39 protein-coding genes are annotated in these 44,890 nt (G+C 65.2%); 15 read left to right on the forward strand and 24 right to left on the reverse strand.

Features of this window, described 5'->3' with window-relative positions:
• Both QNJ67_10140 and QNJ67_10145 read right to left on the reverse strand, forming a co-directional pair.
• Positions 1–363 (reverse strand): ureidoglycolate hydrolase (locus QNJ67_10140; GenBank protein MDJ0609324.1); only part of this gene is annotated, 363 nt, incomplete at its 3' end.
• A 78-nt stretch (positions 364–441) separates the two neighbouring features.
• A complete protein-coding gene (locus tag QNJ67_10145; protein ID MDJ0609325.1) occupies positions 442–699 on the reverse strand; it encodes a hypothetical protein in 258 nt (85 codons plus the stop codon).
• 165 nt (positions 700–864) lie between these two features.
• Here QNJ67_10145 and QNJ67_10150 point away from each other — a divergent pair, with 165 nt between their 5' ends.
• The 3 genes from QNJ67_10150 (at position 865) to QNJ67_10160 (ending at position 4,890) form a co-directional block, all read left to right on the forward strand.
• Positions 865–2,259, forward strand: coding sequence for a pilus assembly protein TadG-related protein (locus tag QNJ67_10150; GenBank protein ID MDJ0609326.1), 1,395 nt, complete (start codon positions 865–867; stop codon positions 2,257–2,259).
• Positions 2,260–2,274: 15 nt separating this feature from the next.
• Positions 2,275–4,056, forward strand: a complete 1,782-nt coding sequence (locus QNJ67_10155; GenBank protein ID MDJ0609327.1) for an ATP-binding protein — start codon at positions 2,275–2,277, stop codon at positions 4,054–4,056.
• A 75-nt stretch (positions 4,057–4,131) separates the two neighbouring features.
• Positions 4,132–4,890, forward strand: coding sequence for a methyltransferase domain-containing protein (locus QNJ67_10160; protein MDJ0609328.1), 759 nt, complete (start codon positions 4,132–4,134; stop codon positions 4,888–4,890).
• Between the two features lie 263 nt (positions 4,891–5,153).
• On the opposite strand, the gene QNJ67_10165 is transcribed toward QNJ67_10160, so the two are convergent.
• From QNJ67_10165 to QNJ67_10210, 10 genes are all read right to left on the reverse strand, one after another.
• On the reverse strand, positions 5,154–5,402 hold the full coding sequence (locus QNJ67_10165) for a hypothetical protein (GenBank protein ID MDJ0609329.1): 249 nt from the start codon (positions 5,400–5,402) through the stop codon (positions 5,154–5,156).
• Between the two features lie 240 nt (positions 5,403–5,642).
• Positions 5,643–6,206, reverse strand: a complete 564-nt coding sequence (locus tag QNJ67_10170) for a gamma carbonic anhydrase family protein (GenBank protein ID MDJ0609330.1) — start codon at positions 6,204–6,206, stop codon at positions 5,643–5,645.
• Between the two features lie 59 nt (positions 6,207–6,265).
• Entirely contained in the window at positions 6,266–7,318 is a 1,053-nt protein-coding gene (gene argC, locus QNJ67_10175; GenBank protein MDJ0609331.1) for an N-acetyl-gamma-glutamyl-phosphate reductase, read from the reverse strand.
• 103 nt (positions 7,319–7,421) lie between these two features.
• Positions 7,422–7,907 carry a 30S ribosomal protein S9 gene (gene rpsI / locus QNJ67_10180; GenBank protein MDJ0609332.1) on the reverse strand — a complete coding sequence of 162 codons (486 nt, stop codon included), beginning with the start codon at positions 7,905–7,907 and terminating at the stop codon, positions 7,422–7,424.
• Positions 7,908–7,910: 3 nt separating this feature from the next.
• Complete coding sequence (gene rplM / locus QNJ67_10185) at positions 7,911–8,375, reverse strand: 50S ribosomal protein L13 (GenBank protein MDJ0609333.1); 465 nt, start codon at positions 8,373–8,375, stop codon at positions 7,911–7,913.
• 176 nt (positions 8,376–8,551) lie between these two features.
• Positions 8,552–8,875, reverse strand: coding sequence for a hypothetical protein (locus QNJ67_10190; GenBank protein MDJ0609334.1), 324 nt, complete (start codon positions 8,873–8,875; stop codon positions 8,552–8,554).
• Between the two features lie 27 nt (positions 8,876–8,902).
• Positions 8,903–10,015, reverse strand: a complete 1,113-nt coding sequence (locus QNJ67_10195) for an ABC transporter substrate-binding protein (protein ID MDJ0609335.1) — start codon at positions 10,013–10,015, stop codon at positions 8,903–8,905.
• Positions 10,016–10,062: 47 nt separating this feature from the next.
• Positions 10,063–11,709, reverse strand: coding sequence for a BCCT family transporter (locus QNJ67_10200; GenBank protein MDJ0609336.1), 1,647 nt, complete (start codon positions 11,707–11,709; stop codon positions 10,063–10,065).
• A gap of 427 nt (positions 11,710–12,136) precedes the next feature.
• Positions 12,137–13,354: a YeeE/YedE family protein gene (locus QNJ67_10205; GenBank protein MDJ0609337.1), complete on the reverse strand. Its 1,218-nt coding sequence runs from the start codon at positions 13,352–13,354 to the stop codon at positions 12,137–12,139.
• Positions 13,355–13,376: 22 nt separating this feature from the next.
• Positions 13,377–14,294 (reverse strand): sulfurtransferase, encoded by a 918-nt coding sequence (locus QNJ67_10210; GenBank protein ID MDJ0609338.1) that lies wholly within the window; start codon positions 14,292–14,294, stop codon positions 13,377–13,379.
• Between the two features lie 574 nt (positions 14,295–14,868).
• Between QNJ67_10210 and QNJ67_10215 the strand changes: the two genes are divergently transcribed.
• The 8 genes from QNJ67_10215 to QNJ67_10250 all read left to right on the forward strand — a co-directional run bounded on the left by QNJ67_10215 (position 14,869) and on the right by QNJ67_10250 (position 26,110).
• Entirely contained in the window at positions 14,869–17,016 is a 2,148-nt protein-coding gene (locus tag QNJ67_10215; protein MDJ0609339.1) for a hypothetical protein, read from the forward strand.
• Between the two features lie 81 nt (positions 17,017–17,097).
• The gene (locus QNJ67_10220; protein ID MDJ0609340.1) at positions 17,098–18,036 is read left to right on the forward strand and encodes a peptidoglycan-binding protein; all 939 of its coding nucleotides are present in this window, start codon (positions 17,098–17,100) and stop codon (positions 18,034–18,036) included.
• A gap of 285 nt (positions 18,037–18,321) precedes the next feature.
• A complete protein-coding gene (locus QNJ67_10225; GenBank protein ID MDJ0609341.1) occupies positions 18,322–20,289 on the forward strand; it encodes a ribonucleoside-diphosphate reductase subunit alpha in 1,968 nt (655 codons plus the stop codon).
• 107 nt (positions 20,290–20,396) lie between these two features.
• Positions 20,397–21,356, forward strand: a complete 960-nt coding sequence (locus tag QNJ67_10230; protein MDJ0609342.1) for a ribonucleotide-diphosphate reductase subunit beta — start codon at positions 20,397–20,399, stop codon at positions 21,354–21,356.
• Between the two features lie 245 nt (positions 21,357–21,601).
• The gene (locus QNJ67_10235) at positions 21,602–22,366 is read left to right on the forward strand and encodes a DUF2628 domain-containing protein (protein ID MDJ0609343.1); all 765 of its coding nucleotides are present in this window, start codon (positions 21,602–21,604) and stop codon (positions 22,364–22,366) included.
• 13 nt (positions 22,367–22,379) lie between these two features.
• Positions 22,380–23,375 carry a PrsW family glutamic-type intramembrane protease gene (locus tag QNJ67_10240; GenBank protein ID MDJ0609344.1) on the forward strand — a complete coding sequence of 332 codons (996 nt, stop codon included), beginning with the start codon at positions 22,380–22,382 and terminating at the stop codon, positions 23,373–23,375.
• A gap of 112 nt (positions 23,376–23,487) precedes the next feature.
• Complete coding sequence (cysQ, locus tag QNJ67_10245) at positions 23,488–24,288, forward strand: 3'(2'),5'-bisphosphate nucleotidase CysQ (GenBank protein MDJ0609345.1); 801 nt, start codon at positions 23,488–23,490, stop codon at positions 24,286–24,288.
• 298 nt (positions 24,289–24,586) lie between these two features.
• Complete coding sequence (locus QNJ67_10250) at positions 24,587–26,110, forward strand: diguanylate cyclase (protein MDJ0609346.1); 1,524 nt, start codon at positions 24,587–24,589, stop codon at positions 26,108–26,110.
• Between the two features lie 53 nt (positions 26,111–26,163).
• Here the strand turns inward: QNJ67_10250 and QNJ67_10255 are convergent, their stop codons facing one another.
• The 3 genes from QNJ67_10255 to parA all read right to left on the reverse strand — a co-directional run bounded on the left by QNJ67_10255 (position 26,164) and on the right by parA (position 30,040).
• A complete protein-coding gene (locus QNJ67_10255; protein ID MDJ0609347.1) occupies positions 26,164–27,411 on the reverse strand; it encodes an MFS transporter in 1,248 nt (415 codons plus the stop codon).
• 236 nt (positions 27,412–27,647) lie between these two features.
• Positions 27,648–29,288: a tetratricopeptide repeat protein gene (locus QNJ67_10260; GenBank protein ID MDJ0609348.1), complete on the reverse strand. Its 1,641-nt coding sequence runs from the start codon at positions 29,286–29,288 to the stop codon at positions 27,648–27,650.
• 113 nt (positions 29,289–29,401) lie between these two features.
• Positions 29,402–30,040, reverse strand: coding sequence for a ParA family partition ATPase (gene parA / locus QNJ67_10265; protein ID MDJ0609349.1), 639 nt, complete (start codon positions 30,038–30,040; stop codon positions 29,402–29,404).
• Between the two features lie 520 nt (positions 30,041–30,560).
• Here parA and QNJ67_10270 point away from each other — a divergent pair.
• Entirely contained in the window at positions 30,561–31,532 is a 972-nt protein-coding gene (locus QNJ67_10270) for an L-threonylcarbamoyladenylate synthase (protein ID MDJ0609350.1), read from the forward strand.
• A gap of 5 nt (positions 31,533–31,537) precedes the next feature.
• Here the strand turns inward: QNJ67_10270 and QNJ67_10275 are convergent, their stop codons facing one another.
• Positions 31,538–32,095: a hypothetical protein gene (locus QNJ67_10275; GenBank protein MDJ0609351.1), complete on the reverse strand. Its 558-nt coding sequence runs from the start codon at positions 32,093–32,095 to the stop codon at positions 31,538–31,540.
• Positions 32,096–32,313: 218 nt separating this feature from the next.
• Between QNJ67_10275 and QNJ67_10280 the strand changes: the two genes are divergently transcribed.
• The 3 genes from QNJ67_10280 (at position 32,314) to glpK (ending at position 36,354) form a co-directional block, all read left to right on the forward strand.
• Complete coding sequence (locus QNJ67_10280; GenBank protein MDJ0609352.1) at positions 32,314–34,113, forward strand: acyl-CoA dehydrogenase; 1,800 nt, start codon at positions 32,314–32,316, stop codon at positions 34,111–34,113.
• Between the two features lie 79 nt (positions 34,114–34,192).
• Complete coding sequence (locus QNJ67_10285; protein MDJ0609353.1) at positions 34,193–34,768, forward strand: CHAP domain-containing protein; 576 nt, start codon at positions 34,193–34,195, stop codon at positions 34,766–34,768.
• A 92-nt stretch (positions 34,769–34,860) separates the two neighbouring features.
• Positions 34,861–36,354, forward strand: coding sequence for a glycerol kinase GlpK (gene glpK, locus QNJ67_10290; GenBank protein ID MDJ0609354.1), 1,494 nt, complete (start codon positions 34,861–34,863; stop codon positions 36,352–36,354).
• 582 nt (positions 36,355–36,936) lie between these two features.
• On the opposite strand, the gene QNJ67_10295 is transcribed toward glpK, so the two are convergent.
• The 8 genes from QNJ67_10295 to QNJ67_10330 all read right to left on the reverse strand — a co-directional run.
• Positions 36,937–37,392 (reverse strand): hypothetical protein, encoded by a 456-nt coding sequence (locus QNJ67_10295; protein MDJ0609355.1) that lies wholly within the window; start codon positions 37,390–37,392, stop codon positions 36,937–36,939.
• Positions 37,393–37,468: 76 nt separating this feature from the next.
• Positions 37,469–38,026: a PAS domain-containing protein gene (locus QNJ67_10300; protein MDJ0609356.1), complete on the reverse strand. Its 558-nt coding sequence runs from the start codon at positions 38,024–38,026 to the stop codon at positions 37,469–37,471.
• A 26-nt stretch (positions 38,027–38,052) separates the two neighbouring features.
• A complete protein-coding gene (locus QNJ67_10305; GenBank protein MDJ0609357.1) occupies positions 38,053–38,268 on the reverse strand; it encodes a hypothetical protein in 216 nt (71 codons plus the stop codon).
• A 193-nt stretch (positions 38,269–38,461) separates the two neighbouring features.
• Complete coding sequence (locus tag QNJ67_10310) at positions 38,462–39,178, reverse strand: Crp/Fnr family transcriptional regulator (GenBank protein ID MDJ0609358.1); 717 nt, start codon at positions 39,176–39,178, stop codon at positions 38,462–38,464.
• Between the two features lie 168 nt (positions 39,179–39,346).
• Entirely contained in the window at positions 39,347–40,084 is a 738-nt protein-coding gene (locus tag QNJ67_10315; GenBank protein MDJ0609359.1) for a TfuA-like protein, read from the reverse strand.
• Entirely contained in the window at positions 40,081–41,352 is a 1,272-nt protein-coding gene (locus tag QNJ67_10320; protein MDJ0609360.1) for a YcaO-like family protein, read from the reverse strand. Before QNJ67_10320 ends, QNJ67_10315 begins: the two co-directional genes overlap by 4 nt.
• Positions 41,353–42,423: 1,071 nt before the next feature.
• Positions 42,424–42,840, reverse strand: a complete 417-nt coding sequence (locus tag QNJ67_10325) for a hypothetical protein (protein MDJ0609361.1) — start codon at positions 42,838–42,840, stop codon at positions 42,424–42,426.
• 391 nt (positions 42,841–43,231) lie between these two features.
• Positions 43,232–44,890: hypothetical protein (locus QNJ67_10330; GenBank protein MDJ0609362.1), on the reverse strand; the 1,659-nt coding region annotated here is incomplete at its 5' end.

Below are 44,890 nucleotides of genomic sequence, written 5' to 3' on the forward strand. Positions count from 1 at the left end.
GTCGAGAGGGAAGAAGAGCTGGCCGCCGTCGGGATGGTAGTTCGCGTGCCACAACAGGACCTGCGACCGAGGCACGGTGGCCTCTTCCCGCGAGGCCGCCTCGGGATTCCGGGTCCACCCCAGGACGTACTGGTCGTCCACGGCGTTGTTGCGCCCTTCCAGCACGTCGCCGGACCACCAGAACTCGAAGATCCCCTCGGTGGTGCCGCCCTGGTCGCCCGTCCCCGGATCGAGCGGCCGCCGCCCCGGCGCCGGCCAGGGCACGATCTCGACCGGCCGCGCCTCGGGATCCGAGACCAGCTCGCCGTAGCCGCTGAGTGATTCCGCCGTCGCGCGGCGCAGCGGGATATCGAAGCTCGTCATGCCGCCCCCTCCGGTTGCCTGCCGGAAAGGTTACCGCTTTCCACGCTGATCGGGGAAGCGCGCTTCGGCGATGAGAGACTAGACGAGAATATCGAGGAAAAGCCCGCGCGCCCTGCCCGTCGGCCCCCGGCCCGAGGTCGCGAAGCCGCGCGAGACAGGTGCATCGCGCAGGTCGATCGGCGGTATGATCTCCGCCGGCTCGACGACCTTGACCTCGGGCGCGGGCGGCAGCGATGTCAGTCGCCGCTGGCGGTCCCGCCCGAGACGCGGAATTGAAACAAGAGCATTATTAACAATCATGCGAATAAAAATAGACGAAAAAAAAGTAAAACACAATACTCTTTACTTACTAGTCCGTTAACGTGGAGAGTCGCAGAATATTTCGATTTTTTCGAAAACACCATTGATTAACATTACCTCGAATTATTGTAATCTTTTTGTTCAATATTAGTTTCTTTATTAGACAATTTCGCCAGATCGAGTGGCGGAGTTGTGTAGTACATGAAGTGTACAGGGGCCCTCGTCCGAACTATTCGGCGCCTTGGGGAGAACCAAGCAGGCGGGACGACGGTATTCATTGCCGTCAGCCTGACCGTCCTGCTCGGGGCTGCGGCGATTTCCATCGACTATGCGCGCGCCGTCGCCGCCCGCCAACTCCTCGCCTCCGCTGCCGACGCGGCGGTCCTGGCCGCCGCGTCGCGCCTGCCCGATCAGGCGAGCGCGCGCAGCACCGCCCTCAGCTACGTGGAAAAGAACATTGCCCCCTCTCAGTACGGCCAGGTCCTCCGGGACGAGGACGTCGAGTTCGGCATCTGGGATCCCGCCTGCCGCCGCTTCAGATCGCTCGGCTCCCGTTCCGGTAAAGAGTATGAGGGCGAAGAAGACGACGGCGGTAGCGGGTCCTCGCCCTCCTCGTGCGGCAACGGCCCGGGGAGTTCCCTGCTAGGGGCGGCGCCCGACGCCGTCAGGGTCACCACGCGGTTCTCGCCCGAGAACGGCAACGGGCTGAATACCCTCTTCGCCCAAGTCTTCGGCCGCGACAGCATGGAAATCGCCGCCCGCGCCGTCGCCGGGCGCGGCGGGCCGCCCTGCGTGCTTGCGCTCGATCCCCTGGCTTCCTCCGCCATGAGCCTGGGCGGCAGCGCCAGCGTCACCGCGTCCGGATGCGGCGTCCAGGTCAATTCAACGGCGTCGTCGGCACTTAGCGTGAAGGGCGGTGCAAACCTCACCGCGAGCGACATCTGCGTCGCCGGCAGGGCCAGTGCAAAAAGCGGCGCCACCAGTCCCGAGCCGAAGGAGTACTGCCCCGCCATCACCGATCCCCTGGCGGGCCTGGAGACGCCCGACGTCGGCGCCTGCGATTTTGTCGATCTCTCCCTGAATGGGGCCATGACCACCCTCGACCCCGGGGTCTACTGCGGCGGCCTCGACATCGGCAAAAGCTCGGACATCACATTGTCGCCCGGCCTCTACATCATTCAGGACGGCCCGCTCTCGGTGGCCACGGGGTCTTCGATTTCCGGCTCGGAAGTGACGGTCTTCCTGACCGGGGACGATGCGCTGCTGTCCTTCAAGAGCGGGTCCATCATCAACCTGACCGCCCCGAGGAGCGGCGCGATGGAAGGCGTCCTGTTGTTCCAGGATCCCGACTTCGGCGGCGTCCACGACTGGAAGGGCAAGTCGACCACGGCGTTGCAGGGCGTGATCTATTTTCCGTCCGGCAGTCTGGTCTCCAAGAACGACAACGCCATCGCGCCGCTGGGCTCCTGCCTCGTCCTCATCGCCCAAAGGCTGGAGTTCACCGCCAGCGGCGGCGCCTCGATCGACATAACGCAGTCGAATTGCCGCAAAGCGCTGCCCGGCCCCTACAGCCGCGGCGTCGTGTTGCTGGACTAGAGGAGAGGGACCATCATGAATGTGCGACGGCTCAAGTTTCTGGCCTTGGCCATGGTGCTGACTCTCGGCGGCGTTGGCGCCGTCTACCTGTCGAATCTCCTGGACCGGCGAGCGGAGAGCATGGCGCGCTACGTCAGGGTCGACGTCTGGGCGGTGCAGCAGGCCGAATACGAACTGCAGCAGGTCAGGACTGTCTTCGCCCGCCATGTCGCCGGTGACGCCGACGCCAACCAGGCCATGGTGCGTCAGCAGTTCATGCGTGCCCGCAGTGCACTCGGCCTGCTCGAGCGCAACCCCGACTATCGCGAGCACAGTCTCTTCGCGGACTTCGACGGAACGGCCGATCTCGCCGCCTCGACCCTCGACGATCTCGCCGCGGTGCTCGGGGGACAGAGGAACCTAAGCGGCGACCTCGACAGCCTCAGGCGGGTCGAGGAGGCCTTGGCCGAGCCCACCTTCAGGCTGCGAAGGCTGGCCTTCAACCTGGCGCAGGTCCGGCTCGAGCTCCAGGACGCGGACCTCGGCACCATGCGCTGGCTGGCCGGCGTCAACAAATGGATGCTGCTCGGCTTCCTCGCCGTCGCGTCGGTCTTCATCTGGTTCCTCGTCGGCGAGGTGCGCAACGCGAAGCGATCGGAAGCGCGGGCCGGCGAGGCCCGCACGCGGCTGGTCGAGGCGATCGAGAGCATCGACGAGGGCTTCGCGCTCTACGATCGGGACGATCGTATCGTCCTCTGCAACGAGCGTTACAAGACAATGCTCTTTAGCGGCACGGCGGTACCGCTGGTCGGACGCCCGATCTCGGATGCCCTCTTTGACAGCCAGCAGCAGACGGCGGCCACCGGCAGCCGCGGCGACTGGCAGGCGACCTACCTGGCCTACCATGAGCAACCCGAGGGGGTGCTCAACCTGCGCACGAGCGACGGCACCCACCTCCATGTCGCCGAACGCACGACCTTTGACGGCGGCCGGGTCGCGGTGTTCTCCGACTGCACTGAACTGAAACGGCAGGAGAACGAGCTTATCGTCGCCCTGCAACAGGCGGAAATGGCCAACCGGAGCAAAACCAACTTCCTGGCCAACATGAGCCACGAGCTGCGTACGCCGCTCAATGCCATCATCGGCTTTTCGGAGATCCTGCAGGGTCAGATGTTCGGTCCCCTGGGCGCGCCCCAGTATCTCGAGTACAACAAGGACATCCTCAGCAGCGCCCAGCACCTGCTCGCGGTGATCAACGACATCCTGGACGTGTCCAAGATCGAGACCGGGCAGATGGAACTGATCGAGGAGCAGTTCCAGATCGAGGATGCGATCGATACCTGCCTGCGCCTGGTCCGCGAGCCCGCCAGGGCCGCGGGGCACGAGATCCAACTCGAATGGCACGAACCGTCGCTCGTGGTCCGGGCCGATCAGCGCATGACCAAGCAGATGCTGCTCAACCTGCTGTCCAATGCGATCAAGTTCACCCCCGACTCCGGACGGATCACGCTATCCGGCGGTCGGACCGAGGACGGCGGTCTTGCCATGACCGTGACCGACACGGGAATCGGCATCGCGCCCGAAGATCTTACCGAAGCGCTCTCGACCTTCGGGCAAGTCGATTCGGACCTCGCCCGCAAGTTCGAGGGCTCCGGCCTCGGTCTACCCCTGACCAACAGCTTGATCGAGCTGCACGGCGGCACACTGGAAGTGACCAGCGAAATCGGCATGGGAACCCAGGTGACGATTCACTTTCCCCCGGAGCGAGTATCGGTGTTCGACGATGCCGCCGATCGTGCCAGCCGCCAGGTCGCCTAGAGATTGGCCCGCTGACATGGCCGTTCTCCGCCCCTACTCTGGGCCCAGGACCGGCCACTGCATTAGAACAACCCCATGGCGCCGCGGGACACCGAAAGGGATCTGCTGTACCAGGATCCCGACCTGGCGCGGTTCTATGACCTCGACAACGGCCTGGGCGGCGCCGATCACGACACCTGCGCGGGCCTCGCGGAGACCGCGGCCTCGGTGCTCGATCTCGGCTGCGGAACGGGCCAGCTCGCCGCACGTCTGGCGGACACGCGCGAGGTCTTCGGCGTCGATCCCGCCGAGGCCATGCTGGCGGTTGCCCGCCGGCGGCCGGGCGGCGACCGGGTCACCTGGGTCAACGCGCAGGCCCAGGACCTGGTCCTCGGCCGGCGCTTCGACCTGGTCCTGCTGACCGGGCACGCCTTCCAGGTCTTCCTTTCCGAAGCAGACCAGCGGGCCGCCCTCTCGGCCATCGCCCGCCACCTCGCCCCGGACGGACGCTTCATCTTCGATACGCGGAATCCCGCGTGCGAAGCCTGGCGCACCTGGACCCCGGAAACCTCGGCACGAGCCATTACCGATCCGCACTTGGGACCCGTGGAGGCCTGGAACGACGCCGTCCTCGACCCCGAGACCGGGATCGTCACCTATGAAACCCACTACAGGATTGTCGAGACCGGGGGGACTTTCAGCGCGTCGTCCCGGATCCGCTTTCTGTCCCGCGAGACCCTGGCGCGTTTGATCGGGGATGCCGGCTTGACCGTCGACACCTGGCTAGGCGACTGGAACGGCGCGCCCTATCGGGAGGACTCCAAGGAGATCATCCCGATCGGACGCCTGGCCTAGCAGGATGATGAAGAACTACTGAGCGCTTGACCGCGGTCATCCTTCGACAGGGGGCGAAGACCGGCGCTGCGCGCGGATGAGGGTAAGCCCCTGAAACATTTCGCCCTCACCCTGAGCTTGTCGAAGGGTGATGGTGACGATGAGGCACTGTTTCAGCATCCTGCTAGAGCAGAGCCGGGTGTGACGGACTCGCTATAGGCGATCCATTAAAGCATCAGAATGCGATCTGGCTTTCTTCTGCAATCTGGAATGAAAACCTGGGATCAGGCGAAGAGGTCGACCGTACGCCCGCGCTGGCTGACCTCGTTGCGCTGCTCGGCGCGCTGCTCGGTCACCTGGCGGTCACTGGCCTCGGAGCGGGCCTCGGAATCCCGCGCTTCGCGGGCGGTTCCGCTCTGCTGCGAGCTTTCCGGAGCCCGGGTCTCCCGGCTGGGCGCGGAGTCCTCGGCGCGGCCGCCGGTGCGGTCGCGGTCCTGGACGTTGCTGCGCTCGCTGGAGTCGGGAGCCGTCACCGGGCGCGCGGTTTCCGCGCGCTGCTGACTGTCCCTCTGCTCGGGGGCATTGGCCGGCGGCGCGGGGGGTGCCCCCGTGTTCGTCGGCTGGCTCGGCGTAGCTGGATTTATCCCGGTCATAGGCCCATTATTGTAGTGGTCTATGAATATTCGGTTTATGACTTCAATACTACTACGGAATACATGAGAACCTTAGGGCAGCGCGCATTTTAAATAAATTCTATACTTGAGGAGCACCGTCTATTCCGCGGCGGTCTTGGACTCCCGGTAGACCTCCGCCAGCTCCCTGTAATGATCCGGGATATGGCTCATGTAGCCCCGCTCCCGGTCGCGCACGTCGCGCAGATAGCGGGCCGGATTGCCGGCCCAGAGCTCGCCTGTCGGCACCCGCTTGCCCGGCGAGACCAGGGCGCCGGCCGCCACCATGGCCCCGCTCTCGACCACGGCCCGGTCGAGCACCGCCGCCCGCATGCCGATGAAGCCGCCGTCCTCCACGGTGCAGGCGTGCAGCAGGGCCAAGTGGCCCACGGTCACGTTGTCGCCGATGAAGGTGGGTTCACCGCCGCCGGTCTCGCGGTAGTCGCCCTCCGGATCGTGGTTGCAGTGGATGATCGTGCCGTCCTGGATATTGGTATCCCGGCCGATACGGATGCGGTTGACGTCGCCGCGCAGGATGCAGCCGTACCAGATCGAGGCGCCGGGCCCGATCTCCACGTCGCCGATGATCACCGCCGTCTCGGCGATGAAGGCATCCGGCGCGATCTTCGGCATGAGACCCCGGAAGGGGCGGATGATGCCAGACATGACGCTTCTCCGATCTCTTGGGCCCGCTTGCCTCCGGTCGGGGTCAAGCTCAGCCCAAACTATGGGAAAAGCGGCTGCTGCTCCAGGCCCAGGGTCTCCTCGAGGCCGAACATGACGTTCATGTTCTGGATCGCCTGGCCGCTCGAGCCCTTGACCAGGTTGTCCAGGGTCGAGACCAGGATGGCGCGGCCCGGGATCCGGTCGGGGAAGACGCCGAGCAGGCAGAAGTTGGAGCCGCGCACGTGGCGGCTCGCCGGGACGGCGCCCTGGGGCACGACCCGTACGAAGGGCTCCGGGTCGTAGCGCGCGCCGAGCGCGGCGCGCAGCGCCTCGACGCTGGCCCCTTCGGCCAGGCGCACGTAGGTGGTCAGCAGCTCGCCCCGGTTCATCGGCATGAGGTGGGGCGTGAAGTTGACCAGGATCGGAGCGCCGGAGACCGCCGACAGCTCCTGCTCGATCTCGGGGGCGTGGCGGTGGGCGGCAACGGCGTAGGGGTGGATGCCCTCGGCGATCTCGGCGAAGAGGTTGGCCTCCTTGACGCTGCGCCCGGCACCGGTAACGCCGGACTTGGCGTCGATGATGATGTCCTCGTTCGAGATCAGGCCCTCGGCGACGAGCGGCAGCAGCAACAGCAGCGCCGCCGTGGGATAGCACCCGGGACAGGCGACCAGCCGGGCGTCCTTAACCTCGCCGCGCCGGTGCTCGGTGAGGCCGTAGACGGCCTCCTCCTGGAGGTGCAGCGCCCGGTGCTCGTGGCCGTACCACTGGGCATAGGTCGCGGCGTCGGTCAGCCGGAAGTCGGCCGAGAGGTCGACCACCTTCAAGGCGGCGGGCAACCCGGCGATGATCTCCTGGGTCGTGCCGTGCGGCAGGCCGCAGAAGGCGACGTCGACGGCGTCCCAGTCGGCGTCTTCGACCTTGATCAGGTCGGGCAGGTCGAGGCCGCCAAGGTGGGGATAGACCTGGGCCATGGGCTTCCCGGCGTGGGCGTTGGCGGTCAGCAGGCGGAGCTCGGTGGCCGGGTGCGCCGCGAGCAGGCGCACCAAGTCCGCCCCGGTGTAACCCGAGGCGCCCAAGACGCCGACCTTGATCTTTCCGTTAGCCTGGCTCATCGCGAGTCTCCACTCCTTAAGGCATGATGCGGGTTTCCGGCAAAAAGAAAACGGGCCGCTGAAACCAGCGGCCCGTCTGTAGCATTCTGCCCCGGGTGCCGGATCAGCGTTTCGAGAACTGGAAGCTTCGGCGCGCCTTGCGCTTGCCGTACTTCTTGCGCTCGACCACGCGGGAGTCGCGGGTCAGGAAGCCGCCCTGCTTGAGCACCGGGCGGAGCTCCGGCTCGAAATGGGTCAGCGCCTTTGAGATACCGTGGCGCACCGCGCCGGCCTGGCCGGAGAGGCCGCCGCCGGTCACCGTGGACATGACGTCGAACTGGTCCTTGCGGTTCACCGCGTCGAAGGGCTGGTTGATGATCATGCGCAGCACGGGGCGGGCGAAGTAGGTCTCGGCGTCGCGCCCGTTGATCTGGACCCGGCCGCTGCCCGGCTTGATCCAGACCCGCGCGACGGCGTTCTTGCGCTTGCCCGTGGCGTAGGCCCGGCCCTGAGCGTCGAGCTTCGGCTCGGTGACCGGCGCCGGCGCCTCGACGCCCGCCGCGGCGCCCAGCTCGCTGAGGTCCGTGATGGTCTGCGATTCCTCGGCCATGGATCAGGCGCTCCTCTTGTTCTTCGGGTTCTTGGCCCCGAGGTCGAGTGTCACGGGCTGCTGGGCCTCGTGGTTGTGCTCGGGACCGGCATAGACCCGGAGGTTCTTCATCTGCCGCCGGCCGAGCGGCCCCCGCGGCACCATGCGCTCCACGGCCTTTATGACGACCCGCTCCGGAAAGCGCCCGCCGAGGATCTGACCGGCGGTGCGCTGCTTGATGCCGCCGGGGTAGCCGGTATGCCAGTAGTAGACCTTGTCGGCCGCCTTCTTGCCGGTCAGCTTGACCTTCCCGGCGTTGACGACGATGACGTTGTCGCCGCAGTCCATGTGCGGGGTGAAGCTGGTCTTGTGCTTGCCGCGCAGGATGTTGGCGACCTGGCTGGCCAAGCGGCCCAGAACGACGTCCTCGGCGTCGATCAGGATCCACTTCTTCTCGATGTCCGACGGCTTCGCCGTATAGGTTTTCATGACATGCAATCCCGTGGTGGCGGTCGCCCCGCTTCCTCCGGCGGAACACGAAGCGCGCGGGTTTTAGGAGAGCGCCAGGGAAGTGTCAATCCCAAAAAGGGAAGGAAGCACGATAGCTTAGATATGCGGTATCATAATACCACAAAGCATGGACCGTTGGGCCGAAAGCGCGTCCGTCAGCCCTTCTCGGCCATGGTCTCGCCCAGCGTGAGGCGCTTTTCCAGGCCGAAGCGGGCGGCCAGCTCGTTGAACTCGGCCACCTGTTGCTCCGTCTTCACCCGCAGGGTCTTGAGGTAGCCCGTGGGGCTTCTGAGCTCCCAATGCTCAGGCGCCCAGACAAGCCGGCCGCGCGACTGCTCCAGCTTCAGGTACTCGGGCGAGCACCAGACCTCCCCGGCTTCGCTGGATTCGTGGAAGAACCATAGGCCCTTGGCCTCGGCCTCCTCGAACAGCGGCTCGAGACTGCGAATGATGGCCTGCTCCTGAACCGAGACGCTCACGCTCCCCTCTCCCTCTCAAGCTGGCCCTCAGCGGGCGGTTCCCGAGAGACCGCGCCCGCCGCTGGCCAGCCATTCCTCGAACTTGGCCGCGAGGGCGACCTGGCGGCCGGCCCACCAGTCGGCGTCGGTCTGCAGCGCCCGCATCATGTTCTCCTCGGCGGTGGGCAGCAAGGGCTTGGTCTCGGCGGGCACCAGAGCCATCGCGGAGCGACGGGCGGGGCCGTAGGGGATGTGCTTCGCCTGGTCGGCGAGGCGCCGCGAGCCGGTGGAGAACTTGATGAAATCCAGGGCCTTCTCGAGATTGGGGCTGCCCTTGGGGATGCCCCAGGAATCGATGTCCCAGATCTGGCCGTCCCAGACGATGGCGAAAGCCTTGCCCTGCTCGACGACCGGCCGGTAGAGCCGCCCGTTCCAGACCGAGGTCATCACCACGGCGCCGGAGTCGAGCAGCGCGGCAGGCTCCGAGCCGTCCTGCCACCAGACGATGTTGCCCTTGATCTTGTCGAGCACGGCGAAGGCCCGTTCCTGCCCCGCTTCGGTGTCCAGGGTCGCGTAGACCTGGTCCGGCGCCACGCCGTCGGCCATCAGGGCCCACTCCATGACGACCCGGGGGTCGCGCCTGAGGCCCCGCTTGCCGGGGTACTTCCTCAGGTCGAAGAAATCGGTGAGCTTGCTGGGCGGGTTCGCGCCGACGGCCTCCTGGTCGTAGGCGACGACCGTGGACCACACGGTCTGGCCCACGCCGCACTCCGTGAACGCCCCGGGGATGAAGTCCTCGCTCGCCGGCGTGCCGTCGTCGCCGGGCGGCAGGCTGCCGTGATCGATCTTCTCCAGCAGCCCCTCGCGGCACGCCCTGATCAGGTCGGACTGCTCGAAATCCACCACGTCCCAGACCACGTTCTCGGTGTCGCGCTGCTCGCGGATCTCGTCCAGACCGCCTCCGTAGGTGAGCATGGCCACCCACTCGCCGCGCTGCTCGCGGTAGGGCTTCACGTAGGCCAGCATCTGGCTCCTGGTGTAGCTGCCGCCCCAGGAAACGACGGTCAGCTCCTTCTGGGGCCCGTTCTGCGCCCAGACGGCGCTCGGCACCAGCAGACTGGCCGCCAAGCCGAGCAGCACCGTTCTCTTGAACGACTTCATGTTCCTGCCTCCCTCGAGATACCGTCTGTTTGGCATGCTCCCCGCGTTCACGCCCGCAACTCTCCGGCCAAGCTGGTGCCGTCGGGCGCCCTATCGGTCGTCGGCGCGGCCACGGCGCTCGGGTCTTCGTGCAGCGACTTCACGATGCCGTAAGCCATGAGAAGCATGATCACGCTGACCGGCAAGGCCGCCGCAATCGAAGCCGTCTGCAGGGCTTTGAGGCCGCCGGCCATCAGCAGCACCGCCGCCACGAAACCCTCGCCGAGACCCCAGACGATGCGGAAACGCTGCGGCGGGTTGTCGTCGCCCATGCTGAGCATGGTGGTGATGACCAGGGTGCCGGAGTCCGACGAGGTGATGAACCAGGTCGCCAGCAGGAAGGTGGCCAGGGCCGCCATCATCCAGTTCAGCCAGGCCATGTCGGTGACCAGGTCGATCGTGCCGTAGAGCGCCGCCGGCAGGTTCCAGTCGCGGATCAGCTGGGCGACGCCGGCCGTGCCCACGCCACCCGTAGCAGTGAGCTCGGCGTGGATCGCGGTGCCGCCGAAGATGCAGAGCCAGAAGAAGGCGATCGTGGTCGGCACGAACATCACGCCGACCATGAACTCGCGGATCGTCCGGCCGCGGCTGATACGGGCGATGAACATGCCGACGAAGGGCGCCCAGGAGATCCACCAGCCCCAGTAGAAGATCGTCCAGCCGCCCTGCCAGGCGGCGTCGGCCGGATCGTTGAAGGTCTGGAAGCCCATGGGGATCACGTTCCAGAGATAGTCGCCCACCGTGGTGACGAAGAAACCCAGCAGCCACTTGGTCGGTCCGCCGAACAGGAAGAAGGCGAGCAGAACGACACTGAGCCAAATGTTCCATTCCGAGATGATGCGGATCCCCTTGCCGACGCCGGAGACGGCGGAGAAGGTCGCGACGATCGAGATGATCACGATCAGGATGATCTGGGTTGTCGTCCCCGGATCGACGCCGAACAGGTGATTGAGTCCGGTTGCCATCTGGCTGACGCCGAGGCCGAGCGACGTGGCGACGCCGAACACCGTGCCGAAGACCGCCAGGAGGTCCACGGCGTGGCCGATCGGGCCGTAGATCCGGTCGCCGATGACCGGATAGAGCGCCGAGCGGAGGGTCAGCGGCAGCTTCTTGCGGAAGCCGAAATAGGCCAGGCAGAGCCCGATCATCACGTAGACGGCCCAGCCGTGGAATCCCCAGTGGAAATAGGTCACGCGCATCGCCAGGACCGCGCGATCGGTATCCATCTCGGTGATCATCTCGTGATCAGCGAAGGGGTTGTTGGGGTAGCCCCAGGGCTGGGTGTTGTCGAAGTAGAACATCGGTTCGGCGATGCCGAAGAACAGCAGGCCGATGCCCACGCCGGCCGAGAACAGCATGGCGAACCAGGAGAAGTTGCTGAACTCGGGCTTGCTGTCGTCGTCGCCCAGCTTGATCGAGCCGAACTTGCTGAACATCAGGTAGAAGCAGACGAAGAGCATCACGACGAGCGCGCTGATGTAGTACCAGTTCAGCGCCGACTCGATCCAACCGCGCACGGCGGAGTAGATCGAGTTGGCGAACTCCACGTTGAGGGCGGTAAAGACGACGAAGGCCGCGACCATGCCCTTCGAGGCGATGCCCATCGCCGGGTGCAGCCCTTTCCAGAGCCCCTTGCTCGCAATCTTGTCGGACATGTCGTTCTGCACTTTGCCTTCCCTCCCGTTCCAGCGCGCGATCCGGGCGCGCGGCCGACCCCCGCGTCGTCAGACGCGAGGCGTGCCTTGTCGCTGTTTGTCGTTCCGGAGAATCACAAGCAGCCCCCTGCGCCGAGACTCAAGGTCGGGGGCGAGAGAGGAGCGCTGCCGTGTTACGCGCTCCACATTGCCGGTTCGGCGCCCCGGCAACCCCCTGTCCGAGCCGGCCGCTTTCCGTCCATCCTGGATCTCGCGAGGCCGGTCTTTTTTTATCGGGGAGGATTCGTAGCACGTTCCCGGTCCCGCCGCGAACCGGAATTGCGGCGATGCCTCGACAAATCGCGACAGCGGGAGCGCTCGCTTGCCACGGCGTTCGATCAGGCGCGGGCGGCCCCGCTCCGCTCGATCCCGATTTGCTGGTGCAGACTCACCGGGCTTGCTCGAGGGCGAAGAGGGGCCGCAAGCGGAACCCCGCATAGGTGCCGAACAGGGCGGCGACGAACCAGAGCCAGCCGTGGAGGCTGCCCGAGGCCACGCCGGAAAAGAACGCGCCGATATTGCAGCCGAAGGCGAGACGCGCGCCGTAACCCATCAGGAGACCGCCGATCACGGCGGCCAGGGCCGGGCCGGCGCCGAGCCTCAGACCAGGCGCGAAGCGCCCGGCCAACCCGGCGGCGAGCAGGGCGCCGGCCATGATGCCGAAGTTCATCACCGAGGTCGTGTTGGCGAAGAGGCTTCCGGCCAGCGCCCTGCTCGGGAAGGGCCAGGTCCAGAACTCCCAGGATGCGACGTCGACGCCGAGCGCGGCGGCGGCCTTGGCGCCCCACAGCGTGTAGCCGAAGACGACGGACCAGGGATGGCCGGCCAGCGCCAGGGTCGCCACGTTGAGCAGCGCCAGAAGCACGCCGCCCCAGATCAAGGGCCAGGGGCCTTGCCACAGACGCCGCCAGGTGACCGGGGCGCCGCCGTCCTGCTCCGCAAGCCGGCCGTGACGACGCCGTTCGACGACCACCGTCGCCAACGCGAGCAGGGCGAACACGCCGATCTGCAACGCGAGCCCGCCCGCCAGCCCCAGCTCCTGCCGCAGCGAGATAGTCTGGCGCGGCAGCTCGAGCCACCAGGGCAGGTGCGCCGTGCCGATCACGGCGCCCGCCATGAAGAAGACCAGGGTGATGACCATGCGGGTCGACCCGCCGCCCACGGTATAGAGCGTGCCCGAGGCGCAGGCGCCGCCGAGCTGCATGCCGACGCCGAAGAGGAAGGCGCCGACCGCGACGGACCAGCCGAAGGGAGCCACGGCCCCGCCGACCGGCCGGCCGAAGAAGTTGCCTTGCTCGAGCACGGGAAAGAAGACAAGGCTCGCCAGCGCCAGCATGAGCAGCTGGGCGCGCAGCCCCTCGCCCCGGCCCTCGGCGAGGAAGCGCCGCCAGCTGGAGGCGAAGCCGAAGGCGGCGTGATAGAGCACCACGCCGAGCGCGCCGCCCAGCAGGTAGAGCGCGGCTTGCCGCCAGGCGAAAGAGTCGGCCAGCGCAAGCGCGCCGCCCGCGAGCAGGATGCCCGCCACGACTATGATCCAGCCGTTGGGCCCGCGGAAATCCGGCTGGCGGATGCCGAGCGTCTTCTCGAGGCTTTCTGTCAGCGCCATGAGCGGAGCCGCCGCTGCCGAACTATCGGCTCTTGACCTCGATCGGCAGGTCCTTCTGCGCGCTCCAGTCGACCATGGAGCCGTCGTAGAGCCTGACCGACTTGTTGCCGCCGATTTCGCTCGCCGCGAACCAGCCGAGGGAAGCCCAGTGTCCGGTATTGCAGAAACTGATCTGCTCGCCCTCGCCGCTCAGGCCGATCTCGGCCAGGAGCTCTTCGACCTGGTCCGACCCGACGAAGTAACCGCCGCCGCGCGTAAGCTTGCTTTCGGGCAAGTTGACCGCGCCGGGGATGGTGCCCGGCCGCTTCGAAGCCTTGTGCGCCTTCTCGCCGTTGAACTGGTCCGGCGGCCGGAAATCGATCAGCGGCGTGCCCGCTTCCATCGCGGCCTTGACCGACTCGCGGTCGGCCAGCATCTCGCGGCGCAGCGACGCCTTGAAGACCTTCGGCGCCGGTTCGTTCCAGCCCCGCTCGACCGGATTCTTGGCCGAGGCCACCCAGGCCTTGTAGCCGCCGTTCAGGACCGAGACTTCGTCGTGCCCGAGCACCTTGAAGGTCCAGTAGACCCGCGTGGCGCTGCCCATGTCGAGCGCGCTGGCCCCGGCCGCGACCACCACGACGTGGCTGTCGTTGCCGATCCCCAGCCCGCCGATCAAAGATTCCAGCTTGTCCACCGGCGGGAGCTGGCCCGGCACGCCATCGACCTTGGCGCGCCAGCCGTCCTTCAGGTAGTCGCTGTAGACGGCCCCCGGGATGTGCCCGGCCTCGAAGACCTTGCGGGATCCGCCGTCGATCTTGTTGCGGACGTCGAGGATGACGACCTCCGGCCGGTCGCCATTGGCCCTGACCCAATCGACATCGACCAGCGGCTGGGCCGCCTGGGCCCATCCGGCTTGGAGTGCGAAGACGAGTACCGCGAGGATTGTCGACAACTTGGCCATTTCCACCTCCCGCCGCCACGCCCGAAAGCCCGGCGGTTCCGAGCCCATGCAACCCAAAGATTATCTGAAACTAGGCGAGAACCCGGGCAGAATAAACCATTCGTGGAAAGGGGATAATGGAGCACGCGGCACGCCGCGCGGGCGCGGCGGCCGGTGACTTGCGGAGGCTCGTGGCAAAACGCACAACGCGCCGGGTCGCTTCGACCTAGGGTCGCAGCCGAGAATCAAGTAGGCTAGGCCTGCGAGGGCGCCCGACAGGCAATCGCGGCCGGCCCGACCGCAACCGATCGGTCCGCCGCCGACCGCCCGCCGCCGATAATGGTCGGTGGAACGCCGGTCGTGCACGGACCCGGACCGGGTCGGGGCTTCAGCGAACGACACGGGGCGAGCTATGACCAGCTACTTCAAGCGCGCCGAGGAGCAGGCTTTCCTCGACGCCGAATGGCGAGCAATCGCAAAGCAGCGCGGCTACAGCGATAAGGAGGCCGAAGAGCGGCGCGACAACCTCTGTGGGCTGGCGCTCTCTGGCGGCGGAATCCGCTCGGCCTCCTTCGCGCTCGGCGTGCTCCAGGCCTTGGGCTGGCAGGACAAGAATACGACCAAGGCCGAGACAGAAAAGTGGCCGCCAATCGACTATCTCTCCACGGTCTCGGGTGGCGGCTACATTGGCTCGACCTTGTCCTGGCTCCTGTTCAAAGAGCCGCCGGACGAGGCCACCATGCCGCGCGGTGGGCTGCTCATCGGCGACCAGTTCAAGAGCATCCGGAATGTCGACGACCCGGCAGCCATCAAGATTCGCGACGCCATCCTGAACTACCTCCGGCAGCACGGGAATTATCTGGTTCCGACCAGCAGCCTCAATTTCATTTCCCTCATCGCCGTGGCCATAAGGAGCATTTTTCTTTCGTTCTCGGTCTATCTCCCGCTCCTGATCCTCGCGGTCCTTCTGCTCGATCGGATCGGGGCGGAGGTTCCCCACTCGAGTTGGCTCGAGACGGTCGGGGATCATCAGAGGCTCGTCGATCTGACGGTCTACCTTTGGGTCGCCCTGGGGCTCATCTTGGTGTTCCTGGCAGCCTGCGTGATCTACTCGCTGTTCACCTTCGCGCGACCGCGTTTTTTTCCGCACCGCTACCGCGCCAGAATTTGGGCGCAACGCACCATGGGCTGGCTCTTGGCGCTGGTCGTCTTCTTCGCGCTGATCGGATCCTTGCCCGTGGTGAGCGGCCTCCTGGACCAGCAGGTATCGACGGCCGGTGCCGAAGACCTGGCCCTGAGCGAACCGCTGACCATCGGAGAAAAGCAGACAGGCATCTACCTGCGATCGGGGTCGCCGAACGGCGAACCTTCCGGCCACTGGTTGTCGGGTCTCGTCGGTGCGATCTCCGTCCTCATCGGATTCGCCGGCGCCTTCCTGGAATTCCTGCGAAAGACGGCGCCGAGGAAGAAGACAGAGCCAGGCAAGGCACCCGCGAAGCCTCCCTCTGGCCTGATCGCACTCGCCGCCGCGGCCCTGCTGATTTACGGTTTCCTTCTGCTGTCCTTCTACCTGGCGAACATCCTGGCCGGGCTGCCGGCGCACTATTGGATCGCGTTGGCCCTCTACGCGGTCATCGTGGGCGTGATCGTGAACCTCAACTACATCTCGCTGCACCGCATGTACCGGGACCGCCTGATGGAAGCCTTCCTGCCCAATGACAAGGCGGTGCGGGTAAACCGGTGGTTTCCGGCAAGCGAGGCGAATGAGACCTTGCTGGAGGACCTCACCGGAAACGCAGCGCACGGGCCTTACCACCTGATCAATACCAATGTCGTCCTGATCGATGCCGTAGAGGCCAAGTACCGGGGTCGGGGCGGCGATAACTTCATTCTTTCGCCGCTGTACTGCGGCAGCCATGCCACCGGATGGCGGAGCACCGACAACTATATGAAGGGTCCCTTCAGCAGCGGCATGACGCTGCCGACCGCGATGGCCATCTCGGGGGCAGCGATCAATCCAGACACAGGTGCTGCCGGAAAAGGTCTGACCCGCAGCCGCACGGTTTCCTTCCTGATGACGCTGCTCAATATCCGACTCGGCTTCTGGGCGCCCAATCCCCGGAACGAAGGCAGGTACCTGCCGCCGCCCAATTATTTCTGGCCGGGGTTCAAGGGGCTTCGCGGCAAGGGGTTCGTCGAGGACGGTCTCTTCGTGGAGCTGACCGATGGCGGCCACTTCGACAACGTCGGCCTCTACGAACTGATCCGCCGACGGGTCAAGTTCATCGTGATTTCCGACGGGACCGCGGATCCCGATTTCACCTTCTCGGACTTCGGCACCCTGGTCGAGCGGGTGCGCGTCGACTTCGGCGTCAACATAAGGTTCTCGAAATCCGCTACCGATCTCACGGGTATCCTCCCAGGCTCCACGCCGGTGGACACGAGCTCGGCAAGCGACGAAGCATTCTGCAAGAAGTATCCCATGGCCGCACGCGGCTTCGCGATCGGAAGCATCCACTACCCACCGAAAGACGCGGATAGCAAAGGAGTGATCGGCAAGATCGTCTACATCAAGTCGACGCTGACCAAGAACCTGCCGGCCGACATCTACGGCTACAAGAGTGCGAACCCTTCCTTCCCCGACCAGTCGACCGCCGACCAGTTCTTCGACGAACCCCAGTTCGAAGCCTATCGGGAGCTGGGCTACCGCCTGGCAACGTCGGTTGACCTCGCCGATGCTTAGCGTGTCGAAGAGAATTCTCCTCCCGATGAGGTGCAAGATCGCCGGACACGCAATGACGAAGGCATAGCGGGAGCCAGGCCCATGCTGAGCGAGCTGCAGAAGAAGACCGCCATGGCGGTCGTCAACATCTTCGAGACCGGGCAGGTCCTTGGCGACTACGGCAAGGTGACGCTCCTGCCGGGCGATCCGGGGCACCTGACCTACGGGCGCTCGCAGACCACGCTGGCGAGCGGCAACCTCTACCTGCTGGTCAAGGCCTATAGCGAAGCGCCCGACGCCGCGCTCGCGACGGAGCTGTCACCCTATCTCGAGCGCCTGGCGGACGGCGACCTGACGCTGGATCACGATTCGGTCTTGCGCGACCTCCTGGAACGCGCCGGCGACGATCCGGTCATGCGCACGGTCCAGGACGGCTTCTTCGACCGGGTCTATTGGGAACCGACGCTGAAATCAGCCGACTTTATCGGCGTCGAGTCTGCGCTGGGCACGTCCGTCGTCTACGACAGCCGGATTCACGGCTCGTGGCACAGTTTGCGCGATCGGACCAGCGAGCGGCACGGCCCGCTGCGGGAGATCGGCGAGCGGAACTGGATCGGGCACTACCTCGGCATCCGGCGTGACTGGCTCGCCAATCACTCGATCACGATCCTGAACCGGACGGTCTACCGGATGGACGCCCTGAACGGACTGATCGCCGATGGGAACTGGGCACTCGAACTGCCGATCTCCGTGCGCGGTCACCGGCTGGACGAGTCGATCCTTTCCGTCGAACCGCCGATCCGCGTCTCGGCCGAGGTGGCCGAAATGCGCTTGCTGCGCTTGAGGCGGACCCACCTCCAGGGTGCCGACGTCGCGGCGCTTCAAGGCAAGCTGGCCGACGCGGATCCCGGACTCGACATCGAGGTCGACGGTGAGTTCGGGCCCGGCACGGAGATGGCCGTGAAGACGTTCCAGGAGCGCCACGGCCTGACGGCGGACGGCATCGTCGGCCCGGCGACCCGAGCCGTCCTGGAGTTCTGAAGCCGAGAGCGGCCTCTCCGGAACGCGGTTCACGACTCCCCTCTTGCCGGAACGGCATCCACAGAATATTCTAATGTTCTGGTTTTGTTCACGGTGACACCAAACAGTCATTCGATCTAGGTTTGGTGGTTACAGACCGAACATGCACTAGATATTGTGCACATATGATCCAGTCCACAGCTGTGGACCACAGGGGCGACATCTATGGATGCTTTGGCGGTTTCCGGTACCAATGGCGAGCTGGCGAGAGACGATCGGCCTGTTGACAACTCGACCGACGGGCCGATGGGACCGTTTGCCGAACCGCTCGACGAGGCCCTGCGCGCGGCCGAAGCCCTGGCCGCCGGCGCCGATCTGCTGGACCGCGCGGACGCCCTGCATCGCGAGGAGATCCGCGACACCTTCCAGAACGAGCGCGGGGTGCGCGTCCGTCTCGACCGCAGCCGCGACGACAAGCTGACCGCCTTCGGCAAGGCGACCCTGGCCGACCGCTACCTGCTTCCCGGCGAGTCCTACCAGGACCTCTTCGCCAGGGTCGCGGCCCACTTCGCCGACGACACGGCCCATGCCCAGCGGCTCTACGACTACATTTCCAATCTCTGGTTTATGCCGGCGACGCCCGTGCTGTCGAACGGCGGCACTGCGCGCGGCCTGCCGATATCCTGCTTCCTCAACGAGGCGGGCGATTCCCTGGACGGGATCGTCGGTCTGTGGAACGAGAACGTCTGGCTGGCGGCCCGCGGTGGCGGAATCGGCAGCTATTGGGGCAACCTGCGCTCGATCGGCGAGAAGGTCGGCCTGAACGGCAAGACCTCCGGCGTGATCCCCTTCATCCGCGTGATGGATTCCCTCACCCTGGCGATCAGCCAGGGTTCCCTACGGCGTGGCTCGGCGGCCGTATACCTCCCTGTGTCCCATCCCGAAGTAGAAGAGTTCGTCGAGCTACGCCGCCCAACCGGCGGCGACCCCAACCGCAAGGCGCTCAACCTGCACCATGGCGTGGTCATTCCCGACGACTTCATGCGCGCGGTCGAGAGCGACGGCGATTGGAAACTGACCAGCCCGAAGGACGGCAGCATCGTCAAGACGATCAAGGCCCGGGCGCTGTGGATCCGCATCCTCACGTCGCGGATCGAGACCGGCGAGCCCTACCTGATCTACGGCGATCACGTGAACCGGGCGATCCCGGAGCACCAGAAGCTGGCCGGCCTCAGCGTCAAGATGTCGAATCTCTGCAGCGAGATCACGCTGCCGACCGGGCCGGACCAGCACGGCGAGGAGCGCACCGCCGTGTGCTGCCTCTCCTCCCTCAACCTCGAGACCTTTTTCGAGTGGCGCGACGAGCCGCATTTCATCGAGGACGTGATGCGCTTTCTCGACAACGTGCTCGAGGACTTCATCGGCAAGGCGCCAGACTCCATGGCGCGGGCACGTTATTCGGCCGCGCGCGAACGCTCGGTCGGCCTCGGCGTCATGGGGTTCCATTCCTTCCTGCAGGCGGGCGGCCTGCCGCTCGAAAGCGCCATGGCCAAGGCCTGGAACCGCAACATCTTCAAGCACGTTCGCGAAGCCGCCGACGCCGCCTCGCGCAAGCTGGCAGCCGAGCGCGGCGCCTGCCCCGACGCGGCCGACTTCGGCATCGCCGAGCGCTTCTCGAACAAGATGGCCGTGGCGCCGACGGCCTCGATCTCGATCATCTGCGGCGGCGCCTCGCCGGGGATCGAGCCGGTGGCGGCGAACTCCTTCACCCACAAGACCCTGTCCGGCTCGTTCAACGTGCGGAACAAGTACCTGAAGCGGCTGCTGGCGGAGAAGGGCCGCGACGACGAGGAGACCTGGTCCTCGATCACGGTCAACGAGGGCTCGGTCCAGCACCTCGACTTTCTGAGCGACGAGGAGAAGGCCGTCTTCAAGACCGCCTTCGAGATCGACCAGCGCTGGATCATCGAACTGGCCGGCGACCGCTCCCCGATGATCTGCCAATCCCAGTCCCTCAACCTCTTCCTGCCGGCCGACGTGCACAAGCGCGACCTGCATCAGCTCCACTTCCAGGCCTGGAAGAAGGGGGTCAAGAGCCTCTACTACTGCCGGTCCAAGTCGATCCAGCGCGCCGAATCGGGCGCCGCGGCGGCCGCCGGACCGGGCGTGCGGGCCGTGCCCCTGGTCGGCCGGGTCAACGGCGCTGACCGGCCTTCGGAGACCGAGCCGGAAGACGGAAAAATCGACTACGAGGAATGCCTCGCCTGTCAGTAGGCGGGCTTGCCGAGGGGCCGGGCTTCAGGAGGAAGCCCGCCCCGCCCGAAGGGAAACACCGACGCCGCGGCAACGCGCGGCCGGAAGATTGAGAGGGCTGTCAGCGCATGTCCCTGTTGGACGCCAACCCGGTCTACAAGCCGTTCCGCTATCCCTGGGCCTACGACGCCTGGCTGACCCAGCAGCGGCTCCACTGGCTGCCCGAGGAGGTGCCGCTCGCCGACGACGTGAAGGACTGGAGCCGCAAGCTCACCGACGGTGAACGCAACCTCCTGACCCAGATCTTCCGCTTCTTCACCCAGTCGGACGTGGAAGTGAACAACTGCTACATGAAGCACTACGCGCAGGTGTTCCAGCCTACCGAGGTGCAGATGATGCTGGCGGCCTTCTCCAACATGGAGACGGTGCATATTGCCGCCTATTCGCACCTGCTCGACACGATCGGCATGCCCGAGGCCGAGTATTCCGCCTTCCTGCGCTACAAGGCGATGAAGGACAAGTACGATTATCTGCAGACCTTCGGCACCGAGACCAAGGCCGACATCGCCAGGACGCTGGCCGTCTTCGGCGCCTTCACCGAGGGCCTGCAACTCTTCGCCAGCTTCGCGATCCTGCTCAACTTCCCGCGCTTCAACAAGATGAAGGGCATGGGGCAGATCGTCTCCTGGTCGGTGCGCGACGAGACCCTGCACACCCAGTCGATCATTCGCCTGTTCCGCACCTTCATCGGCGAGCACCCGGAGATCTGGACCCCCGAGCTGGAGCACGAGCTCTACAAGGCCTGCGAGATCATCGTCACCCACGAGGACGCCTTCGTCGACCTCGCCTTCGAACTGGGCGCTGTCGAGGGGCTCTCGGCGGCCGACGTCAAGGCCTACCTGCGCTACATCGCCGACCGCCGGCTCGGTCAGATCGGCCTGCAACCGATCTACCGGGTCGAGCGCAACCCCCTGCCCTGGCTCGACGCGATCCTCAACGGCGTCGAGCACACCAATTTCTTCGAGAACCGGGCCACCGAGTACTCGAAGGCGGCGACCCGGGGAAGCTGGGACGAGGCCTTCGACTGAGCGGATAATCCTCCCTGTTGGTGCCACCTCGGCGGCTGTCATGAAGACGGCCGCCGCTTTGTCCGAGCGCCCCTAGAGCAGAGCTGATCCGGGTTCAATCGGATTCAGGTGCCGGGCGAGGGCGAAACGCGGTCAACAGAGGGTTAAGGAACTCACGGCTAGACTGGCGCGTCTCCGGTCCCGCGGCCGGCCCCGGCGCGGGCCCGCCGCCGAGGGCCGCCGTTCCTCCACCAAGCGGCCCGGTCATGTCCCAAGCACCCTCGCCCGCCGGCAAGACCGTGCGCCGAACCTTCGGCGGGGAAGACCTCCAGCTCTATCTCGGGCCGAACGGCCAGCCCTACGTTACCTACTGGGAACGCCTGAGGAGCAGCGGCTACCCCTACGTCTGGTCCTGGACCTGGTGGGGTGCGCTCTTTCCGGTTCCCTGGCTGTTCTACCGCAAGCTCTGGGCGGTCGGCGCGGCGCTCATCCTGCTGTCGGTCCTGATCGACTCGATGATCGACTTCGGGTTCAACATCACCCTCGTGCTCGGCCTGGTGATCGGTCTGACCGGCAAGGCCCTGGTGGTCGAGCGGGCCGAAACCAAGACCCGCGACATCAACGACCTGGGGCTGGTTTCTCAGGACTCGATCGACCGCCTGCGCCGCGCCGGCGGCGTCTCCAAGCCCGGCGCCATAATTGGCGCGGCCATGATGCTCGCCACCCTGGGCCTGATCGCCTACGAGAACTTCCCGAACCGCCTGCCCCAGTGCCAGGCCGCGACGATCCGCGAGGTCGTGATCGGCATCAGCTTGGAGAACGCGGAGGCCATCGGCCTTCCGGCGGGCGCCCTGATCCTCGATCAGCCGCGCCAGGTCCGCTCATCCGGCAACGGCGCCAGCCGCTTCTGCCAGGCGCACCTGCGGCGCGGCGGCGCGAGCGTCGCGATCGAATACGACATCCTGTGGTACGACCGGAGCGCCGGGCGCTACGTCGTCGACGTTCGCCTGCGGGCGGATCCGGCGGAATGACGGGGAATCGGACGTGAACCTCGCCATACCCTTCGCCGCCGTGATCCCGGGCCTGCTCCTTCTGCTCTATTTCAATGCCCGGCAGGACTATCACCTGAGCACCGAGATCGTCTGGAGTTCGGTGCTTCTCGGCGCCGCGGTCTCGATCCTGGCGATCATGCTGGAGTTGCCGCTCGACGCCCTGATCAGGAGCATAGCCCCGGCCATCGAGCAGGCGGTCACGCGCGCCTTTCTGGGCACCGCCCTGCCCGAGGAAGCCTGCAAGTTCCTGATCGTCTACTGGATCGCGATCAGGCACGAAGACTACGAACGGCCGGCCGACGCGCTGGTGCTGGCGGTCGCCGTGGCGCTCGGCTTCGCCACCTTCGAGAACCTGCTCTACCTCCTGAAGTCGGACGACTGGACCCGAACGGCCGTGGCCAGGGCCATGACCGCCGTGCCGTCCCACGTGACCAACGCCATGTTGATGGGCTACTTCCTGGGCCTGGCCCACCTGGCGCCGGCGCGCGCCAGCCTCTATCGGGCTCTGGCGCTCCTGGTGCCGACCGTGAACCACGGCTTCTATGACCTGCCGCTGTTCCTGATCGACGCCATGAAGCAGGCCGGGACCGACGTCAACAGCCCGGAAATGACGCCCTTCGTCCTGGCCTTCGCCGCGATTATCGGGATCGGCAGCATCTTGGCTCTGTTCTGCTGGTTCGATCTGCTCCGGCGCGACGCCCGGGACCAGGCGACCAGCCCCCATGCCTACCTGATCCGGCAACCCCCCGAAGCGATTCGCCGGATCGAGGCGGGGCTTTGGATTCTCGTCGGCAGTGGACTCGCCCTGGCCAGCCTGACCTTCGCGATCCTCGGCTTCTACGCGCCGGCCGCGACCGCCCCCAACTGGTCGCAGTTCTACCCTCAGTACTTCATCCTGGCCTCCGCGGTCCTGCCCACCGTGTTCGGGATCGCCATGACGGCCCACGGCGTGCAGCGTGCCCGCCACATGCGGACCGCGAATCCCTAGAACAGATCCGGCTGTGACCGATCGCCACAGGCGTCACTTCGGCCTTGGCCCGGTCAAGGGCGGCCCCTAAGGTGGCCGGCCCGACGATCGACTGCCGAAGAAAGCCCAACCCGTGACCCAACGAGACTCCGACGACCTGCTCGCCGCCCTGCGCCTGATTGCCGAAAGGGCCGGGAAGGAAATCCTCGCCTACTACATCGGTGGCGAGAAGCAAGCGGCGGTCCGCGAGAAGGCCGACAGCTCTCCGGTGACCGACGCCGACGAGGCGGCCGAGGCCTTGATCCTCGCCGCGCTTGAGAAGCTCACCCCCGATATCCCCGTGGTCTCCGAGGAGGCCGTCTCCGCCGGCCATATCCCCGACGTCTCCGGCGGGCGCTTCTGGCTGGTCGACCCGCTGGACGGCACCCGGGAGTTTCTCTCGCGCAACGGCGAGTTCACCGTCAACATCGCGCTGGTCGAGGACGGCCGGCCGACCGCCGGCGTCGTCCACGCGCCCGCCATGGCCATGACCTGGTCCGGCGCTTGGGAGGCGGACGGGCCGCGAGCCACCTTCTCCGAGACCGACCATCCCCCGATGGACATCACCGCCCGACCACAGCCCGGCGACGGGGTGCACGTGGTCGCCAGCCGCCGCCACGGCGACAACGCCGAGCTCGACGACTTCCTTTCGGGCTATACGGTCAAGAAGCACCTCTCCGCCGGCAGTTCGCTCAAGTTCTGCCTGGTCGCCAGCGGCAAGGCCGACCTCTATCCGCGATTCGGGCGCACCATGGAATGGGACACCGCGGCCGGCCACGCGGTCCTGGCCGCCGCGGGCGGCAAGGTCCTGACCAAGGAGGGCGAGCCACTGACCTACGGCAAGCCGGAGTTCGAGAACCCTTACTTCATCGCCTACGGCAAGCCCGGCGCGTGACCGCTGCGGCCCTTCGCAGCGAAGGGCGGCCGTCATCCGCGCCTTCGACGCCCTCGAGATGCTCTTCCCGATCTCGCTCGCCCTGCTCGCCGGCTGTCTGTTTGCGGGAATAGCGGACCTGTTCTTCTAGCGGGCTCGCCGTCTAACTCTCTGTTTAAAAACGCCTTCTTTTTTAACTCACAGTTGATTATCAAAATACTTAATCTACTTGGATTTGTAAGTCCAAACCGCTCCCGGGTTATAGAATGTTAATGCTAGTGCAATAATTCAGAGCCTTCCTTTGACCAGAGGAAGGTCGATGTCGGCGAAGCCCCCCATACCCGAAGACGAGGCGCGACGACTCGAGGTTCTCAAAGCCTACGAGATCCTCGACACCGCGCCGGAACAAGCCTTCGACCGGCTCACCACCCTCGCGGCCCAGATCTGCGAGGCGCCCATCGCCCTGGTGTCTCTGGTCGACCGGGACCGACAGTGGTTCAAGTCCCGCTTCGGCCTGGATGCTCCTGAAACCCCTCGGGACCTGGCCTTCTGCGCTCATGCGATTCTCGAGAACGACGTGCTTGTGGTTCCCGACGCGACCCGCGACGAGAGGTTCAAGGAGAACCCGCTGGTAACCGGACCGCCGCACATTCGCAGCTATGCGGGCGCCCCGCTGATCGCCAGGGATGGGGTCAAGCTGGGGACGCTCTGCGTGATCCACGACGAGGTGGTGCACCTGACCCCCCGGCAGATCGAGCAGCTGGAGAGCCTCGCCGCCATCGCCGTCGACGAGATCGAGCTGCGCCTGGCACTGCGCGAAATCACGACGGCGCGCGCCGAGCTGATGGCCATGGCCGAGGAACGAGAGCGGCTCTATCGCGAGAACGAGCGCGACCGCCGCTTCATCGAGACGCTGATCGACACGGTGCCAATCCCGATCTTCTCGCGCGACGACCAGCAGAGGGTGAGCCTCGCCAACCCGGCCTATGCCGCCTTCCTGGGGCTGCCGACGGAGGGCATCCTCGGCAAGCACCTCGGCGAGCTCTACGACCAGCCCGCGGTGGTGGAGATCCTCGAAGAGGACCGGCATTTGATGACCAATCCCCAGGGGCACCAAACATTCGAGAGACAGTTTCCGTGCCGAAGCACGAACAAGTGCCGCGAAACCGTGGTCCACAAGGCGCTGATTCGCGCGCCCGACGGCTCGGTCCAGGGCATCGTCGGCGCGATCGTCGACATGACCGATCAGAAGGCGCTGCAGGCCAAACTGCAGAACCTGGCGACGACGGACCCGCTGACCGGCGCCGCCAACCGCCACGCCTTCATGGAGCGAGTCGAGCGCGAAGTGCGGCGTAGCCGCCGCTACGGACATCCCCTGTCGCTGATCATGATCGATATCGATAACTTCAAGACGATCAACGACACCCACGGACACTGCGTGGGCGACCGGGTCCTTAAGGTCATGTGCGACGTCTGCCACGAGACGATCCGGGACTCGGTCGACATCTTGTCGAGGTGGGGCGGCGAGGAGTTTCTCGTCCTGGCCCCCGAGACCGACGCCGGCGGCGCGAGCGCCTTGGCCGAACGCCTGCGCCAACGGATCGCGGATGAGCAGATCATAATGGAAGGCGGCGTGCTTTCCTTCACCGCCAGTTTCGGCGTCGCGACCGCCGATGCCTGCTGCGAAGAGCAGGGTCTAAAGGACCTGCTCGAGCAGGCGGACAAGTGCCTCTACGCCTCCAAGTCGCAGGGGCGGAACCGGGTCACGGCGGCAGCCTGTGCCGAGGCCGGCGATTGGAAGTTCTCACCGGGAACGTCTCCCTGCCAGGCGAACATCGCGTAATCGCGGCTGCTCGCTTCGTGGCAGATGGCGTGAGACACGCTCGGCGTGACAGGTCAGCCCTCCTTTTTCCCCAGTAAACTGTTGAGCGCCGCCAGGTAGAGCTGCTTGCCAGGAATGCCGACGCTGCCCAAGGGCAGGAACGGCGCCTTGAGAGCGGCACTCCTCTGCCGCACGACCATGCGCAGTATGGTGAAGAGGACCAGAGCAACGGCAACCATGATGATGAATAGAAAAAGCCCCTGCGGCCCGGTCCGGCCCATCATCTGGGACGCGGCGATCGGCCCGATGATGGACCCGATGCCGTAGGCGACCAAGAGTCCGGCGGCCACCTGGACAAGTTGATCGGGCGCTGCCCGGTCGTTCACCTGGGCGGTCGACAGGGGATAGAGCGTGAAGGCGAAGCCTCCGTAGACGAAAGCCAGCAGGTACATCGGCCAGCTCGCGTCCTCGGTCGCCCAGATGATGCCGAGCGCGCAGACCGACGCCGCCAGAACGACAACCATAAGAACGGAACGCCGGTCCAGGCGGTCGGACAGCCGCCCGATGGGGAACTGGAGAGCCATGCCGCCCAGGATGAGGCACGCCATGAAGGCCGAAACCTCGGCGACGGAAAGACCGCTGTCCGCTGCGTAGATGGGCCCCAGGCCGTGCAGGGACGCGTTGTTCAGCCCGGCAGCGACGGTCCCGACCACGCCGACCGGGGAGACGGCCAAGAGGTGCCGGAAGCGCATGCGCTGGGGCGAAACCGGCTTGGGGCTGGTGGCCTGGGTCAAGAGGATCGGCACCAGGGCAATGGAAAAGATGATCGATGCGATCACGAAGAGTTGGAATTCCGCCGGGCTGGCCACGGTCAGAAGGAACTGCCCGAGCCCCGAGCCCAGGTAGTTGGTCACCATGTAGAGCGACAAGACGCGGCCGCGGTTCTTGTTGCTGCAGCGCTCGTTGATCCAACTCTCCGTCACCATGACCATGCCGGCCATGCAAAAGCCGGCGACGATCCGCAGGGCGAGCCAGGTGAAGGGATCGATCTTGAGCAGATGCGCCAGGACGGCGACCGACATGATGGACGCGAAGGCGGCGAACGACCTGATATGCCCGACCGCGGCCACAACCCGGACGGCGTAGAATGCGCCCAGCAGCAATCCGAAGAAATAGCCGGCCATGACGAGGCCGATCGTCTCGGTCGAGAAGCCCTCCAACTTGCTGCGAAGGCCGAGCAGCGTCCCGAACAAGCCATTGGCCAGCAGCAGCAGGCCATAGCTCAGGAGCAAGGAGGCGATGGACCGGATCGTCTTCCGCATGGGGGCGTTTGCTTGTCCTTTGGCCAGTGAGAGGACGGCTTCAGCTTCACCGTACCCGATAGCGGCCGGTTGAGACGGGTAGCCCCTGATCCAGGAAGATGGCAAGCACCGGCGATGTGCAGTCTTGCCTCGACCAGGACGTGATCCTGCGCTCAGGCGCCCTCGCCTGATCCAAGCCTGCGGGGCAGAGCGGAGAAACGCGGGTACTGGCTATCAGCGATCACCACGGTCGCGCCTCATGCTGCGACCTTCCGCCTGCAGTAACAGGAGGCTTTGATCGGAACCTCGGCGCGGGCAGCGGCCTTGTCGAGTTGCAGCTTGATCTGAGCCGCCTCAACCGTCTCACCGCGATGAACCAGGCATTCGTGGAGACCGTGCAGGCTCCAGACATTGCCTGGATGCTGACAGGCGCGGCTCAGGGTGGCGTCGAGACCCAGATCGGCCCGGTAGACCGCCTCGGCCTCGTCATAGCGGCCTTGCTCGATCAGCAGCGCACCGAGCGCGTGGCGGGTCGGCTGCATCCAGCCCCAGGGCTCGTCGTATGGCAGGGTATCGTCCAGCTCGACGGACTTCCTGAGATGCTCGAAGGCTTGCTCGTGGTTGCCCTTGTGATACTCCAGTTCACCGAGGAGCATCTGCTCGGCCACAGCCAGGATGTCACGGCAGGTGTTGTTAAACAGCATCCGGCTCTCGGGCACCTCGTCGCGGGCCTCGAAGAAGAGGTCACATTCGGCATCGGCCTCGGCAAGCTTCCCGCTGTTCGCCAGGGCGACAGTACGGGCATAGCGCATCATCGCGGTGGTGACGCTGTAGAGTTCCCTATCCGCCGGCAGCGCCTGGGCGAGAATGTCGCTCCACCGCCCGAAGCGAATCAGCACATGCTGCTTCATGGGGATGAAGCCCTCGAACCAGTCCGCCATCGCGCGCAGGAAGTCTTCGGGGATCGTGGCGATCAGCTCGTCGGACGTATCCATGGCCGCCCTGGGCTGGCCAATGAACATCGCGCCGTAAATCTTGAAGTGATAGTTGTGGCAGCGGTAGACGGAATAGAAGTTGTCCGCCCCTTCCCTCTCCAGGAACTTGCGATCGGCGAGGATCGCCGTGTGGTTCCTCGAGACGACGTTCTGATAATCACCGCACAGAACGTCGATGTGCGTCGCCATGTGAAGCAGGTGCCCGGCGTCGGGCACCAGGGTGCTCAGGGCATCGCCGTGGCGCAGCGCGCGCTCGGGATGCGGCGACATCTCCATGAGATGGATGTACATGTGCAGCAGGCCGGGATGCCGCCAAGCGCCGTCGTGCTTGTCGAAGGCCGCTTCCAGGACGGCGATCGCTTCCAGCGTGTCCGCCCCCTCGGCCGGCTTGCCCGATCGCAAGTCCCAGAGCTGCCAAGGTGTCCGATTCATGATCGCCTCGGCAAAGAGGCAGCCGATATCGAGATCGTCCTGATGGTCCCTGTAAACCACGCGCATCGCGTCGGCATACGCGTCGTTCCAGGGCGCAAAGTCCTCGATCGTCGCATCTTCGGGATAGCGATGGGTGATCGCCTCGATGAGCGAGCGTTCGAAAGGAAGCACCTTCTCCTTGAGCGCCCCCGCCTTGGCGATCGCCTCACGCGCACGTGTCAGGCAATCGGGTTTCTCATCCTCTTCAAAGGCTTCCCAGGGCTTGTTGTAGTTCGGACCGATCGCGTAGGCGATGCCCCAGTGGGCCATGGCGCAATCGGCGTCCGCTTCGAGCGCCTTCTCGAAGCAGGCGATCGCTTCCTCGTGGTTGTAGGCGTAGGTCCAGACGAGGCCCCTGTCGAACCAAAGCTGGGCGTTGTTGGAACTGGTGCTGACTTTTCGTGAGTATGTTCCCAGGTCGTAATAGGCCATCGTCCTCACCCCCGGCCAAATTATTGAAATGCAGGAAGCCTAGACCCGAAGGCCCTGCCCGATCAATCGCGAGGGACGAGAGCTCTGCCCGAGCAGCGCACGCGGCTGGCAACTTACGCCGCCTTGCGCAGGACCTCTTTCGCCAGGCGATGGATCTCCTGGGCCGCGACGCTTTTCGCCTTGGCCTCGGTGACCCCGCGGCCCTCGTTGAGCGCGCTGGCGAGCAGCGTCCGGTTGCCGATCCGCGTACGGGCGAGCGCTCCCTCGAGCTGTTTGACAACCGGCAGGAGCGCCTCGGTCAGCTTCGCCCGCGGCGGCACCCGGTTGAGCACGATCAGCGCCGGTTTGCCGGCCTTTTCGGCCAGGGAGAGCGAGGGCAGCACGGCCCAGACGTCCATCGGCGAGGGCTGGACCGGCAGAACGACGAGGTCCGCCGACCGCACCGCGGTCCGCGCTTCCTCCTCGGCGTGCGGCGGCGTGTCGATCAGGACGATGTCGTGGGCCTCGGCCTGCTTCTGCGCCTCCCAACGAAGGGCGAGCTGGTCGACTCGGCTGAGCGCCAGTGGGCTCGGCGCATCGGTAAAGTACTTCTCGCGGACCCGATGCCAGATCGACAGCGACTGCTGTGGATCCATGTCGATCAGGCCGACGGACTTCTTCATTTCGGCAAAGGCGACGGCCAGATGCGCGACAAGGGTCGTCTTGCCGGCACCGCCCTTGTGCTGCGCGACCGTGATGATCTTTCCAGGCATCGATTTTCCTCGCATGCGCCTGAAGATTCGCGGGAGTTTGCACTCCCCCTGTGTTCAAGCGCGCAGATTCGAGACTAAACCCTTATGTTTCATGTTGCAGCGCACGGCAAGGCTCTTGACCACCGTGAAGCACAAGGCGCAAGCTTGTTCCCACGTGGCCGGCGCTGGCCGGTGACGATAGAGCCGCCGCAGTGCCTGTGCGGTGACTAGCCGGCGGGCCCCTCCGAGAGAGCGGCCTGAGTCGGACGAAAGAGAGCAAAGCGGGAGCCGTTCCAAAAATGGGCGGCTCCCTTCATGAGTGCCCCCAAAAAAACTGAGAAGCGAACCCCGCGGCTCACGCGACCGAGGGATCGCGAAGAGGTCTGCTGGCCCGCCCCAGTTGGTGAGGTCGCCCGTCACCACCACGAGCCCGGCCGCGCCGTGACCTCGCTGCTTGTCAAGTTTGACACGACCAGTTAGGGCAGGCGCCCGGCACGGCCTCGGCTTTTCTCTGATACCGTTTCGACTAGACTGCGCCGCCATGAGCGAAGGCCTCCGATACAACGTGCGGGCGGCAGACGAGGCCGGTGTGCGGGCAGCGGCGAAGGTGTTGCGTGAAGGCGGGCTGGTCGCCTTTCCCACCGAGACCGTCTACGGCCTGGGTGCCGACGCCCGCAACGACCGGGCGGTCGCGGCGATCTTCGAGGCCAAAGGCCGACCGCGCTTCAATCCTCTGATCGTTCATTTCCGCCACCTTGCCGCGGCGGCCGAGGAGACGGTCTTCGACTCCAGGGCGCGGGCGCTCGCCGAACGCTTCTGGCCCGGTCCGCTCAGCCTGGTCCTGCCGCGGGCTCCAGGATCGCGAATTTCCCTGCTCTGTTCCGCCGGCCTCGATACCCTCGCGGTGCGCGTGCCCGGTCACGAGTCCGCCCAGGCCTTGCTTAATGCCTGCGCGCTGCCGATCGCCGCCCCCAGCGCCAACCCGGCCGGCCGCATCTCGCCGACCCGGGCGGCCGACGTGGTGGCGGCGCTGGGCGAACGTGTGGACCTGGTGCTGGACGGTGGCCCCTGCCCCATCGGTCTCGAATCGACGGTCGTGGACATGAGCGGCGCGGCCCCCCGCCTGCTGCGCCCGGGGGCCGTGACCCGCGAGGAACTGGAGGAGGAGCTGGAAACCCTCGAATCCGGAGAGGCGGAGGGCCCGCTACGCGCGCCGGGACAGCTCGCCAGCCACTATGCCCCGGAGCACCCGCTCTTACTCGACGCGCTGCGCGCGACGCAGGATCAGGCGCTGCTGGCCTTCGGACCGAACCCGCCAAGAGGCGCGGCCCGCACCCTCAACCTCAGCGTCAGCGGCGACCTTCGCGAAGCGGCGGCGAACCTTTTCGCCTTCCTCAGGGCGCTGGACGAGGCGCCGGTCTCCGCCATCGCCGTGATGCCGATTCCGTCCTACGGCCTGGGTGCCGCGATCAACGACCGGCTGGCCCGCGCTGCCGCACCCCGCGACGCCTGAACCCGCTAGCCCCGCCGCGGGCTGTTGCCGCCGTTGATGTCGAAGCGCTGCGGCGGGAGAATGGTAGTCAGCGTGGTGCGCATCAAATCGCGGAACTCTGGGCCGTCGGGACGAAAAACGTCGCCGCGATAGCCGATCGTGGAGCTGACCCTGTACTCCGAGGAGCAGATCACCATAAGCACCGCCACGCCGTCCCCGCCCGGCTGTAGGGGTTGGTCACCCCGGAAGCAGGCCTTGTCGGGGCGAACAAAGGGGGCCGGATTGAAGTAGATCAGGAGTCGGTAGGGCGCCACGGTATTCCGCGGCACCGACTCGAATGTGAGGTCGGGGCCGAAGTAGTTACCGGCCAGGGCCGTCGTTACGGCCTCGTCGAGCGCGGCCTGATCCACCGCGAAGGGGTTGCCTCGGATCACCGTGGGAACGGCGCCATAGCGCGCAAGGTTGCTCTGGAAACTCGGCTGATAGGCCGCGTCAAACTGGACCGGCCGGACCACGGTGACGCTGTCAGGGGCGCAGGCCGTTGTGAACAGTAGCACCAGGGATGCGTAAACCGCGCGTCTCATGCCTTGCTCCTTCCTGTTGTAGCCCTCTTACGTAGCGGAGGGCTCCAGAGATGCACCCGCGCCCCGGAACCGACCAATCACGCCTGGTCACAACAAGGTGCAAATCACTGACCGTCCAGGAACTCGCCTGTCACGTATCAGCAATGTGCCCGATTTTACCCCTTCGGGACTAGTGATAGAGTGCGGCCAGGAGAGCGGCCAGTTCGAGGACGACAGGCATGATGAGCTACCACGCCCCTTTGACCGAGATGCGTTTCGCGCTCGACGAGATCGCCGGACTTCCCGAGATCGCGGGGCTGCCCGGCTACGGCGAAGCCACACCCGATCTGGTCGAGGCGGTGCTCGAGGAGGCGGGCAAGCTCTCCGCCGAGGTGCTCGCGCCGCTCAACCTGTCGGGCGACCAGGAGGCCTCGGTCTACGAGAACGGCGTCGTGCGCACCCCGAGCGGCTTCAAGGAAGCTTATCGGCAGTACGTCGAGAGCGGCTGGAACGCCCTGCCCTTCGACCCCGAATACGGCGGCCAGGGTCTGCCCTGGACCCTCGCCATGGCGATCCAGGAAATGTGGAACGCCGCCAACATGAGCTTCGCGCTCTGTCCGCTTCTGAACCAGGGCGCGGTCGAGCTGCTGCAGGCGCACGGCTCCGCGTGGCAGAAGGACACCTACCTCGCCAAGATGATTTCGGGTGAGTGGACCGGCACCATGAACCTGACCGAGCCCCAGGCCGGCTCCGACGTCGGCGCCGCCAAGACCCGGGCCGTGCCGAAGGACGACCACTACCTGATTACCGGCCAGAAGATCTACATCACCTACGGCGAGCACGACTTCACCGACAACATCATCCACATGGTGCTGGCGCGGACGCCGGACGCGCCGGCCGGCACCAAGGGCATCTCCCTCTTCCTCGTGCCCAAGTTCCTGCCCGGCGAAAACGGCGCGCCCGGGCCGCGCAACGACCTGCGCTGCGTCTCCATCGAGCACAAGCTCGGCATCAAGGCGTCGCCGACCGCGGTCATGGCCTACGGCGACGGCGGCGGCGCGGTCGGCTACCTGGTCGGCGAAGAGAACCGCGGCATGGAGTACATGTTCACCATGATGAATAACGCGCGCCTCGCGGTCGCCGTCCAGGGGCTGGCGATCGCCGAGCGCGCCTACCAGCAGGCCGTGGCTTATGCCCGCGATCGGACCCAGAGCCGGGCCCTGGGCAGCAGCGAGGCGGCGCCGGTCAAGATCATCCGTCACCCCGACGTTCGCCGCATGCTGCTGACCATGAAGAGCGGTGTCGAGGCGATGCGCGCGCTGATCTACTTCACCGCCGGCGCCCTCGACCGGGCGAAGCGGGAGCCGGATGAGGCGCGGCGCGCCGAGCAGGAAGCTATGCTCGACGTGCTGATCCCGGTCGCCAAGGCCTGGGCGACGGACCTTGGCTGCGAGATCGCCTCCACCGGCGTGCAGATCCATGGCGGCATGGGCTTCATCGAGGAGACCGGCGCGGCCCAGCATTACAGAGATGCCAGGATCCTGCCGATCTATGAAGGCACCAACGGAATCCAGGCGCTCGACCTGCTCGGCCGCAAGTTGCTGCGCGACCAGGGCAAGGCGGTGACCGCCCTGATCGGCCGGATGAAGGCGACGCAAGAGGAGCTCAACGGCCTGAAGGGGCCGGCGATCGTCTCGCTGCGCGGATCTCTGGGCGAGGGCATTCTGACCTTGGAGGCGGCGGGCGACTACCTGTTGGAAACGGCCGGCGAGGACATGGCGCTGGCGGCGGCCGGCGCCACGCCCTACCTGCAGCTCTTCGGCACGGTGGCCGGCGGCTGGCTGCTGGGCAAGGCCTGCGTCACCGCAGCCCGCGCGCTCGACGGCGAGAACGGGCACTGGGATCACGGTTTCCTGGAAGCCCGGCTCAAGCTCGGCCATTTCTACGCCGAGAACGTGATGCCGCGCGCGGCCACCTACGGCTCCCAGGTGATCCGCGGCGGCGCCAGCGTCATGGCGCTCGACGAATCCCCGCTCTAAAGGCCCTGGCGCATCCGGCTCGAAACGCTTTAGAATCAGAGGCGGAAGGCGAAACGAAGCGGAGGCATCGGCCAGCGCCATGGGCCTTGCCGTAAGCAGGACAACCCGGCCTATTTCAAGCTGGCCGCTTCTCGCGGCAGCGGCGCTGTTTCTGCTTCCCGCCTGCAGCTCCTCGATCGAGGAAAGCAGCACACCGGCGCCCTCCGCCGCGACGCATCGGACACTGGCCGGCCTGGGTCTACGGCCGCACCTGATCGAGACCCGGCGCCCACTCCAGTGCGTGCCCTACGCCCGCCGCCTCGCCGGCATCCAGATCCGCGGCGACGCGGGCACTTGGTGGGATCAGGCGAAGGGGCGCTATGCGCGGAACCGGACCCCGAAGGTGGGCGCGATCCTGGTGATCAAGTCGCAGGGCCGCAGCCGCGGCCACCTGGCGGTGGTCACCAAGATCCTCAACCGGCGCGAAATCGTGGCCGACCACGCTAACTGGCTGAACCGCGGCCGAATCCACAAGAACACACCAATCATCGACGTATCGGCCGCGGGCGACTGGTCGACGGTGCGTGTCTGGTACACGCCGGGCAAGGTCTACGGCGCGCGGCGCTACGCCGCCCATGGCTTCATCCACGCCGCGACCACGACCGCCGCCCGCTGAGCCGCAGGTGCCGCCGGGACCGGGCGGCCGCTTGATCTTTTCCCGGGCGGCTTCCACCATGTTCCCAATCAAGGGAGGGAAGGAAAAAGACCATGGCCGCCCCGCGCTTCGTTCTCGCCATCGACCAGGGCACGACGAGCACCCGGGCGCTGCTGTTCGATCGAGCCGGCCGCCCGGCAGGTCAGGCTCAGGTCGAGCTGCCCCAGCACTTTCCTCAGTCGGGATGGGTCGAGCACGACCCTGAGGACATCTGGCGCGATACCGTGAAGACGGTGAAGGGGGCCCTGGCGGACGGCGGCGCGGCGGCGCACGACCTCGCTGCGCTGGGCATCACCAACCAGCGCGAGACCACCATCATCTGGGACCGGGAGAGCGGCGAGCCGATCCACCGGGCCCTGGTCTGGCAGGACCGACGCACTGCAGAGCTCTGCGAGCGTCTTAAGTCGGAGGGCCATGAAGCCGAGGCGCAACGGCGAACCGGCTTGCTGCTCGATCCCTATTTCTCCGCGAGCAAGATCGCTTGGCTACTCGATTCCGTGGCAGGGGCCCGCCAGCGCGCCGAGGCCGGCAAGCTGGCTTTCGGGACGGTCGACAGTTTCCTGCTCTGGCGATTGACCGGGGGCGCCGTGCACGCCACCGATATCACCAATGCGGCGCGCACCCTGCTCTACGACATCCGGCGGCAGCGCTGGGATCCGGACATGCTTGCACTGTTCGACATCCCTGAAGCGATCCTGCCCGAGGTGCGCGATAACGACGCCGAGTTCGGCAGCACGCCCGGCGATCTGTTCGGCCGCCCCCTGCCGATTAGCGGGATGGCCGGCGACCAGCAGGCGGCCACGGTCGGGCAGGCCTGCTTCCAGCCCGGCATGATGAAATCGACCTACGGCACCGGCTGCTTCGCCCTCATGAACACCGGCACGGAGGCCGTCACCTCTCGCAACCGTCTCCTGACCACGGTCGCCTATCGGATCGGCGGCGACACGGCCTACGCTCTCGAGGGATCGATCTTCATCGCCGGCGCCGCGGTTCAATGGCTGCGGGACGGCCTGGGTCTGATCGACAGCGCGCCAGAGACCCAGGCCTTGGCGGAGCAGGCCGATCCGGCCCAGGAAGTGTTTCTCGTGCCTGCCTTCACCGGCTTGGGCGCCCCCTACTGGGACTCCCGTGCCCGGGGCGCGATGTTCGGCCTGACGCGGGCCACGGGTCCGGCGGAGATCGCCAGAGCGGTGCTCGAGGCCGTCTGTTTCCAGACCCGGGACCTCCTGGAAGCGATGGCGGGAGACGGCGCCGCGCCACCGACGACGCTCCGGGTCGATGGCGGCATGGTGGAGAACGACTGGGTCCTTCAGCGCCTGGCCGACATTCTCGGCTGTGCGGTTGAGCGTCCGGTGGTGAGCGAGACCACCGCGCTTGGAGCGGCCTATCTCGCCGGCTTGAGCAGCGGCTTCTTTTCCGGTCTCAACGACCTCGCGGAGAAGTGGCAAGCAACGGACCGCTTCGAACCGGGCATGGCCGAGGCGGAACGGAACCGCCGCTACGAGGGCTGGCGCGACGCGGTGCGCCGGGTTCGAACCTCCTCCTAAGCCGCCACGCTCGAGATCATCCGACAGGACGAGAACGGGTCCTGGCGTCCGCCGAGTTGTCCACAGGCAGGGTTATCCACAGGGTGTGTGGCGGACCGCACGAAGGGGCGCCGGCCAGGCCTCCCCGCGGACCTTCTAAGGGCGGCAGGCCACAGACCGGACGCGGCGGTTCCGAACGATACCGTGCGCCGACATGGGCAACGGCGGCGCCCTTAAACCCACGGAAACGCTGGCATCAAGGGGAAGGGAAACAAAGCCTCAAGCAAACTCAAATATTCTTGTTGTATAGAACATCTAAATATTTTAGGTTAGAGATCCTTAAGGAAGAAAAATCAATAAAAAACCAGAGAAATACCTGTGGATAAGGCTGTGGTGAGACTGTGGAAAAGAAACCGGTATCGCCCTACGTGAGCCCCTATCTCCAGCGGCCTCTGCGCTCCTTATCGGATGCTATGGCAGCGCGGGCGGCGATGGATGCCCTGATCGCGCATGAGCGTGGAGAAGTGGCGGCCGCCAGTGGTGCCGAAACGGAAGGCGGGGGATTGGCGTCCGGCGCCTGATGCTGGCCTCAGCAGCCTGGAATCAGCGGTGGCGCCGCTTGAAGGTGTTGAAGGCCACATCGAACCCGGAGAGGTCGATCTGCTGGCTCAGTGACACGTTCCGCTTTCGCGTCACCAGTTCGATCTCCGCCCGACGCCCCCTGCGGAACAGATGGGCCAACTCCTCCGCCAGATGTCCCGAGAACACGCAATAGCCTTTGCCGCACAGCTGCGTCATGAAGACATGCTTGCCGTCGATACGGACCTCTCCGTGGGTGTATCTCTGATCGCCCTTGATCAGGAAGTTGAGATCCCGTCCCATGTAGGAGAAGAGCACTTGGAAGTCCGCCGCGCCTTCGACGTTTTGCGGCGCGACCCGACATTGATTGTCCGCCAGGGGTCGGGTCGGCGGACAATGGACGTCCCACTGCCGCTCCGGCGCCGAGAAGGCGGACGCGGGCCAGATCAGAAGAAGCGCCAAGAGGGCAGAACGGGACATAGGAGCTCCTTAGGCCAGGACCGCCCAGCCTGATGGCCGACCCCGGGCCAGACTCACTCTAGGCCTGTATCCTTAATCAATCCTGGCCAGGTGGCGGAACCCGGAGAGCCGGCGCCGCGCCTGCGCCATCCGACCAGGCGCCGTTCGCCGCGCCGAGCAGATAGTCCACGCTGACCTGGTCCTCGCTGAGCGGAAGGAGCACGCTGCGGAACAGCAACCTGCGCCTATCGAACTGGGTCAGTTCCTCTTCCACCAGGACCGGGGCGCCCCGCTCGACCGCCTCGCGATAGTGGCAGACCGCCTTTTTAAGCAGTGTATGCGAGAGGTCTTGATGCCCGCTCAGGAAGACTCCGGAGTAGCGCGCCAAGGAGCGACCGAAGTAGTGGAAGTAGGGAAACTCGCGGAAATTCTTGACGTCGAGAATGAAGCAATAGGGCCAGAGCTCGGGGATTTCCTCGGCCTTGACGTCCGAGAGGGTCGGAAAGTCGCGCTCGCCGCGAAGGCGCTCCCAATAGGAGAGCAAGCGCCAGGTCAAACGGCGCTGATCCTTCTCCCCCGTGATGCAGGATTCGAGCTTCTGTCCAAAACCGGGGGCATTTTCACCGCCGCCGGCCCGTTGTTCGTCGAGTACCATGTCTCAAGCCCTTCATCGGTCGCGGTTTAGGCTTCCAGCGACTCCTTGTTTGCCGGCATCGGATTGAAACGGCCCTGGATCTGGAAAAAGTCGCCGCCGCGCCCGTTCCGCGATGAGACGTATATCGAGCGAAGCTCGAGAACGAGTTGTATGGTAACCACCACGGCCAGCACGCAACCGACCGCCTCGATATCAATGAGTTCTGGAAAGCCCATCCGACCGGACCCCTTCTGTTCCGACATCCTCCTCGATACTGCTCACCGTCTGAGATTTTCTTGTGATTTTTTAACGACACTATGATGAAATTATTGAGTTTCGGTTAATTTCTTGGCTTATCATCAAATACGGATGAAATGAAAAACATTTATACTGTTGTATGGCAGGCAGTGCCCAATAATACCCCTGCGCGCGCCAGGCACCGGATCAGTCGTCACCTCAGTCGGAGTCCCCGGACACCAGCTTCTGCAGCGAGGCCAGGTCACGGATGATGATATAGCCATCGTCGTATCGGATCGCCCCGGTGCTCTGGAGCGATTTGATCCCCTTGTTGACGCTCTCCCGGGTGGCGCCGAGCATCTGGCCCAGTTCTTCCTGGGAGAGTTTGAGGCGGATCCTCAAGACATCTTCGAAGGGTTCGCCGTAACGCTGGACCAAGGTGAGAAGGCGCTTGGCCAGACGCCTCGGTATATCAAGGAAGATCGTGTCCTCGATGATGTCGCTGGTCCAACGCAGCCGCTCGCAGAGGACCGCCATCAAGCGAATGCAGAGTTTCGGGTGGCGTTCGAGAAAGGGCAGAAACTCGGACCGACCGATCCGGAGCAATTCGCTCGATTGCATCGCCACCGCCCCGGCTGTCCTGTCCTTGCCGTCCAGCAGGGCGATCTCGCCGAAGACCTCTCCGGGATCGAGGATGTTGAGGAAAATCTCCTTACCCTCTTCCGAGATAGTGTTGATCCCGACCCGGCCGCTCAGGATCGCATAGAACTCCTCGCCCGGATCGCCCTTCTGGAATATGACGTCACGGGGCGAAAAGCGCCGGGTCACGGCGAGCGAGAGCAATTCGTCCATCTGCTCGGCCTCGAGCCGGCTCAGCAGGGGGTTCTTCGACAGGAGCTCCAAATGGGCCGCCTTGATATGGTCCTGAATCACCACGTGGTCACCGGGATCCTCGATGGAAGCAAATCCCGGAGAGGCGATCGGTCAAATGGGGCAGGATCGCCGGGGGTCCCGGGTCGCCCCAGTCTAGGCGACTCCGAGCGCCGCGACATTAATGAAAATTCCCCCAGTCACGCGGCGCCGGCGGAATTAGGAAGAATGTCCTCAGGCCGGCTGGAGCGCAAGCCGTGTCGCCCTTTCCCAAAGGGTGGTGTGCTCGAAATGATAGCCGGCGGACATGGGTCCGGGCGCACTTCTCTTGTGATCCCGCATGGTCTGGAGCATCAAGACCGCGTCCTCCCGCTTCTGGTCGACGCGGCCGCAGGGGAGCCAGGTCTCCAGCGCCTTCGCGTCCTCCGCCGCAACACCCTCGCTCTCGGCGAGGGCGAGCAGAGCCTGGAATGACCGGCGACGGTACGGCAGGCTCTTTGCCGTGCTTTCCAGGGCCTGACGGGCCGGCGCGCTGATCACGCCTTCAGAGTAGGCGTCGGAAAGGGTTCGCCTGATGTTCACCATGGCCTCCGACAAGGCCGGATAGCCCAGTTCCTTCGGGCCATGGATCACGGCGACCTCGTCATCGTCTTCCAGCACGAGGTCTCGGAAAGCCTCGAAGGTAGCACCCACGCCGATCATGCCGAAGGCAGCGAGCTCGGCCGCGCGCAAGGCGCCCATGCTGGCGCTGCCGAAGACCCAGATGCCTTTCGACATGGCGTGGAGGATCTCCTTGTGCCAGACCGAGGGCACGTTCTCGAAATAGCCGTCGATGATGCCGATCGCCTCGGGCGCCTCTTGCGCGGCGCGGAACACGTCCCCTTCGGAGACCGGCGGGCGATAGTCCGCGTCGAGGACCGATCGGGCGTCGTCGGCGGAAAGCGTCGGCCCGGTGAATACGATGATGGTCATGCCGCCGTCTCCCGCATCAAGCTCTTCGCCCTGGCCCCGGGCCGGTACTTGGCCGAGTCCAGTCCCTCGAGGCCGGGAATGACGACGCGCGCCACGGGAATGCCGAACTCCGGTTTGGTCAGGTCGACGACGGCGACCTGCTGGATCCCGGCCGCCTCGAGACGCCCAAGCTGCCATTCGAGGTCCTCGTGCAAGGTCAGGCCCTCGAAGGTCGGCGCCTCGTTGAAGCGTCTCGGGCGGCTCGGCGCGGCCATGCTGGCGCGCCATTGGTCATAGGTCTCCCGGTCCAGAAAGTGCTCGTACTCGCCACGCGGCATGTCGTCGCGCGCGCCGGCGATGAAGGTCAGGCGGCTCTGAGCCGCTTCGGTCAAGGCACGGAGCAGCGCCACGTGGCGCGCCGGATGGCACCCCATGCCGGTCGCCGGGCGGACCGTGCTCGCCGGCGGCGGCTGCCGGTCGAGGATGCGGCAGAGATACGCCGGGATCCCGACGTCGGAGGTGATCTCCCAGACCGCCACCATGACGCCGGCCGCCTCGAACTTTTCCAGCAGGTCCCGACACATGGGGTCGTCGATACTGTCGAGCTCGACGAAGCTGCGCTGCTGCGCTTCGCGCCCCTGCAGATGCCAGAGCGTAATCGCGTCGCGCTCGACCACCTCGCTGATCCCGTGACTTACCGCCTCGGCCAGGTGATTGCCCGAGGCCAGGCCGTTCGAGCTGGCGGCGAAGCACCCGTGCCCGCTCGGCAGGGGCAATGTGTAGTCGAGGTGCACAAGTTCGTAGGGCAGCAGCAGCGGGTCGCCGCTGAAGAGATCGCGCGCCTCGGTCCAGAGGATCCGTGTCTGGGGCGTGAAGCGGCTGTCCGAGAGGCGCGGCAGGCCGGCGACATCGACGACCCTGTTCTTGTAGCGAAGGTCCTCAAAGCTTCCTAGGCGCAGCGGCTGGTCGATGCGTTCAGCATGGAAGCTTTCGATCGACTCCATGATGCCGGAGACCTTCGCGGCTGCAAGGTTGAAGCCCTTGCCCTGGGACACGGAGACCGATCGCGAGTTGGGCCGGCAGACCATGACGACCGGGATCCCGATGCTGTCGAGACCGGTGACGTTGGCGACCCTCGTAATGCCCATGACCGGGAGGTAGCAGGAGACGCGCGCCAGGGTCTCCTCCGGCGGGATCAGCCTGTGCGTTGATTTCCTGAAGCCTTTCGTAAGGTCACCAACACCCGACCAAAGGATGTCGAATGCCGCTCTCGGGTCTCGAATCGTCATGTCCATATCGCCACCGGGATAACGCCTGTCCCTCTTCACGGCGTAAACGCACTACGGGCGCGGGAGAGCCAATGTGCCGAGATTCGCATGATCAGCTCGATCCCACCCGCGTCATAGCCGTGACGCTAGTTCACAGTGCCCGTGCCGGGCTCGATCAACGTCCGCGCCGAGTCCTGAAGCGCGCTTGGTCGCTCTTCGGTGAATTCGTCCTCTACCCTGGCCCAGCTTCCTGGACGGAGAAGATGCAAGGCCCCGTCCGCACCTTCGGTCAGGGCACCTCCGTCAAGTCGCGGATGCATTTATCCTCTCTTCCCTGAGTCCTAATCGTCCTAGTGGATTTAAGAACAATTTGCTTACTCGTCTGTGAACTGCTTCACAGCGCCCCCGCCTGGGATGTTTTAGCGTCACTTACTTTTTAGTAACCGTTTACAGCCTCTGGGTTGGGGAGACGTCTTGAAATGAGTGGTAATGTGACTGAGATCAACATCCGCAACTGCGCCGAAGCACACGCTATCAGACTGTGCCTGGACGAGTTGGGCGCGCACGCGGAGGCCCAGGGCTTGACCCTAGCCGCAAACCTGATCGGTGCCGCTTCGAGAGCGATCTCGGATGAGATCTTTCAGAAGGACATGGCGGAAAGGGTCGCCACGGCGTCTGAAGGCTTGGCGGCGAAAGCCAAGTAACAGGCAACATCGTCACAATTCTTTGACCAGAGTGGTGCTCAGCCGAGGCGGACCAGCTGTTCGCTTTGCTCGGCATGGCAGCTCTCGCTCAACTCCGCGATGCCAGAAGCCTTGGCGCCCGCCAGGGCAAAACCCTTGCCATTTGAGACCGAGGGCCATAGCGGGCAGGACTCGTGGGACGCGTGCCAGGATTTCCTCTGGCGTATTCGACCTATCGGCCTGAAGCCTCTGGCCTGATCACCAGCGACTCTCTAAAGGCCTCGTCGCCGTCCCTTCGATAGCGGTCTGGGGGTCGCGCTTACCCAACATCGGCGAAGCAGAACGGCGGCCGCGCGACTCTCGACGCGCGGCAACGCCGCCTGACCTGTGGGCCTAGACCCAGGCCGCTTCAGTTGATCAGGCTGTCGCCCGGATCAACCATGATCTTGGAGCTGCCGTTATCGCCCGGCTCGACCATGATCCTGGCGGAAGCACCATCGCCGGCCTCCACCATGATCCGGGAAGCCTCATGGTCGCCGGGTTCGACCATGATCCTGGCCGAACCATGATCATCGGCCTCGATCATGATCCTTGCAGCGGCGTGATCGTCGGTGGCCTCGATCATGATCCTTGCGGATGCATGGTCCTCGGCGCCCGACGGGCGGCCTTGGAATCCAATGTCATCAGAAACCACCGAACCGACCGCATCCGGCTGCCGATTGGAAACTTCAGGTTCGTCGATCCGTACACAAGACCCCGGGCTTAGCAGATAGAGTGCCCCATCCGCTCCTCTCGTCAATGTGCCGTTTTGAGCGTGCTCGTGCATCAATTTCTCCATTGTTTAGTACTTATGTTCGGCTGCCCGCCCAAAGACCTAAGAATAAATTGCGTGTTCGTCTGTGAAGTGCTTCACAGAGCCCGCTTGTTACAGTTAACTCGCGTCTAACTTGCGTCGCGATTTCAACTGTATAGCCAGAATGGTTGGGAAAAAGTTACGAAAAGTTACGAAATGTTTTTATTAAGTTGAGGCGAGTTGGTTTGTCATGCGGAAGCTCAAAGCCAGCGGCGGTAGAGCTGAACGGCGCGGTCTCGGACGCTCTCGGTCGAGCTTGTCCCAAAGAGCGGCCGATGACGGCATGGTCACCGCCGCCGAGACTAAATCTGGAACGGCCTATTCTCGGTCGCGCGGACGACGGCCTACTCGAACGGCGGAGAGATCAGGCGGAGGCAGTCGGCAAAGGGGAGCGAACGCCGTCGCCTGGAAGCCTTTCGGCGTGGGGCAGCCAGTGGTTCATCTGTAACTGCTTGTAGATCTGAACAGCGGAGCGAACCTTGTCGTGCGCCTTCGCGCTCGCCCCACTCCGGCGATGAAGCTGTGCCAATCCAAAATTCACGTGCGCTGCCAGGGGAAGCATATCCTTCGCCTGGGCGATAGACTGCGCTGCCGCGTAGTGTTCCAGAGCTCGCTTATCATCCGAGAGCGCTTCGTGGCTGTAGACTTCGCCGAGCAACCAAGACGCCCAAGCCTGGTCGCCTATCTCGCCATGCCGCTTGGCGCACTTTGCGGCTCTTTCCGCGCAGCCTCGCGCCATTTCGGGTCTTCCGGCGATAAGCAGCGCCTCGCCAAGCCAATTCAACTGTTGTGAGAGTTGCCATTTCATCGACTGTCGAACCGCCTCGTCGGTCGCCCCCTCCAAGAGTGCCAGGCCGTCTTTGACCTGACCGAGCCGAACTTTGGCATAACCAAGGGCGGCGGCGCTCAAGGGCAGTAGAATCTTGGCGCGTGTCGAGGCGCAGAGTTCGTAGCTTCGCTCCAGCGAGGGCAGGCTGCGTTCGAAGTCTCCTTTTCGCAAGAGCACATTGCCGACAAAAATGCTTGCGTAGATCTGGCTGAAGACGTGACCCGCCTCCATGGCGATCATAATGCCTTCGTCCCCGACGCGAATTGCCTCTTCGAACCGGCCCAATTCCCCCAAGGCCCGAGCGAGGGAGTTCCGACTCCCGACCGACGCCAACCCAAGGAGGCCAAAGCGGTCAAACAGATGCCGATCCGAGATCTTCGCTATAGTCGATTGCAGAAGGCCGCAGGCCGCCCGATAGTCGCCGCGGTCGACGTAGAGGGACCCCAAGCGCATCCCAACCTCTATCTGAGCCCGGGTATCACCATTGCGCTCGGCTAGGTCCAGAGCTTGACGCCCCTTTTCAACCGCTCCCTCGAGGTCCGCTCGGACCCAGTGAGAAACCATGAAGGCCGAAACCACTTTCGCCAGGCGTACTTGGTCGCCCACCTTCTTGGCCGTCTTTTGGGCCATCACCAGCTGTCGATAGGCAAGATCATGATAGCCCAGCGTGAACAGGCTCTGGACGTATTCAAGGCGCGTATCGATGTCGCGGCTCGCCATCCGGCCCTTGTTCGGCAGACGCTCCCTGGCCTCGAGAGCCCGTCCAAACAAAACCGCCGCCTCCCGGTTGGCAGAGCGCAATTGCGCCCTTTTTGCGGCTTTTCGGCAGTAGATAAAGGCCTTGGTCCAACTTTCCGCGCGAAAGGCATGATGAGCCAGAAGGTCGACCTTTCGGTGAAGTTGCCTTTCCGACCGCTTTTCGATCGCTGCCAGGACCTGCGCATGGCGTTGACGCCGCTTGGCCTTCAGCACCGTGTTGTAGGCGACATCGTGAATCAACGCATGGCGGAAGCTATATTCCAGACTGGGCACGATGCGCGTTCGTTCCAGGAAGCCGGATTCCTGCAGCCGGCCGAGGCTCGCGAACAGCTCCTCCCGCTCCATCGGGCAAAGCTCTTTCAGCAAGCCGACGTCGACGCGGGCGCCGATCACCGAAGCGCTTACCAGCAGCGTCCGGTCCACAGCGGGCAGCGC

It is taken from the genome of Kiloniellales bacterium (assembly GCA_030064845.1).
In the GTDB taxonomy this organism is placed as follows: domain Bacteria; phylum Pseudomonadota; class Alphaproteobacteria; order Kiloniellales; family JAKSDN01; genus JASJEC01.

Coding starts and splice junctions, on each gene's coding strand:
- QNJ67_10225 (MDJ0609341.1), top strand. CDS start 18,322: ATGGGACCGTTTGCCGAACCGCTCGACGAGGCCCTGCGCGCGGCCGAA.
- QNJ67_10195 (MDJ0609335.1), bottom strand. CDS start 10,015: ATGAAGTCGTTCAAGAGAACGGTGCTGCTCGGCTTGGCGGCCAGTCTG.
- QNJ67_10280 (MDJ0609352.1), top strand. CDS start 32,314: ATGATGAGCTACCACGCCCCTTTGACCGAGATGCGTTTCGCGCTCGAC.
- glpK (MDJ0609354.1), top strand. CDS start 34,861: ATGGCCGCCCCGCGCTTCGTTCTCGCCATCGACCAGGGCACGACGAGC.
- QNJ67_10275 (MDJ0609351.1), bottom strand. CDS start 32,095: ATGAGACGCGCGGTTTACGCATCCCTGGTGCTACTGTTCACAACGGCC.
- parA (MDJ0609349.1), bottom strand. CDS start 30,040: ATGCCTGGAAAGATCATCACGGTCGCGCAGCACAAGGGCGGTGCCGGC.
- QNJ67_10260 (MDJ0609348.1), bottom strand. CDS start 29,288: ATGGCCTATTACGACCTGGGAACATACTCACGAAAAGTCAGCACCAGT.
- QNJ67_10315 (MDJ0609359.1), bottom strand. CDS start 40,084: ATGACCATCATCGTATTCACCGGGCCGACGCTTTCCGCCGACGACGCC.
- QNJ67_10150 (MDJ0609326.1), top strand. CDS start 865: ATGAAGTGTACAGGGGCCCTCGTCCGAACTATTCGGCGCCTTGGGGAG.
- QNJ67_10305 (MDJ0609357.1), bottom strand. CDS start 38,268: ATGTCGGAACAGAAGGGGTCCGGTCGGATGGGCTTTCCAGAACTCATT.
- QNJ67_10255 (MDJ0609347.1), bottom strand. CDS start 27,411: ATGCGGAAGACGATCCGGTCCATCGCCTCCTTGCTCCTGAGCTATGGC.
- QNJ67_10205 (MDJ0609337.1), bottom strand. CDS start 13,354: ATGGCGCTGACAGAAAGCCTCGAGAAGACGCTCGGCATCCGCCAGCCG.
- QNJ67_10325 (MDJ0609361.1), bottom strand. CDS start 42,840: ATGCACGAGCACGCTCAAAACGGCACATTGACGAGAGGAGCGGATGGG.
- QNJ67_10300 (MDJ0609356.1), bottom strand. CDS start 38,026: ATGGTACTCGACGAACAACGGGCCGGCGGCGGTGAAAATGCCCCCGGT.
- QNJ67_10220 (MDJ0609340.1), top strand. CDS start 17,098: ATGCTGAGCGAGCTGCAGAAGAAGACCGCCATGGCGGTCGTCAACATC.
- QNJ67_10250 (MDJ0609346.1), top strand. CDS start 24,587: ATGTCGGCGAAGCCCCCCATACCCGAAGACGAGGCGCGACGACTCGAG.
- QNJ67_10270 (MDJ0609350.1), top strand. CDS start 30,561: ATGAGCGAAGGCCTCCGATACAACGTGCGGGCGGCAGACGAGGCCGGT.
- rplM (MDJ0609333.1), bottom strand. CDS start 8,375: ATGAAAACCTATACGGCGAAGCCGTCGGACATCGAGAAGAAGTGGATC.
- QNJ67_10295 (MDJ0609355.1), bottom strand. CDS start 37,392: ATGTCCCGTTCTGCCCTCTTGGCGCTTCTTCTGATCTGGCCCGCGTCC.
- QNJ67_10155 (MDJ0609327.1), top strand. CDS start 2,275: ATGAATGTGCGACGGCTCAAGTTTCTGGCCTTGGCCATGGTGCTGACT.
- rpsI (MDJ0609332.1), bottom strand. CDS start 7,907: ATGGCCGAGGAATCGCAGACCATCACGGACCTCAGCGAGCTGGGCGCC.
- QNJ67_10235 (MDJ0609343.1), top strand. CDS start 21,602: ATGTCCCAAGCACCCTCGCCCGCCGGCAAGACCGTGCGCCGAACCTTC.
- QNJ67_10170 (MDJ0609330.1), bottom strand. CDS start 6,206: ATGTCTGGCATCATCCGCCCCTTCCGGGGTCTCATGCCGAAGATCGCG.
- argC (MDJ0609331.1), bottom strand. CDS start 7,318: ATGAGCCAGGCTAACGGAAAGATCAAGGTCGGCGTCTTGGGCGCCTCG.
- QNJ67_10230 (MDJ0609342.1), top strand. CDS start 20,397: ATGTCCCTGTTGGACGCCAACCCGGTCTACAAGCCGTTCCGCTATCCC.
- QNJ67_10160 (MDJ0609328.1), top strand. CDS start 4,132: ATGGCGCCGCGGGACACCGAAAGGGATCTGCTGTACCAGGATCCCGAC.
- QNJ67_10320 (MDJ0609360.1), bottom strand. CDS start 41,352: ATGACGATTCGAGACCCGAGAGCGGCATTCGACATCCTTTGGTCGGGT.
- QNJ67_10285 (MDJ0609353.1), top strand. CDS start 34,193: ATGGGCCTTGCCGTAAGCAGGACAACCCGGCCTATTTCAAGCTGGCCG.
- QNJ67_10200 (MDJ0609336.1), bottom strand. CDS start 11,709: ATGTCCGACAAGATTGCGAGCAAGGGGCTCTGGAAAGGGCTGCACCCG.
- QNJ67_10210 (MDJ0609338.1), bottom strand. CDS start 14,294: ATGGCCAAGTTGTCGACAATCCTCGCGGTACTCGTCTTCGCACTCCAA.